The sequence below is a fragment of the Actinomadura sp. 6N118 genome (assembly GCF_044326415.1).
GTDB lineage: Bacteria > Actinomycetota > Actinomycetes > Streptosporangiales > Streptosporangiaceae > Spirillospora.
Genome location: NZ_JBIRAZ010000038.1, coordinates 1 through 56,282 on the forward strand (window position 1 = coordinate 1; position 56,282 = coordinate 56,282).

A 56,282-nucleotide genomic window follows, 5' to 3' on the forward strand; every position below is an offset into this window, starting at 1 on the left:
GGCGGGGCGGGGGTGGGCGGAGGCGGGAGCCGACGCGGGGGCGCATGTCCGGTTTGCATATGTCGGCGATATGCCGTGCTGTTTAGGCTCCGGGTATGCGCGTGCTGATCGTGGAGGACGAGCCCTACCTGGCCGAAGCCGTGCGTGACGGTCTCCGGATGGAGGCGATCGCCGCCGACATCGCCAACGACGGCGACTCCGCCCTGGAACTGCTCAGCATCAACTCCTACGACCTCGCCGTCCTCGACCGCGACATCCCCGGCCCCTCCGGTGACGAGATCGCCCGACACATCGTCGCCTCCGGCAGCGGCATCCCGATCCTCATGCTCACCGCCGCCGACCGGATCGACGACAAGGCCTCCGGGTTCGAGCTCGGCGCCGATGACTACCTCACCAAACCGTTCGAGCTCCGCGAGCTCGTGCTGCGGCTGCGGGCGCTGGACCGCAGACGCGCGCACGCCCGGCCGCCGGTCTTCGAGATCGCGGGCCTGCTGCTGGACCCCTTCCGCCGGGAGGTCTTCCGCGACGGGCGCTACGTCGCGCTCACCCGCAAGCAGTTCGCCGTGCTCGAAGTCCTCGTCGCCGCCCAAGGCGGTGTCGTCAGCGCCGAAGAGCTACTGGAGCGTGCCTGGGACGCCAACGCCGACCCCTTCACCAACGCCGTCCGCATCACCGTCTCCGCGTTGCGCAAACGACTCGGCCAACCGTGGCTCATCGCCACGGTGCCCGGCGTCGGCTACCGAATCGACACCGGCAAAGACACCGGCCAAGACGCCGACGAAGACACCGGTAAGGGCCCCGGCGAGGACACCGGCAAGGGTCCCGCTCACCCTGGCAGCCTTCATGAATAGGCGTCCAGGGCTCAGCGCCCGGCTGAAGCTCACCATCAGCTACGCCGGATTCCTCCTTCTCGCCGGCGCTCTCCTGCTGGCCGTGGTGTGGTTGTTCCTGCTGCGCTACGTACCCGACGGTGCGATCACAGCCGAGCCGGTGCGCAGCTGGCCCGAACGCGAGCCGGGGCGTGGCTGGCCCGATGGGCCGGCACCCCCGCACATACCCAACCGCACCGACCTCCAGCGCGCCTTCGTCCCCCCCGCGGCCCAAGCGATGGCCTTCCTCCTGGTGTTCGGCCTCCTGGGAGGATGGATCCTCGCCGGCCGGATGTTCGCACCGCTCACGCGGATCGCAGACGCGGCACGGATGGCCGCGAACGGATCGTTGTCCCACCGGATCCACATGGAAGGCCCCAACGACGAATTCCGCGAACTCGCCGACGTGTTCGACACCATGCTCGAACAACTCGAATCCCACGTCAGCGAGCAACAACGGTTCGCCGCGAACGCCTCTCACGAACTGCGCACCCCGCTGGCGATCTCGAAGACACTCCTCGACGTCGCCCGCAACGACCCCAGACGGGACCAGGGCGAACTCATCGAACGCCTTGACGCTGCCAACACCCGGGCGATCGACCTCATCGAAGCCCTCCTGCTGCTCAGCCGAAGCGACCGCAGGAGCTTCACCCGTGAACCCGTCGACCTGTCTCTCATCGCCGAAGAAGCCGCCGAAACGCTGCTTCCCCTCGCCGAACGGCGCCAGATCACGCTCGACGTCACCGGCGAGACAACCCAGACCGTCGGCTCCGCGGCGCTCATACTGCGGATGGTGACCAACCTCGTACAGAACGCCATCGTCCACAATCTCCCCGCCGGCGGCACCGTAACGGTCCACACCGAATCGCAGCACGACACGAGCGTGCTGTGGGTCGAAAACACCGGCTATCGGCTCCCACCGGAACTCGTATCGACCTTCACCGAACCCTTCCAACGCGGAACACAACGCATACGCACCGACGAGCACGTCGGCGTCGGTCTCGGGCTGGCCATCGTGCTCAGCATCGTCCGAGCACACGATGGGACCCTCGACCTCACGCCCCGCTCCACCGGCGGTCTCCTCGTCACGATTCGACTTCCCCGGCACGTCGCAGGCATCGTCGCCGAGTGGCGCCCACTAGATCGTTGATGGGAAATCCGATGGCCGGCTCCGCAAGGCAGACTCCGCCGGTGGCGTAGCGGCGACGGTTCTGTGCCCGCCCCGCCCCGCCCAGGCCCGCGCCCTCGCCAGGGCCCGCGCCCGCGTCTTGGCCGCGTCTAGCCGCGCCGCCAGCGTTCTCTTCAAACTTTTTCCTGTCCGCGTGTCAGGAACGGCCGGGCTGTCTCGTCTCGTGTTCGAAAGCAGGTTCTGAGAAGAACACGCCACCTGTAGCAAGGAGCTGGTCATGAGCGAGCAGACCACACACCAGAAGATCGCGCTGGTCACCGGGGCGAACAAGGGGATCGGCCGTGCGGTTGCCGAGCAGCTCGCTGCGCTGGGCATGACGGTCCTGGTCGGGGCCAGAGACCAGCGGCGTGGCGAGGAGGCCGCTGCGGCGATGCGCGCGGCGGGCGGCGGCGACGTGCACACGGTCACCTTGGACGTCACCGACCAGACCACCGCCAGGGCGGCCGCGAGGCGGGTCGAGGAGCGCTTCGGCCACCTCGACGTACTGATCAACAACGCCGGCATCACCGGCTCCGGGCAGGTCTCACCACAAGACGCCTACGATCAGGTCCCGAGTTCGGTCGACCTGGACATGGTCCGGACGGTGTTCGAGACCAACGTCTTCGGGGTGATCGCGGTGACCAACGCCATGCTGCCGCTGCTGCGGCGGTCACCGGCACCGCGCATCGTCAACGTCAGCAGCCACGCCGCGTCGCTGACCCTCACCAGCGACCCGGACGGTCCGTTCGCAGCCTTGATGCCCTCGGTCGCGTACACCCCCTCCAAGTCCGCGCTGAGCGCGCTGACCGTGCAGTACGCCAACGAGCTGCGCAAAGACGGCATCCTGGTCAACGCCGCCGCTCCCGGCTACGTCGACACCGACAGCAACAACCACACCGGGCACCTGACCCCCGCGCAGGGCGCCGCGGTCGTGGTGCGCCTGGCCACGCTCGGCGCGGACGGGCCGACCGGTGGGTTCTTCGGCGAAGACGGCCCGCTGCCCTGGTGAGGTGGCCCGGGCACGTCGTGGTGGCGGACGTTCAAGAAGGAGCTGGCTTGACCAAGACCGAAGAGTTCCAGGAGCTGCGGCCGCTGCTGTTCTCGATCGCCTACCGGATCCTGGGCAGTGTGAGCGAGGCCGAGGACGCGGTCCAGGAGACCTGGCTGCGCTACCAGGCATCCCCAGCCCAGCCCGCGTCGGCCAAGTCCTTCCTTTCGACCGTGGTCACCCGGATCTCGATCGATGTGCTGCGCTCGGCCCGGGTCCGGCGGGAGGAGTACGCCGGGCCGTGGCTCCCCGAGCCGCTGCTGACCGACCCCTACGAGGACCCGGCGCGGTCGGCGGAGCTGGCCGACTCGGTGTCGATGGCGGCCCTGCTCCTGCTGGAGCGGCTCACGCCGCTCGAACGCGCGGTCTTCGTCCTGCGGGAGGTGTTCGCCTTCGGCTTCCCGGAGATCGCCTCGGCCGTGGGGCGATCCGAGGCGGCGTGCCACCAGCTCGCGGTGCGGGCGCGACGTCACATGGACGCGGGCCGGGCCCGGTTCGAGGCCGACCGCAAGGAACGCGAGGAACTCGCCGAACGGTTCTTCCACGCCTTCCGGCAAGGGGACGTCGACGAGCTGGCCGAACTGCTGGCCGCCGACGTTCACATGATCGGCGACAGCGGCGGCAAGGCCCCGCAATGGAAGCCGGTCATCCTTGGCGTCGAGAACGTGGCCCGGGTGCTCGCAGCGTTCGTCCCGCTGGTCGTCAGGGGCGGCGGCGTCGTGGAGTCACAGCAGGTGAACGGCCAGCCCGGCGCGATCTTCCGCGATCGGGACGGTCAGGTCCTCAGTACCTGGGCGCTCGACGTACTCGACGGACAGATCCAGACCATCCGCACGGTGAACAACCCTGACAAGCTCGCGCACGTCGGTCCCGTAGCGGACGCCTGGGCGGCACTCCGCGAGGCGAACCAGGCTGACCGGCCCACAGAATGACCCAAAGCAGGGCCCAGAGACTACTGATGGCGGCAAGCACGGCCGGCCACGCGCTGGATGATCGCCACAACTCCTCCAGCAATACGTGACGTGGAAAAACCTGCGGCGGCTTCGCCAGCAGGTCCATCCAGCGGTCTTCCTTGCACACACTGGGCTACGTCCGCCGGGGGTGGTGCTCCAGAACGTCGGTCGGTCACGGACGTCCCCGGTGGCCTTGACATCGGTATCCGTAAGTCGTAGCTTACGGTTCGTGGACGCTAACCAAGATGGTTCTGGGTGGGAGGCTCTTGGTGATCCCACCAGGCGCGCCATCGTGGCCTGTTTGGCCGAGCGGCCCCGGGCCGTGGGCCAGCTGGCCGAGCAGCTGCCGATCAGCCGGCCGGCGGTGTCCCAGCACCTGAAGGTGTTGAAGGATGCCGGGCTGGTCACTGATCAGGCCGAGGGCACCCGGAGGGTGTATCGGCTCAATCCGGCGGGCTTGGCAGCGTTGCGTGATCAGCTTGATACGTTCTGGAACCGCGCGCTGGAGGGCTATCAGGACGTCGTCGACCAATCGACCGAGGAGAAATCATGACCCAAGCAGCGGCTGTGGTGGTTCGCCGGCAGATCGTCGTCGATGCGCCCATCGAGCAGGCCTTCGCGGTGTTCACCGAGCGGTTCGGCGACTTCAAGCCGCCCGAGCACAACCTGCTCGGCGCACCGATCGCCGAGACCGTGTTCGAGCCGAAGGTCGGCGGACACATCTACGACAGGGGCGCCGACGGCAGCGAATGCCGCTGGGCGCGTGTCCTGGCCTACGAACCGCCGGACCGTGTGGTGTTCAGCTGGGACATCAGCCCGCAGTGGCAGATCGAGACCGAACCGGACAACACCAGCGAGGTCGAGGTCCGGTTCGTCGCCGAGACCCCTCAGCGCACTCGGGTGGAGCTGGAGCACCGCCACCTTGACCGGCACGGCCCCGGCTGGGAATCGGTCCGCGACGGTGTTGGCGACGACCAAGGATGGCCGCTGTACCTGGACCGGTATGCCGCCCTGTTCACCGAGGACAGCTGATCTGGCGCCTGAGCACCAACCGACAAGTGAGTGGCGTTGGGGCGTTGGCTAGGGCGGAGTTACCGCCATTGAGCGTTCCAGCGCGAGTCGGTGATCCACGTCAGGGTCTGACCGCGTCGACGTCGTCGCCCGTGTCGCTCTACGGGGAAGGGCCAGTGCCGGCACGATGATGACCGCGACGACGACATGGCTGATGTGTGCGCGGTGGGGCGCTTTCCTGATGTCAGGGGCGGGTGGCGGTGCCGAGGATCTGCGGGGTAGCGGGGAAGGGCATGCCAGTGTCGGCGCTGGTGAGGGTGTCGAGGTGGTCGATGGTGAAGCCGGCTCGCTTGATGGCGCTGAGGGTGTCGCGGGAGCAGTGGCAGCCGCCCCCGAACCAGGGCCACACGTGAGTGACGTCCAGGGTCTGCTGGATGCGGCGCCGTGCGGGTCGCGGATCGTGGACGTGTTCGAAGAACCGCAGCTGGCCGCCGGGCTTGAGGACCCGGGCCATCTCGGCGAGTGCGGCGTCCTGGTCGGGCACCGAGCACAGGACCAGGGAGGCGATGGCGGCGTCGCAGGAGGCGTCGTCGGCGGGTAGCTGGTCGGCCCAGCCGTCGACGATCTTGATCGGCACGGTGGCGTGGTCGGTGATGGTGTCGGCGCGGGCCTCGGCGGCAATGGTGTCGGCGCGGGCCCGGGCGAGGGCGCGCAGGTGGGGTTCGGGTTCGACCGCGATGACCTCGGTGACGGTGTCCGGGGAGTGCCGCGGCCTGCAGGGGCGCGCGAGTTCTGCATTCCTGGGAATTCAGAAAAACGACCTGGCCGGAACCGGGGCATCAAGGCTTTCGAAGGGGGACGCGGAGTACTTGAGGAAGACCCGGCCGATCAACTCGGTGCGGCTGCGGGTGCCGGTCTTGCTGAAGATGGACTTCAGATGATCCTGGACGGTGTACGGCGAGACGTGCAGGGCCTCGGCGATCTCCTTGGTGGACAGGCCGTTCAGGCAGAGCCGGGCGATCCTTCGCTCGCAACCCGACAGGCCGTAGGCGTGGGCGATGAGCGGTGCGACCTCGTGGGGCGCGGCGGCCTGGATGACGACCGCGACGCCGCGGTCGGAGAGCCTGGTCCCGTGGAGGCTGAGCCACCGGCCCGAACGGGTCCGGACGCGGGAGCGGGCCGGAAGCGCCGCGCCTCCGCGGGTGCGAGCCGCGATGATCGTGACCATCGTGGATTCGGCCGGGCTCCCGGGCGGCGGCACCTCGACCATGTCCTCGATCCAGCGTTCGGCCGCCGCCGAGATCGACTCGACGCCGCCCCGTTCGCCGAACACCACGATGCCCGGGACGCCGTCGCCCACGGTGGCGTCCGTCGCTGACGAGATCAGCAGGGTGCGCCGCAGCCCGTCCGCGATCGGCTCGGAGAGCGCGGTGAGGGCCCGCACCTCATCCTCACCGAAATCGGGGCGGTCCGGGCCGCGGAGGAACACGGTCGCGCCCCAGCAGGCTCCGTCGATCACGCAGAACGCGCGCAGCTCGCCCCCGGAAAGAGCTGGTTTCCGATGACATGACCAGTGGTTGATGTCCTCTGGAGGAAATTCCTCATCGCCGGACCCTGAATTTGCGCGGCGCATGTTTTTGGCCAGGGTTCCGGTGAATGACAGGGTTTCCGGATCGACCGTGTACCAGCGGCAGCTGTCGAACGCGACAAGGCGATTCAACGCCTTGGTGGCCTGTGTCGCAAAGTCGACCCAATCAAGGTCGGAGCGCCCGAAACGTTCGATTTCACTTCGCACCCGGCGCAGCATCTCTCGATTCACCAATCCATCGTAGACTTCGCCCCCTCTATCCCAGAATCCTGGGATAGCCCCCCGCCTCTGGCCGATCAAATATTGGCCATATCGGAAAATTAAGGGGGAACCATGAAGCACCGAAAACGCGCCGCTGTGATGGCGCTCGCGCTGGCCGCGGCGAGCTTCGGCGTGACGGGGACCGCGTCCGCGGACCCGCCCGACGACAAGGCCGCCATACATAAGGTGCGAAAATGGACAAAGAAGTATCTTTGGGCGAGGAACGCCAAGGCCGACGGATTCAAACTGGTCGGCGAGTGCGTCCCGGGGATGGGCTACCACTTCGTCAAGCCCAGCCGTCTGGACAGGAAGGTCGTCCCGTCCAAGCCGGAGGCACTGGTCTACGCCCCAAGCCATAGGGGCCTGAAATTGGTGGCGGTGGAATACATCGTCATCGACAAGGACAACGACATACACACCGGCCGCGACCGCCCGAAGCTGTTCGACCACTACTGGTTCGACGGTCCGATGCTGGGCCACGAACCCGGCATGCCAGTCCATTACGACCTGCACGTGTGGGCCTGGCTGAAGAACCCGTACGGGAACTTCGCGACCCACAACCCGCGGGTCAAGTGCCCGCGCTTCAAGTAGCGCAAATCCGATAGGGCGGGCGGCCCACAAAGGCCGGCCCGCCCATCTACGGTCAGATGTCGCGCCAGATGACACGCTTTGCGCCGAGATACTCGCCGAGTTCCTGTGCCGCCCTGGCCGCGATGTGAGCAGGGACCGCGCTGCGTTTTGCGTCGTCGAGGGTGTCGTAGTCCTCGAGCCTGGCGGGGGGTGAGTTTTCGTTCCGATACGCGATGTACACCGCGATCCGTCCACGCTTGGTGAGAGCGACCCCCATGTATTCGCCTGCAGGGCCGTACCCGTCTATTGCCGTCTGTGCCTTGTCTCTGTCTGGCTCGACGAGCCACCGGCCAACGAAGCCGGTGATGACCTGAGGGTCTCCGACCTCCACCGTGATCTCTTCGAGCTTGCGTTCCGGATGGGCCAGAGCATCAGCCACCACTCGCCGGGCCGACGCGATCACCTGGTGTGCGTCTCCGAGGTCACCCCTGGTGAATACTCCCTCCACCACGTGCTCGTCCTGCAGGTAGTGGTTCAGCATCCAGCCTCGCCCCTGCGAGGCGTGGTAGCCGTATTCGAGTTGCGGCCGCCCATCGAACGCATGGCCGCCCTCGTCTGCCTTGTAGACGACCTGGATGTCTTTGGGGCTGGGCAGGTATTGCCGTAGGGCTGCTGCCACGATTTGTGAGGTGCTCACGTCGGCGGCCTTGCTTGCTTGGTCGGCGCGCTCCCATGCGGGGAGGTCCTCGTCGCGAATGTAGAGCGTCTTGTTGGGCAAGGCCGAACACCTCCGATGTACGTGGAGTCCACGTGCATGTGGAATATATGTGGATCGTAGGTGAGTCAACTTGTTGATCACAAGCAGAGGGCGGATTTCTAGCGCTGCGCCAGCAACGTTTGTGTGTGGTCCCGTTCCGCTTGCGCGTCCAGGCGTTCCCACGCTTTGAGTGCGCGAGCCAGCTCGGCACGATCGTCGTGTAGGCGCCCGCGGGCACGGGCTAGGCAGGCCGTCGCCCAGCCGTTCTCCTCGGCGAGCGGGGTGGCGGCCGCCAGCAGTTCCGCCGCGTCCGGCAGCCGCGCCACCACGGCCAGCTCCGCGCCCGCCGCCCGCGCGTACGCCAGGTACGGGTCCAGCGGCGCGTTGACGGCGAAGGCCTTACGAACGAGGGATTCGGCGTCGTCGAACTGTCCGTCATGGATGGCAAGGCGGGTGTCTGCGAACGTCATGGCCGCCGCCGTGCCGAGCGTGCCATCGGCCACCTCCGCGGCGCGGGACCTCCACAGCGCAACTGATTCCGGTTCGTCGAGCATCGCGCACGCCAGCATCGTTGTGCACACCGCCGGCAACATCCAGCGCGGCGCCGGACGTCCGGCCCGCTCCCACTGGTCCCACATCCGCTCGGCGTATCCGATCGCGTCGCGGAACCGTCCGGTCAGCACGAGTGGCTGGACCAGGCGGCTGGCCGTGATGTGGGTGTCGCGCAGCAGGTCGTCCTCTATGCCCGCCCGCGCTGCGGCCATCGCGCCGCGCAGGTCGCCGACGATGATCGCGTAGATGCAGGCCCGGCCATAGGTGTTGCAGATCTCGGGCCCGCAGTATGGGTCGTTGCGATCCATGGACGGCAGCAGCCGCAGGCGTTCCCGGGTGATGCGGTTGGCCTCCCGCAGCCGTCCGGCGTGCAGCGCCGCGGTCGCCTCCACGCACAGCCCGGAGCTGATCAGTACCGGATCCGCGGTCGCCCGGGTGGCGGCGACGGCGGCCGAGGCGAGCTCGGGGTCCGGCACGCCCCTGTCCGGGCCGGCCAGCCACGCGCGGGCCAAGGCCACGCACGCCGCCACCTCCGGATCGTCGCCGTGCCCGGCTGCGACCGCGTCGTTGAGCAGGCCGATCAGGTACTCGTTCGGAACGCCGGTCTCGAACGCCTCGGGGAACCGGCACGCCGTCTCCACCGCGCGCGCCAGGTCGATCGCCCGCCCGCGTTCGTCCCCATCCCGCCGTGCCTGCTCGGCCGCCTCCAGCAGCAACTCGTACACGTGCTGGTTGGACGTGGTGCTCACGTGCGCGCACCAGGCTCCCGCCCGCAGATCGCGCGCCGCCGAGGCCGCGCTCGTCGCGAGCGCGGCGGCGGTCCGGTGGTGCGCGAAGGACTCCAGCAGGTGCCGGCGGGCGAAGGTCAGGTGCGCCAACGCACTCGCCAGCCGGTGCGTCACCTCGTCCGGACCGCCGGACGCGGTCAGCGCGGCCCGCAGATCCGCGGCCATGGCGTCGAAGTCCTCCCGCCACAGGGGATCACCGAGCCTGCCCTCCACTGCGGACGCCGCGGACTCGGCCCAGCGAAGGTGCCAGGCCCTGGTCTTGTCCTCCTCACCGGCGGCGGACATCTGAGCCAGCGCGAACGCTCGTACCGTCTCCAGCAGGCGCCAGCGGCTGACCCGCCCGCGCAGGTGCACCACGAGGCTTTTGTCCACCAACCGGCCCAGCAGGTCCGCCACGCCCGCCCGGTCTCCGCCGACGGCGGCCGCGGCGTCGATGTCGAATGCCCCGACGAACACCCCGAGCCGCCGGAACAGCGTCTGTTCGTCCTCGCCGAGCAGGTCATAGCTCCAGGACAGGACCGCGCGCAGGGATCGGTGCCGCTCGTCGCCACCCCGGCCGCCGGACAGCAGCCGCAGCGCGTCCTCGAGGGCGGCGAGCAACCCCGTGGCACCCAGCGACGCCCCCCGGGCCGCGGCCAGCTCGATCGCCAAGGGCATGCCGTCCAGCCGCGCGCACAACTCGGCGATCACCGCGGGCTCCGCCACGAACTGCGGGTCGGCGGCCAGCGCCCGGTCGTGGAACAGCCGCTCGGCGTCCGAGCCCAGCGGCAGCGGGGAGATCGGCACGCTGCGCTCACCCGGGAGGCCCAGCCGCTCCCGGCTGGTCACCAGCACGCGAGCGCCCGGGCAGGCGGCCAGGATTCGTTCGGCGAACGCGGCCGCCTCGTCGATCACGTGCTCGCAGTTGTCCAGGACGAGCAGCGACCGCCCGGTGCCCAGCCGCGCCGCGACCGCCTCCTCCAGCGGCTGGTGCGAGCCCTCCGTCACCCCGAGCACGGTGGCGACCGCCCTCACCACGAACCCGTCGCGCACCGGCACCAGATCCACGAACGCACCACCGGACGGGAACAGCGCGACGGCGTCCTCGGCGACCACCGCGGCCAGCCGGGTCTTGCCCACACCGCCCGGACCCAGCAGCGTCACCAGCCGGGCCTCCTCGACCGCGGCCAGCACGGCAGCGCGCTCGGCGTCGCGGCCGACGAACGTCGTGCCGGACGCGGGCAGACCGGCGATGCGGCCCGGCTCCCGCACCCCGGAGCGTGCCAGCTCCGCCAGCGCCCACCGGTCGGCCATTCCGTACTTGCGCAGCAACGACGACACGTGGCTTTCCACCGTGCGCACGGAGATGTGCAGCCGATTCGCGATCTGCGCGTTCGACAGCCGTGCGCCGAGCGCGGTCAGCACCTCGGTCTCCCGGTCAGATATCCGCTCCGCCACCCTCGGCCCCTTTCCGTGGCGGCATCCGTGGTGCTCTGCGGTCGGCACGGATGACCGCGGCTCCCCTCCGGGCGGAGGCTAAAGGCACACCCGACAGGAGGGAGGACATCATGGACACCCTAGCCATCCGCCCCGCCACAGAACTGGACGAACTGATCACCGCGGTACGCGCGGCCGTCGCCCGCCACGCCGACTGGCGCGACACCACGTCCTATGTGGCCGACGCACTGCGCGAGCACCTGCCGCCGCCCGAACTGCTCTCCGCGGATCAGCTTGCCGGTGAGCGCGGTACCTTCGCCGGCCACCGCCTGCACATGGAGCCGGACGGCTCGTTCTCGATGGTGGCCATCGTCTGGCAGCCCGGCGCGCTGACCCGCATCCATGACCACGTGACCTGGTGCGTTTTCGGCGTCCTCGCCGGCGTGGAGCACGAGGACCTTTACACGGTCTCCGAGGACGGCACCGCCCTGATCGAGGTCGGCAGCAACCCGAACCTGACCGGCGACGTCAGCGGCTTCGCCCCACCCGGCGACATCCACCGCGTCCGCAACGTCGGCGACAGCACCGCCGTCTCCCTGCACATCTACGGCACCGACCTGGACCGCATCGGCTCCAGCGTCCGCCGCTACTACGACCTCCCGGTCCGCTGAACTGATCGGAAAACTACCGTAAAGAAGGAGAACCACCATGACGCTCCGGCGGATGGACAACATCCTCATCGTTGTCAACGATCTTGAGGCCGCTATCGCGTTCTTTGCCGAACTCGGTATGGAGGTGGAGGGCAAGGCGCTCGTCGAGGGAGATTGGGCCGGCCGTGTCGTCGGGCTCGAGGGCGTCCGTTCCGACATCGTCATGATGCGGACCCCGGACGGCCACGGGCGGGTCGAGCTGTCGAAATTCCACACGCCGTCGGCGATCAGCCGTGAGCCGCGCAACGCACCGGCCAACACGCTGGGCATAAGTCGCATCATGTTCGTCGTCGAAGACATCGACGACGTCGTTGCCCGCCTGCGCACTCACGGCGCCGAACTCGTGGGCGAGGTGGCGCAGTACGAGGACAGCTACCGGCTCTGCTTCATCCGCGGCCCCGAGGGGATCATCCTCGGACTGTCCGAGGAGCTCGGCTGACGGCCCCTCAGCTGACGGCCTCTCGCGGCCGGGCTGCGACCAACCAGAACGATCCGCTGGGCGGACCAAGGAACGACGACGAAGGGCTGACCGTGCAACCGAACGAGATCACCGAAGTTCTGAACCGGCCGATTGCTCAAGAACTGCTGGCCCGCGACATGACCCGCTTGGCCTACGTCGCCAATGACGGCACACCCCGCAACATTCCGATCATCTTCGCCTGGAACGGCTCGGAGATCGTCATGTGCACCCCGAAGAACGCCCCGAAGCTCAAGGCCTTGAGCAAGAACCCGATGGTCGCCCTGACGATCGACACCGAGGTGCACCCGCCCAAGATCTTGCTGATCCGCGGCCGGGCCGAGCTGGACTACGTCGATGGCATCCCGGACGAGTATCTCCAGACGACCAGCACCTACGAGATGACGCCCGAGCAACGGGTCGAGTGGGAGGTGGAGATCCGTTCGCTCTACCACGACGGCATGGTCCGGATCGTCGTGACCCCGACCTGGGCGAAGCTGATCGACTTCGAGACGACTCTGCCGAGCCCGGTCGAGGAGCTGATCCGCCAGCGGGAGGAACGTCAGCGCGCCTGAGCGTCAGCGCGCCTGAGCGCCGTGCGGTCCCCCGCTGCCGCTTTGTGGCTTGGTAGGTGAGAAGCAGCAGCGTTTGCCGGTTGCGCCCTGCCCTATGGCAAGATTTTCTGATGCTGCAACTCACGGACTTCATCATCGACTGCCCGGACCCGATGAAGCTGGCGGCCTTCTACTCCGAGGTGACAGGCCGCCCGATCAAGGAGGGCAGCGACGACAACTGGGCCGGCATCGCCTTCGGGAAGATCGAGCTGGCCTTCCAGCGGGTGGACGACTACCGCCCCCCGCGCTGGCCCGACAACGAACACCCCAAGCAGTACCACCTTGACTTCGAAGTGGACGAAATCGAGCCCGAGCAGCGCCGCGTCGTCAAGCTCGGGGCGACACTGCAGAAGGACTTCATCGGACCCGAGGGCTACGGCTGGCAGGTCTACACCGACCCGGTCGGGCATCCCTTCTGCCTGTGCCGCAACAAAGGGGTCACGTGGACCGACGAAGGGGTGGTGTGGCCCTAAGGCGGCAGCGCGCTCAGGCACGGCCTAGCGCGCCACGCGGTAGTGGGAGTAGACGACTCTTGAGCTGAACGTGCGGGTCTCGACGAGTTCGAGATCCACCCGGCGCTCGCGCTGGGGAAAGAACGGAATGCCACCGCCGACCAGCACCGGATAGACCATGGCCCGGTACTCGTCGATCAGATCCAACGCTGCCGCCTCGGCGGCGAGAGTCGCCCCGCCGATCGCGATGTCGCCCTCCCCCGGCTCGGCTCGCAACCGCTCGATCTCCTCCGCCAGGCCGCCGGAGGCAAGGCGCGCATTGCCCTGCACCGTCGACAGCGTGGTGGAGAACACCACCTTGGGGAGCGGCTTCCAGAGCGCGGTCCATTCGAGCCCTGAGTCGTCGATCGATGGATCCTGGTCGGCGGTCTCCCAGAACAGCATCGTCTCGTACAGCCGCCGTCCCAACAGGTGGGCGCCGACCTGTCGTATCTCGTCGATCCAGAAGCGAAAGACCTCCTCGTCGGGCTCCCCCCAGTCGAAGCCGCCGTCCGGCCCGGCGATGTAACCGTCGAGTGAGACGCTCATCGAATAAGTCACGCTGCGCATCAGACGTCCTCCTCGATAACGGGTTCGCTAGTACGACCGCCGGACGTCGCAGAATTCATCGCGGCTCGCGGGATCCCCTCATATCTCCCCACCCCACGCGAAGATCATCATGACGGGAGGCGATCTTTTGTAGCGGCGCGCATCGCGTCGGCTGAAGCGTTTCTCCGCGCCGCCGGTCCTACGGACTGGCCGAACGGGCTTATGCGGGGGCCTTGTCACCGGGACCTGCGGCGGAGGCGGGCGCGGGAGGCCGGGCGAAGGGCGCCATCCCTGCGAGCTTTCCGCCGTCGATCGGCAGCGCGGCTCCCGTGATGAACGACGCGGCGTCCGAGCACAGCCACACCGCTGCGGCGGCCACCTCTTCCGGTCGCCCGATGCGGCGTGCGGGGATCGCGCCTGCGGCCATGCGCTGCGCCTGTTCCCCTGCCGCCTGGAGTTGCTCGGTGAGGATCGGCCCAGGAGCGAGTGCGTTGATCCGCACCCCGGCCTCGGCGTAGTCGAGGGCGGCGGATCTGGTCAGCCCGATGAGGGCGAACTTGCTCGACACGTAGGCCGCCAGTCCCCCCACCGCCTGCAGCCCCGCAGTGGACGACATGTTGACGATCGCGCCGCCCCCGCCTTCCAGCATGGCCGGGATCTCGTGCTTCATCGCCACGAAGACGCCGCGCAGGTTGACCGCCATCGCGCTGTCGAAGTCGTCGACGTCGACGTCCGCCAGGGGCATGGGCCGGTGGCCGCCACCGGCCGCGTTGTTGACGGCCGCGTCGAGCCGTCCGAACTCCTCCATCGTGCGGCGGATGAGCCGTTCGACCGCGTCCGCGTCGGTCACGTCGGTCGGGACGGGCAGGGCGCGGCCGCCCGCGTCGTTGATCTCCGTTGCCAGCGCGGACAGCGCGGCGGCGTCGCGGGCGGCGAGGACGACGGCGGCACCGGCCTCGTGCAGGGCCTTCGCGGTGGCGGCGCCGATGCCGCGGCTGGCTCCGGTCACGAGGGCGACGCGGTTCTCGAGGGGACGTGCGGTGGTGTTCATGGTGGCCTCCGTCGGCCGGTGGTAGTAGAATTCGTTGGACAGACAGTAAATCCAAATTTAGGGACGGTCAAGGGTGAGCCCTCGCAGGTATGAGTCGACCAAGCGTCAGGCGGCCGCGGAGGAGACGCGCCGCCGCATGCTGGCCGCCGCGCGCGGCCTCCTGGCGGGAGCCTCGGCGCCGCAGATCTCCGTGGACGCGGTGGCCAAGGCCGCCGACGTGTCCCGGCAGTCGGTCTACAACGCCTTCGGATCCAAGTCCGGATTGCTGGAAGCCCTGTTCGACTCGCTTGCCGGCCGTGCGGGCATGGGACTGGACCGCGCCTTCACCGCACCCGACGCGTCCGCCGCCCTGTCGGCGTTCACCGAGACCTTCTGCGGCTTCTGGGCGTCCGACCGGCTCGTCATCCGGCGGCTCCGAGGCATGGCCGTCCTCGACCCCGATCTGGACCGCCTGCTACGCGAACGCGACGAGATGCGCCGGACCGCCCTCACCGAGCTGCTCCGCCGGCTCACGCCGACGCCTGACGCCGAGGTGGTGAACGTCATCTGGCAGCTCACCAGCTTCGAGACGTATGACGCCCTCACCGGTCACGACACCCCTCGCCCCCTGGAGGAGGTGATGCGCGTCATCTCCGGCACGGCCAGGGTCGTCCATGAGAACGCAGACCAGTCGCAGTAACGCCGCCCCGCAAAGCCGGCCTCTGCCCAGGATCAGTACCTTGGGAAAGCTAGCCGGGTCACGCAACGGGTGACGCAAGGGGAAGGGGGCCAGTCCGGTGAAGTACATGCTGGTCATCTGCGACGACGAGTCCGATCCGCAGGGTCCGCGGGAGATCATGCGCCGCCCCGACCACGTCGCCTGGATCGACTACCTGCAGAGCAGCGGGGTGAAGCTGCTGGGCGGCGAGCGCCTGCGGCCGAGCGGCGATGCCACAAGCGTACGGGCCCGGGACGGTGAAGTGCTGATCAGCGACGGGCCGTACATGGAGACCAAGGAGCAGATCGGCGGCTTCGCGCTCATCGAGTGCGCCGATCTCCACCAGGCGATCGAGGTCGCCGCCCGGCACCCGTTCGCCGCGCACGGCGTGATCGAGATCAGGCCGGTCTGGGAAGGGTGAGCGGACCGGTCGACGCGGCGCTCACCACGGCGTTCCACCAGGACTGGGGGCAGATCGTCGCGACACTGATCGGGGTCACCGGCGACTGGGACCTTGCCGAGGAGTGCGCGCAGGACGCCTTCGCGCTGGCGCTGGAGCGGTGGCCGCGCGACGGCGTCCCGGACCGGCCGGGCGCCTGGCTCACCACCACGGCGCGCAACCGCGCCATCGACCGGCTGCGCCGAGACGCCGTCGGCGCGGCGAAGCTGCGGGAGGTGGTGGCGACCTCGCGCGGCGCAGCACAGGGCACCGAGGACGCCGAGGTCAGCGGAGTCTCCGACGACCGGCTGCGGCTGATCTTCACATGCTGTCATCCGGCGCTGGCTTTGGAGGCCAGGGTCGCGCTGACGCTGCGGACCCTGGCGGGTCTGACCACGTCCGAGATCGCCCGGGCGTTCCTGGTGCCGGAACCGACGATGGCCCAACGCCTGGTCCGGGCCAAACGCAAGATCCGCAACGCGGGCATCCCCTACCGGGTCCCGCCGGCCCACCTGCTCGAGGAACGTACGAGCGGGGTCCTCGGTGTGCTCTACCTGCTGTTCAACGAGGGGTATGCCGCGACCTGCGGCGCCGATCTGGTGCGGCAGGGGCTGACCGCCGAGGCCGTACGGCTGGCGCGGCTGCTCGTCCGGCTCCTGCCGCACGACGGCGAGGTCGCGGGGCTTCTGGCCTTGATGCTGCTGCACGAGGCCCGGCGTGGCGCCCGCCTCGACGACGCGGGCGACCTGATCAGCCTGGAGGAGCAGGACCGTACCCTCTGGGACACCGCCGGAATCGCCGAAGGGGTCGAGCTGCTGAAGACGGCGCTCCGGCGCGGGCGGCCAGGGCCGTACCAGCTCCAGGCGGCCATCGTCGCCTGTCACGCCACCGCCGCGGACGCCGCCGACACCGACTGGGAGCACATCGCCGAGCTGTACGAGCGCCTGGTCGAGCTCCTGCCCTCGCCAGTGGTACGGCTCAATCGGGCCGTCGCGATCGCCATGGCCCGCGGCCCGGCGGCCGGTCTCGAACTCGTCGACGAGCTGCAGGCATCGGGAGCGCTGACCGGCTATCACCTGTTGCCGGCCACCCGGGCCGATCTGCTCCGCCGCCTGGACCGTACCGACGAGGCCGCGGCGGCCTACCGCCAGGCGCTGGACCTGGCGACCACCGACAGCGAGCGGCGTTTCCTCTCCCGCCGGCTGGCCGAACTCGGGGGCCGCTGAAATCTTTCCGGTGGGCTGTCGATTTCCCCGGCGCCCGTTCGTCGGTGGGGCGACCTACCAACGAACGCCAGGAGGCGTGACATGCGCAAGCTCATCGCAGCGATGAAGATCTCCGTCGACGGCAAGACGGAAGGACCGGAAGGATACGCGGACTGGGTGGCGGCCTGGTCCGACGACTACGACCTGACCGCCCAGGTGGACGCGTGCCTGCTCGGCGCGGGGATGTACGGAGGCTACGAGTCGTACTGGACCGCGATCCAGAACGAGCCCGAGGGGGATCACTGGATCACCGGCCAGCCGCCCACGCCGGGAGAGCTGGAGTGGGCGCGCTTCGCCGCGCGGACCCCGCACTACGTGCTGTCGAGCACCATGGAGTCGGCGCAGTGGCCGAACACCTCGTTCCTGCGCGGCCTCGACGAGATCGCCACGCTCAAGGAGCAGCCCGGCAAGGACATCTATCTGATGGGCGGCGTTCAGATCACCGCCAGCCTGATCGACGCCGGGATGGTGGACGAACTCCGCCTCATCGTCTACCCGCTCATCGCCGGGGAGGGAAAGGCCCTCTTCTCGGGGATGCAGCAACGGCACGGACTGGAGCTCCTGAAGGTTGAGCAGTTGCCGGACGGCCTTGTGAGCCTCGTCTACGGTTCGGCCAGGTGAACGAGGTGCGGGTGCGGGTGCGGGTGCGGGCGGCGCCCTGTGGACGGGGTGCTCGCCGACCACGCCAAGGACATCGTGATGTTCGACGTGCCGCCGCCGTTCGAGGGCGTTCGCGGCATCGAGGCCTACCGCCAGACCTGGCCCCCGTTCTTTGAGTGGCAGGGGCCTCAACCACGTCCGCCTCGACCCAGGAGCCGACACCAACACGCGCCTATCCCTGCCGAGCGCGGAGGCGCCCTTGTCCGCCGGAGCAGCCTGCCCGTCGATTGAGGGTCGAGGAGCGACGCTAGGAGACGGCGTTATTGAAAGGCTTTTACTCCGTTAAGCACGTTCATCGAGAATCAGACCGCGCGCTGCCACAGCAAAGCTGTCCGGACTGAGCGACGCAACGCTACTCAGGGTGTGGCACAGCGTGCTCCAGGAACGCGCCGGCACGATTCTGACATGTCTTGTAAAGATCGCGGATCAGCGTCGGTGAGATCATCCTGGGCAGGCAGGCCGACTTCAGCCCGGCGGTTTTGAAGGGAGCGGTGTCGCGCGCCCACTTCCAGCGCACAAAGATCGCTAACCCGGCGACGTTATGCCTAGAGACCGAATCTGGCCATGTGGGCACCTGCTGGCCGCGATATCACGTTTTTCTTGTCATGAAACTCTTGGTTGGAGGGCGGCCCGGGTTGCCACTGAGAGTGTGGTGCCGGGAGCGGTGGGCCACGTGCGCGTCAGTTCACGTTGTCGACGGCCGGTGACCAAGTGTCCGGTGCGGCGGAGTTCCGGCTGCTAGGACCGTTGGAGGTCGCGGTCGGAGGGCGGCTTGTCCAGGTCAACGGCCGAAGGCAGCGGGAGTTGCTGGCGATGTTGCTGGTGTCGGCCAACCGTCTGATCTCTCTCGAGGCTTTGGTGGACATGGCCTGGCGGGCCAGGGCTCCTGCCACGGCACGAAGGCAGATACAGAACAGCGTCGGCCGGTTGCGCAATGTTCTGACAGAGGGCGGTGTCCCCCCGGAAGTGATCGAGACACAGCCCGGTGGATACGTTCTTCGGGCCGACGGCGATGGACTCGATGCGCTCGCCTTCACGAGCCGGGTCGCCGAGGGGCGACAAGCGGCCAAGGAAGGCCGTCTGGAATCCGCCACGGCGAAACTGCGCGGTGCTCTGGCGTTGTGGCGGGGAAAGGCCCTGGCCGAGTTCGACGCCGACGCCATATCGAACGAGGCGGCCCGGCTGGAAGAACTGCGCATGGCCGTACTGGAGGAATGTCTTGAGCTGGAGTTGCGGCAGGGCCTGCACCACGATCTGATCGGGGAACTGACGGCGCTGACCCGGGAACATCCGCTGCGGGAGCGGTTGTGGTCGCATCTGATGCTGGCCCTGTACCGGGACGGCCGCAGGGCCGACGCGCTGGCGGCCTATCGGCAGGCGCGCCATGGGTTCGTCGCCGAGCTGGGTTTGGACCCGGGGCCTGAATTGCTGAGGCTTGAGACGGCCGTTCTCGCCGGGGACCGGAGTCTGGACCCGCCCGGCGGGCATGAGCAGGTGGAGCGGCCACAGCCTTGCCAGTTGCCGGCCGACGTGTCGGACTTCACCGGCCGGGACGATATAGCGCGAGAACTGGAGGAGCTGTTCCGGCGTGAGTGTGAGGGTCATGCCCTGCCAGTTGTGGCGATCGCCGGAAAGGCCGGGGTCGGCAAGACCGCGCTGGCCGTGCACGTCGCCCACCGTCTTCGGGATGTGTGCAGAGATGGTCAGCTCTATGTGAATCTCGGTGGTCTCCGCGATCACCGCGCCGACCCCGCCGAAGTGCTGGTCCGTTTCCTGCGGGCGCTGGGCACCGCGAGCACCGCCATACCATCGGCGATCGAAGAGCGGGCGGAGATATTCCGGGAACAGCTCGCGGACCGGCGCATGCTCCTGGTTCTGGACAACGCCGTCGACGACGCGCAGATCCGGCCGCTGCTCCCAGGAGCCTCGGGCAGCGCCGTGCTGATCACCAGCCGGTCCCGGCTCACGGGCCTGTCCGGCGCGCGGCTCGTCGAGCTGGACGTGCTGGAAGCCGGGGATGCGGCCGGCATGCTGGCGCGCGCTGTCGGGGAAGACCGGGTGAAAGCCGAGGCCGCCATCACCCATGACCTGGTCCGGCTGTGCGGGCGACTGCCGCTGGCACTGCGCATCGCGGGCGCGAGGCTGGCCGCCCGGCCACATTGGACACTCGAACGGATGGTCAGCCGCCTGACGAACGAACGACGGCGGCTGGACGAGCTCTCCCACGGCGACCTGGAGGTCCGCGCGAGCCTGTCGCTCAGCTATCGGCGTCTTGATCCACGATCACGACGGCTGCTCCGTCTGCTGGGACTGCTGCAGGCGCCGGACCTCACGGGCTGGGTATGCGCGGCACTGCTGGACACGACCGTGCAGGCGGCGGAGGAATTGATCGACGAGTTGATCGATACCCAGTTGATCGACGCGGCCGGGCAGGACGCCGTCGGGCAGACGCGTTACCGGTTTCATGATCTCGTCCGCCTGTACGCCAGGGAACGCGCCTTCGAGGAGGAGTCCTCCTCGGAGCGCGTAGCAGCGGTCACCCGTGCGCTGGGGGGCTGGATGGCGCTGGTGGAACGCGCGCACAGGGCCGTGCACGGAGGTGACTTCGCCATCCTGCACGGCACCGCACCGCGCTGGCTGTCAGCGGTGGAGGAGCTGGGGGACGTCATCGACGCCGGCCCGCTGGCCTGGTACGAGACGGAACGCCTGAACATCGTCGCGGGCGTACGGCAGGCGGCGGACATGGTGCTCGATGTTCCCGAGGCCGGCGAGGTGTTCAGCGAACTGTGCTGGGATCTCGCGGCCACCGCGGTCTCCCTGTTCCAGCTCCGAGGGCACTACGACGATTGGGAGGACGTTCTCACCCGTTCCCTGGCCGCCACGCGCACGGCAGGCAATCCACGCGGAACCGCCTCCATGCTCACCGGGCTGGGATGGCTGGGCACCTACCGGCACCAGTACACACACGCCGCCACGATGCTGAGCGAGGCCCTTTCCCTCTTCCGGAACCTCGGTGACGATCACGGATTGGCGCTGGCCCTCCCCATGGCCGCCCACATCGACGGCATGCGCGGCCGATACGACGAAGCCATCGCCCGGCATGACGAGGCATTGCGCGTCCTTCGCAAGGTCGGGGACCACAGCGCCGAGATCTTCGTACTGCGCTCGATCGGCCAGGTACTGGTCGAAGCCGGGAGGTCCGAGCAGGCCAGGCCGTACCTGGAACAGGCACTCGCCCAGAGCCGCGAACGCAACCCACACGCGCGCGCCGAAGTGCTTTGCTGGCTCGGCGAGTCGTATCTCGCCTCAGGCGACGCCGACCGCGCAGAGGCGATGTTCCTGGAGACGCTCGCCATCGCGGAGCAGATCGGAGACCCGCGAGGCGAAGCCAACGCCCGCCATGGGCTGGGACGGATCAAGCTCCAGACCGGTGCGAGCGTGGCGGCCCTGGAACTGTTCCACCACGCGCTGCTCCTCACCGCCCGAGTGGGCGAAGGACGGCTGGAAGCGCGTATCCGGCTGTCCCTGGGCCGTCTCCACCATCGGCGCCGCAACCACGACGAAGCGATAACCCAGCTCACGCGGTCCGCCCAGATCTTCGACCTCATCGACGCACCGATCTGGCATGCGCACGCGCTCACGGCTCTCGGAGAAGCCCGCCGGACCTGAACCGGCCGACGCCCTCACTCGCGGTCCCGGCATGACCGGATTATGACAGATTTATGACGCCGGTCATTACAGTGAGCATCACGGTTTCCGAGAGGAACAAAGTCGCAAAGGAGAATTCCGATGAAGCGAGCAGTCGGCGTGGCAATGGGCGCCACTATGCTGGCCACCGGAGCCGCGCTGGTCGGGTCGGCCGGTACGGCGCAGGCGGCGGTGGAATGCGGATCCGGAATGGTATGCATCTACCCCCAGAAAAACTACGGCGGAACGCCCTACGTGAGGCGTGCCTCCGATGGCAACGTAAAGCTTTCGGACAAGCCCATCAACGACCAGACATACTCCGTGATTAACAACTCAAGCGACCGGACCGCGCGCATTTATCGCAACAGCAGCTACGGCGGTTCCCACACCTGCATCCGGCCCGGCGGCCGTATCGGCGACCTGGAGAGCTACCCGGTCGGACACTGGGGCTCATCCCTCAAGATCAATAAAGACGCGTGCGGATAGGGCTTCTGAGTATGTGAGCTCCGCCCCGCACTCACTTCGTTGCCCAGCACATGGCCACGGCTGATTAGTGGCCTTACGAAGAAACGCCCGGTCCCTTCCCGCACGGAACGGCGAAGGGACCGGCTCGGCTTCTACGCAGGCGCTCCGGTAGCCCCCTTCACCTTCCCGATCACCAAGCGCTGGATCATCGGCAACCGGGGCGGCGGGGCACCAGGGTCGGTAACGCGCCTGCCGTCATCAAGTCGGACGGCGTCCACCCGACCATCGACGGCCGTCCCCTCAACCAGACTTGTTCATCACCATCCGCCGGTCACTCGAGCAGGTCCGGGGGGCCTCCGACGGGCAGTCCGGCGATGCGCATCTCTTCAGCCAGCCAGGCCAGCGCGGTCTGCCCCGGCACCGCCGCGCGCTCGGTGGGGGCCGCAGCGGCGGCAGCCGGCGCGGCCTGCGGGACTCCGGGCCGGGCACGGGTCATGGCCTCTGGGGTGGGCATGGGGACAGCCTGCATCAGGCCTGCCTGGATCATCTCGGTGGTCAGCTGGTCCAGGAGGTTGAGCACCTCGCTGGGCAGCGCCGGGATTCCGGCCAGCGCCGGTCCCAGGACGCGCAGCGCATCGGGCAGCCCGGCTCCCGTGCGGTGCGGATCCCCCAGGTCGAGCGGCGTGCAACCGCCCTTGATGAGCCGGAACAGGTGATCCACCCGCGCCGCGTCGCGCCCGCCGAAACCGTTGCCGAAGTCGCCATGGTGGGCGAGAGCGAGCGCGGCCAGGCCGGTGACATGCGCCGCAGCCAGTGAGGAACCGTCCCGGACCGCATAGCTGTCCGTCGGCGCCACCGTGAGGACGGCCACCCCGGGCGCGCAGACGTCCACCTCGGGACCATGGCAGGTGAACCGCGGGGAGAAGTACCCTCCGCCCGTCGATGCAGCGGACATCTCGGCGACATGCGAACTGTTGGACGGGAAGGTGTTGGTCTTGCCAATGGCAGCCACCGTCAGCACCGTGGGGAGGTTGCCCGGGAACGCCACCGGCCCTCCGTCATCCCCGGCACCGGCCACGCATGCCACGCCCGCGTGGCGGGCCTGGTCGATCTTGGCTGCGACCAGGTAGGAGGGCCGGGGGCTGCCAAGACTGAGATTGGCCACGTCGATCTCGTTGTCGATGCAGTAGTCGAGGGCCTCGATGAGATCGCTGAACCGTCCAGTAGGAAAGATCTTGCATGCGTAGACCAGGGAGTCCACCGCACAGCCGATGACGCCGTGGCCGTTGTCGGAGCCGGTGACGACACCGGCGCACCGCGAACCGTGGTAGATGGTGTCCACGGACCAGCCGCGCTCCTCGCGGTCGACCAGATCGAGGCCGCCGGTGACCTCGCCCCCCAGGTCGGGATGGTCGGTGGCCACCCCCGAGTCAATGATCGCGATCTTGACGCCGCTGCCCCGGAAGGTCGGCGGCAGCCGGTGCAAGTGCATCGCCTGCTGCCCCCAGCCGAAGACCTGCTGGCCAGGGAAGCCCGGGAAGGACTCCGCCAGACTCTCCAATCTGATCAGATTGTCGTGGGCCGACGACAGCGCCGGCCGCTCCAGCCGGCGCGTCCAATGGCGGCTCACCGGGTTGACCACGACGGAACGGATCGTCTCCGGTGTCTCACTGGCCAGGGCGACGGTCGCCCGCCCGTCCGCACCGGTCACCGCATGGGCCGGCCACCCGGATCCGGTCACGAACACGACCGCGTCTGGCACCGGCTCACCGTCGGCGTCCTGGACCAGGAACGTAAAGGTGGCGCCTCCTCCCATCGGCACGATATGAGCGGGATCACGAGGGAAGGGGTCCGCCCCGGTGTAGGTGAGGAGGCGGTCGCGCTCCAGGTGCAGTTGCGGGAACTGCTGGCGCAACTTGCGCGCGTGCTCAAGCGTCATCTCCGCGACCACGATGTCGGGGAAGGGGATCTGCCGCGCCGGCGCGAGCGTGTCCCGTTCGGCGGCCGGCACTCGGCGGTGCACTCGCACCCGAGGGTCTTCGTTGAGCAGTTTCTCCAGGGCCTGCATGTCGAGCGGATGCGCGGAGATCCCAGCTGCCGCCAGCTGCTCCGGTGGCAGCGCAGCCACCATGTACCGCCTGGGGCGCTGCTCAACGGGTTGGGCGGGGGTTCGCTTCGGGGCGACCTTGTTCCGGGCGCGCGGACGAGACGTCGTCGCGTTCTTGGACTCTGTGTTGTTCGGCATGTCGCCTGCCTTTTCCAATTCAATTAAAAGTCGTCAGTGGCGCTGGGTAAGGCCCGCCTGCCCCCGGCCATCGGGGTGGCCCGGGTCCGGGCATTCGCCTGGCCCGGGCCCTTTCACGATCACCTAGAGCGGTGGCAGCGTCGGCCGCAAGGCGCGCGTCTGATGCAGTTGGACGATCACCGACTGCAGTTGTACGGCGCACGCGTCATCTTGACCGGCCCGGTACAGCTGCACTGCCTGCACCAGCGGCGGGATCACCGTCGCGAGCTGTGACTGCTGCGGAACCGCGACCTGCAGCCATCGGTACAGGTGCTGCAGTGCCGTCGCGCACTCCATCCGCAGTGCCTCGGCAGCGGTCCCGCCAGCCAAGCCGACGGGCGACTGGGCCAGATCCGGCAGGCCACCAAGGCCCGCGCTCCCATTGCTTGCGGACATCGGCTGCTCTTCTCAGTAGGCGCCCATCATCATCGGCTGTTGCTGGCCGATCTGGCTCTGCTGCCCGTACGGCTGCTGGCCCAGCTGCTGCTGCCCGAACGGCTGCTGCTGGCCCTGCTGCTGGCCCTGCTGCTGACCGAGAGCCTGCTGGATCGCGTTGGACACCAGCTGGTGGAGCAGCGGGTACTGCTGAGCGACCTGGCTCTGCTGCCCGAACGGCTGCTGCTGGCCGATCTGGCCCTGCTGCCCGAACGGCTGCTGCTGGCCGATCTGGCCCTGCTGCCCGAACGGCTGGTGCATGCCGACCTGGCCCTGCTGCCCGTACGGCTGCTGGCCCAGCTGCTGCTGCCCGAACGGCTGCTGCTGGCCCTGCTGCTGGCCCTGCTGCTGACCGAGAGCCTGCTGGACCGCGTTGGACACCAGCTGGTGGAGCAGCGGGTACTGCTGAGCGACCTGGCTCTGCTGCCCGAACGGCTGCTGCTGCCCGATCTGGCCCTGCTGCCCGAACGGCTGCTGCTGCCCGATCTGGCCCTGCTGCCCGAACGGCTGCTGCTGGCCGATCTGGCCCTGCTGGCCCTGCTGCCCGAACGACTGCTGCTGCTGCTGACCGAGAGCCTGCTGGATCGCGTTGGACACCAGCTGGTGGAGCAGCGGGTACTGCTGAGCGACCTGGCTCTGCTGCCCGAAGGGCTGCTGCTGGCCGACCTGCCCAGGCTGGATTGTGGCGTACGTCATTTTCCCCCCTCTTGCCCGGCATCGTTGCCGGGCTCTCGTTATGCCCCCGCTACATACCGTGACCAGCGGTGGCGGAAACCTAACGCCCGTCGATGAGGTCACCAACGGTCGCCAATCCAGCCCTGGACCTCTGTGTGGTACGTGATGTGGGATTCAGCTGCATGCGGATCGGGTCCGCTATGCGACCACTCCCCCCGCCGAACGTGGCCGTGACCGTCGCATCGGGGATCTCCGCCAGCGTCCGCCTCACCACCGCCAGCCGCTACACCTCCATCGCCCAAACGATCCTGGACGCCCAGATCGAAGAGGCAACACCAAAGGCCGCGCTACCTTCTTCGAACCCATCGCGTTCGCAGCCTCGAACCGCGAAAGGCCGTGAGTTCCCGCTGAAGAACCTTCCGTTGCGCTGAACTCACTGCGGACCTCTCGGTAGGCAGCTACCACCAGGCGTCATTTGTGATGTTCACGCAGGTAGGCGGCCCGCCGGTCGTGAGACCCTCCCCTGTACGAGGGAGCTGCGCATTTAGACAAGACGAGCCGATTTCCCTTCATTGAGGACACAGCCAAGAGGAAGGAAGGCCATGAAACCGCCACAGCGAGCCGAGCATTCAACGTCAACATCTGCAGATCCAGGAACCCCATTCTCGTGTCCGTGGTGTTCCACTCCCACTGACCTCCGGCACCCACCGCGCGCCAGCGAGGCGGGGCAACCTGCGGTTGCCCCGCTGGTCGACCTCCTCCAGAGCGCCGCCTTGGCGAGGAGGCTGGCGAACCACAGGGGGCGGTGCCAGCAGCCGATGTCTGGCATGGCCAGCAACCGATGTATGGCATGGAGGCCGCGGGGCAGGACGCCACGGGTGAGGACCCAGCGCCCATGGAGCCGCTACGCACCCGGCGACCACCACAGACAGTGACGACCTGCGGAGAACACAGACCGGCGGTGCCGGGGGGCGGGTCAGCGGCGGCGGGCCGAGCGTCCGAGTCCGGGGATGAGGGTGGCGCCGACGACCAGGTGCAATCCGGCCAGCGCGATCTTCGTTGTGGCGTCGGCGGTGGAGCTCAGCGGCCCTGCCAGCGACAGCGCGAGAAACACGGTCGCGGTGATCGTCCAGGCCCGTCCCGGCCGCCGCACCAGGCGTTCCAGCAGTGCGAGCAGCGCCCAAGACGCGAGCCCGGCGAGCAGGGCGGCCGCGGCGACCGCGCCCGGCCCGACGGTACGGTCGATGCCACCGGACCGGACGGCCAGGTCGCTTCCCCGGAGGGGACCGGCGAGCGTCCACAGGGCAAGGGCGGCGGCGGTCGCACCGGCCACCACCAAGGCCCGCCGCAGGACGATGCGCCGCCGCGTCCCGAGGGCGGCGCCGTCCGGCAGGCCGGTCACGGAGGCGGTGCCGGTGGTCGTGTCGTTCGTTGTTGGGTTCATGCGGGAAGCATCACGGCGCCGTGACACTTCCCGCATCGGGCGCGGGGCTGCGGCGGATCCGCCTGCAGTAGTGCCCCGGTTCGACTTTGGTAGGGAGTCGGCTTCAGCTATCGCGGGGTGATCCGGCTGGGCTCTGTTCCTGTCGTGGTGGACGTTCACGCCAATGAGACCCGCACAAGGCGGCCCGAAAGCAGTGCGGTGCGACATCACCCCTGTAAGGGGTGCACCGCCGCTTCGTCCGAGGTCGGGGGCAGTGAGCCTGCGCCCAGCACGCGAATCCCAGGTCGGCGCAGGAGCCGACCTGGGATTCATGGTGAGCAGCGTTTGGGACCGGACCGGACCTTCAGAGCGTGGTTCTGGACGGAACCAAAGAACTACTGGTGTGGCGGAGTTACTCGCCGATGGACTCGGAGCCGTCGTCGCCAGTCACCTGGACATCGTTCGCGGGCGTCTGGGCATCGTTCGCGGGCATCTGAACGTTGTTCGCGGGCACCTGGATGCCTCTGGTCGCTTCGACCAGCTTGTGCCAGGTGTTCACGGTGACCACGTTCCCCGGAGTCAGGCCGTGGCTGCGCTGGAAGTTGTTCAGGGCCGTCTTGGTCAGCGGACCGAACTTGCCTGTGATGGGGATGAACTGGCTCTCGTCGCCATGGCCCGCGATGATGTCGTCGTTCAAGGCGCCCTGGAGGCCCGCCACGCACGAGTTCTTGTCACCGAGCTTGACCTGGTGCCTGGCGGCCAGGTCCATCCAGGTGACCGAATCGACCCTCCCGTCCGCCTTCTTCCCCTTCTTGCCCGCCACGAACTTGACCTGGTACGTCTTCACGGCCTTGACGGTGGCCTCGTCGAAGTAGGGGCTTCGAACGTCGGCCTTGATTCCCCTGAAGGTGAGGAGCTGCTTGACGAGCACAACGTTGCTGCCGGTCTTCCCACGCTCCAGCAGGGGCCACTTAAGGCCGGCCTGCGCAGGCCGCTGTGCGGCGGCAGTGGTCTGCAGCTCGGTGTCGGCCGAGGCCGAACCCGCCAGCGCCGCGCCCCCGGCGGCAAGGCCGAAGACGGTGAGTCCAGTGGCTACAAAACGCTTGAGCACCAAAGTGGTATCTCGCTCTCTTTTGGGATGTTGTTGTCCCTGGTTAGAGTCCAGATCCCGAGGCAGTGTTGGTATCGGTCCGGTACGGACACCACCAAGCCGACACCAAGACGGCAGCGCGGTGCCGGTCGGCCGCCATGTTGGCCCTCTGCTCTCGAACGTGTCGCAACCGCCAAACTCACGCTGTGCGGCAATGTGGAGCCCGCACCGAAGATCAGTGAAATGTCCGGCGGCCCGTCTCCGTACTGATGCAACCGATCGGGCGGTCTGCGGCATTAGGACGGTGTGGAACATTCGACGAGAGGGCCGGGCGTATGAGGGCATCGGCCCGCGACGAGGAGTACACCGCGTACGTGACGGCCAGGTTGCCCTGGCTGCAGCGGGTGGCCTACCTCCTGTGCCAGGATTGGCATCGCGCCGACGACCTCGTCCAGACCGCCATGACGCGCCTGTACGTCAACTGGCGGCGGGCCGGGGCGGTCGAGAACCTCGACGGCTACGCCCGCACGGTGCTCGTCCGCGTCTTCCTCTCCGAGCAGCGCACCGGCTGGTGGAAGCGCGTGGCGGTCGCGCCTGATCCGCCGGAGTCGGCGGAGTCGGCGTTGACGGCCGACCACGACGCGCGCCTGGACCTGCGGGCGGCGCTGGCGGCCCTGCCGCCCCGGCAGCGGGCCGCGGTGGTGCTGCGGTTCTATTGCGACCTCTCGGTCGAGCAGACCGCAGACGTCATGCACTGCTCCACCGGCAACGTCAAAAGCCAGACCGCGCGCGGGCTGGCAGCGCTGCGCCGGGCCTTCGAGCCTGCGGGCGTCTGGGAGGGGGAGTCATGAACCAGGACCTCAAGGGCCGGCTGGACGAGATCGCGCGGACGCCCCGTCCCGGCCCGCCTCCGGACGTCGCCGCCGCGGCCGCACGTGGTCGCAGGGTCCTGCGGACCCGCCGCGTGACGACGGCGCTCGCCTCCGCCACGGCGATCGGCTTGGCGGTCTCCGTCACGGCGAACGCGCTGACCGGCGAGTCGGGGGACCCGCCTCCGGTGACGACGGCGGAGCCCGGGATTCCGTCGCTGACGCAGCGAGGCGCCTTCGGCTGGCTCCCGACGGGATACGAGGTGACCCGCCTGCACGCGAACGGTAGTAGGTACTTCGCGGAGGCGAACGCGCCGCGCAGGAACGGCAGCAGCGCCGAGGGCGATCCCGCGGGTATCAGCCTGCACGTTTCCCCAGACGGGGCAACGGTGATCAAAGGCCAGGAACAGCCCGCCGGGCGGATCAAGGGACGTCCCGCCTGGTGGAAGGTCCGGCCGGGCACGCAGACTTCCGCCGAGGCCGAGCTGGTCTGGCAGCACGGCAAGGGCAAATGGGCCAGCCTGATCGTCAACGACCGGAAGATCGCCACGGAGCCCGTTATGCGGCGGATCGCCGAATCGGCCGTCTTGCCCGCACAGCCGATCGCGCTGCCGGTGAAGATCAAGGGTGTTCCACGCGCGGATTTCATCAGTGTGACTCTCACCCAGAAGCCGCGCCTGAGCCTCGATCTTGGCTTCACGCTCCACCAAAGCCGTTCGGAGCAGGGCCTGCTCATCACCGTGGCCCCGGCCCGTCCGCTGTCGAGTTACAGCAAGCGCGGGAAGCCCTTCAAGCCCAATGCCCGCGTCGACGGCCACGCCGCGTACACGGGTGAGCGGCGGCCCGGTCAGGGTCAGCCCGTTTACTCGTATCTGTGGGTCTTCGGCACTAACGGCTTCGACGTCAAGATCGACGCGGCCGACGAGACCGTCCAGCGCCTCAGGGCGTCGGGCGGGCTTACCGGGCTTTACCGGCGGATGACCCTGCTCGGCGCCGACCCCGCCCGCTGGAGCAAGACGCCGCTGGAGTGATCTTCGACCGCGAGAAGGGATCGGACTGCAGGCGCTGCACGTCACAGGCAGGACGCCTGGACAGAGCACACTGTGATCTCGCGGCGCCCGTCACGATCGGCCAGGCCGCTGAGTAGTGTCGTCCGGTCTTTCACCGCCGGTGCACGCCGGTTGAACAGAGGCTTCAGGGACTGCCAACTGGGCGTCGGGCCGCATACGCTCGCAGTGTGGACAGGCGCATCTTCGGGCTTGAGAACGAGTACGGCATCACCTGTACCTTCCGCGGTCAGCGGCGGTTGTCACCGGATGAGGTGGCCCGTTATCTGTTCCGGCGGGTGGTGTCGTGGGGTCGTAGCAGCAATGTGTTCCTTCGTAACGGTGCGCGGTTGTATCTGGATGTGGGTAGCCACCCCGAGTACGCCACGCCTGAATGTGACAGCGTCATCGATCTGGTGACGCATGACAAGGCGGGCGAGCGGATCCTGGAGGGGCTGCTGGTCGACGCTGAGCGGCGGCTCCGCGAGGAGGGCATCGCAGGCGACATCTACCTGTTCAAAAACAACACCGACTCGGCCGGTAACTCCTACGGCTGCCATGAGAACTACTGCGTCAGTCGCCACGGCGAGTTCGGCCGCCTCGCGGACGTGCTGATCCCGTACCTGGTGACCCGGCAGATCATCTGTGGGGCGGGCAAGGTGCTGCAGACACCTCGCGGCGCGGTCTACTGCGTGTCGCAGCGGGCCGAGCACATCTGGGAGGGCGTGTCGTCGGCGACAACGCGGTCCCGGCCGATCATCAACACCCGGGATGAGCCGCACGGTGATGCCGAGCGGTTTCGCCGGCTGCATGTGATCGTGGGTGACTCGAACATGAGTGAGACCACGATGTTGCTGAAGGTCGGTGCGACCGACCTGGTGTTGCGGATGATCGAGGCCGGGGTGGTGATGCGCGATCTGACGCTGGAGAACCCGATCCGGGCGATCCGTGAGGTGAGTCATGACATGACCGGTCGCCGTAAGGTGCGGCTGGCCAACGGCCGTGAGGCCAGCTCGCTGGAGATTCAGAAGGAGTATTTCGGCAAGGCCAAGGATTTTGTCGACCGGCGCGGTGGCGATGAGGTCGCGATGCGGGTGCTGGAGCTGTGGGAGCGGACGCTGCGGGCGGTGGAGACCGGCAACCTGGATCTGGTCGCGCGGGAGATCGACTGGGTGACCAAGTATCAGCTGATCGAGCGTTACCGCCGCAAGTACGATCTGCCGTTGTCCTCGCCGCGGGTGGCTCAGCTGGATCTGGCCTACCACGATGTGCACCGCGAACGTGGCCTGTATTACCTGCTGGAAAAGCGCGGCTCGGTGGAACGGGTGGCCAAGGATCTGGAGATTTTCGAGGCCAAGTCGGTGCCGCCGCAGACCACGCGGGCGCGGCTGCGCGGTGAGTTCATTCGCAAGGCGCAGGAGAAGCGCCGCGACTTCACCGTCGACTGGGTCCACCTCAAGCTCAACGACCAGGCCCAGCGCACCGTCCTGTGCAAAGACCCGTTCCGATCCGTCGACGAACGCGTCGACAAGCTCATCGCCAGCATGTGACGCACGAAGCACGGGTGTCGGAGCCGCCACACTGTCGGAGCCGCCACACGACGACAGGATGGCGACCGAGCTCCCGACCGAGGCCGCAGAGCTGGGCTGCTGCGAACCCACCTTGCCTCCGGTGGACGCGACCAAACCCGCAGCCCCCGCTACCGAGCATCGACAACTGAGTCGCCGCTTGTCTCCGCCACAGACGTCGGAGGCATCGATGACGTTGATGCCTCCGTCGAGGGCGCGGCGGACGATGCGCACGCAGTCGTCGGGATCGGGGTTGCCGTACGGCCCGAACAGCATCGTGCCCAGGGTGTAGGCGCTGACCTGGATGCCGGTCCGGCCGAGCGGGCGGGTCTGCATGGGGATTTTCCTGTGCGGTGGAGGAGTGCGGCCGGGGCCGGCCGCACTCCTCGTGGGTGGTGGGGAAGGTCAGGCCTGGGTGTACTCGGCCGCGACGTCGACGATCCAGGTGACGCCGAAGCGGTCGGCGAGCATCCCGAAGGCGGGCGCCCACTGGGCGGGGCCGAACGCCTCGATCACGGTCGCGCCCTTGGCGAGGCCCTCCCACACGGGGGTGACCTCGTCGATGCTCTCGCCGCGGACGGAGAGGAAGAACGGCTCCTTGGTGATCGTGGTGCCGTTTTCGCGACGCGTGCTGGGCGCCCCCGGGGCCGCCAGCGTGTGCTCGCCGGGGGCCGCCAGCGGGTGCTCACCGGGGGCCGCCGGCGGGTGCTCACCGGGCACGTCGTAGGCCATGACCCGGAAGCCGTTGTCGGCGACGACCTGGCCGAACACGACGTTCGTGGCGCCGGGCAGTTCGGCGGGCATCCCGAAGTCGGCGTAGGTGGCGACGGTGAGCTGCCCGCCGAACACCAACTGGTAGAACTCCAGGGCTTCGCGGGCCTGGCCATGGAAGTTCAGGTGGGCGACAGCGTTAAGCGACATGGTGTTCCGGTCCTTCACGAGTGGTTCCTGGTGCCGGAGGCTTCCAGCGACAAGAACCACGATGTCGGCAGTACCGGTCAGAGAACGTCCGCTACTCGTGGCATGGTGAGAACGTGCCGATCGCCTCCTCGACGACGACCTCCAGCCGGCTGCTGTCACTGCTGTCCATGCTGCAGGCGCGCCGTGACTGGCCGGGCGGCCTGCTCGCCGAGCGGCTGGGCGTCAGCGAGCGGACAGTGCGCCGCGACGTCGACCGGCTGCGCGAGCTGGGTTACCCAGTGCAGGCGGTCAAGGGCCCCGACGGCGGCTACCGGCTCGAAGCGGGCAGTCAGATGCCGCCACTGCTGTTCGACGAGGAGCAGGCAGTCGCGCTGGCCGTGGCTCTGCGGATCGCCGTCGGGACGGGCGCGGGCATCGAGGAGGCAGCCGCGCGGGCTCTTGCCACGGTGCGGCAGGTGTTGCCGTCGCGGTTGCGGCACCGCGTCGATGCCCTCGAGGTCAGCGCGGCCATGCACGCCGCCGATCCTCAGGTCGACACCGATGTCCTGCTCACGCTGAGCGCTGCGGTCCACGCCGGGGAGGAGCTGCGGTTCGATTACCGCTCGCCGGGACGCCCTGATGACGCCAAGCCGCGCCCGCCCCGCCGGGTGCAGCCGCACCATCTCGTGGTGCGGGCCGGGCGCTGGTACGTCATCGGCTGGGACCCTGACCGCGACGGCTGGCGGACTTACCGTGCCGACCGGATGACACCGCGTGTCCCGACCGGACCACGGTTCGTTCCCCGTGAAGTGCCGGGTGGCGACGTGGCCGCCTTCCTGTCGGCCCGGTTTAAGGGCTCCGGGAGCACCAACGCCTGGCCCTGCCGCGGCGAGGTGATCCTCGGCCTGCCCGCAGCTGAGGTGGCGCCGTTCGCCGGTGACGGTGTCGTCGAGGAACTCGGCGCCGCCCGCACCAGGCTGACGACGGGGTCCTGGTCCTGGGCCGCCCTCGCGGCGGCGTTGGCCCGCTTCGGCACCGAGATCGAGGTGGTTGCCCCGCCGGAGCTGCGTTCGGCGTTCGCGGAGCTGTCCCGTCGCGCCAGCCGCGCCGCGGAGACCGGGTAGGGCAGCTGGCCACATGCCGGCGGACTCCAGCGACCTCACGCGATCCGCCTGCCGCCCGGCAATCGCCCGGCGGCGCTGCGGCTTTGGCAGCGCGCACGCTGGTTGCGGCGGGGACGTTCTCCCGAGCTTCCCGAGCAGGCACCGGGGAGCCGCGCCTACGTTCAACCGGGAAGTTGGACCCGGACGCTGTCCTCCTTGCCGGTCGGCTCGATGATCCTCGCCAGCACGAGCTGCCGGAACACCTCATCCCACCGGTGACGTCGTGGAACCCGAGTGCATCGTGGGCACGGCACAACGCGTCCCACAGGTTCCCCATCTGCGAGCCGGTGATCTCCAAACGGACCGCCCGAGCTGGCGGCCTCGGCAACCGCGAGCCAGAGGTCCAGCTCAGCCTGCCCCGCCTCGTTCCGCTCCTTCGCCACGATCTGCACCGCCGTCGCCCCCTACGAGGTCTTCACGATCCGCACGTACGCCACCGCAGAACCCTGATCGCCGTCCGGCCAGTGCGCAATCCGTCAAAGCTCCGAAGCGTTTGCGCATGTCAACGCCTCTGTCGCGGGTGGCTTGTCACTGCCGGCGCCGTGACTCCTCGGAACCGTCGGAGCCGTTCGCTTTGTGGCAAATCAGGCGGCGCCGATCTGAGTCTGGCGCCGCCTGAGTCACTCATCCACAGGTCATGGCCGTGGCGGGCTTCTACCGGGTCGTCCAGCGTTCGAGCCGGGTGAAGCCGGCGGTGAAGGCGGGGAGCATGGGGCGGAAGGTTGTCGGAGAGAGGGCGATGAGGCCGTCGGTGTGGGGACCGCCGGGGACGCGGGTCGTACGGTGCAGGGCCGAGCGGCCGGCGTCGGTGACGAGCCGCTCGTAGGCGGCGGCGTAGCGGGACGGCGGGGTCAGTGCGTCCAGAGTGCCCTGGACGCTGACGAGGGGACGGCCGATGCGGCCGGTCAGCGAGACGCGAGCGATGGCGCGCTGGACCGCGCGCGGACGCGTGGTGAGATCGTAGGTGGCCTCGTCGCCGGTGTAGGAGGGGTCGAGTTCGGCGCGGACCTGGTGCTGGAGCGGTCCCCACAGGTTCTGGAAGCTGAACGGCCAGGCCGGTTCGGAGCCTGCTGGGTAGCCTGCGGCGAGGAGGGCGGCATGCGCGCTGGTGTCGCCTGTGGCGTAGGGCGGATAGGCGCGGAGCGCGGGCGGCAGCGTGGTGAGCAGGCTGGTGCGTGGGGTGAAGATCAGGGCATTCCAGTCGATGCCGCCGGTGTAGAGCGAGGGGTGACGTTCCAGTTGCCAGCGCACCAGATAGCCACCTGCCGACAGGCCCGCGGCGTAGGTGCGGGCGGGGGGCTGCCCGTAGTGGCGGGCGACGGCCTTCTTGGCGGCCCGGGTGAGTTGGGTGAAGCGGTGGTGCCATTCGAGGATGGCGTCACCGGGGCGGGCACCGTCCCCCGCCAGGTTCGGACCGGTGTTGCCCTTGTCGGTGGCGGCGTAGGCGTAGCCCCTGCCCAGAACCTGGTCGCTGATGATCGGGTCGTTGGCGTACTGCTCGCGGGTCCCGGGCGGCCCGGCGACGACCAGGCCGCCGTTCCATCGCCTGGGCAGGCGCAGCACGAACTGGGCGTCGTGCTTCCATCCATGGTTGGTGTTGGTCGCCGAGGTGTCGGGGAAGTAGCCATCGACCTGCACGCCCGGCACCCCCGACGGCGTGGTGGTACCGGGGGCGATCAGGCCGGCCCAGTCGGCGGGGTCGGTATGCCCGGACACCACGGTCCCGGCCGTGGTCAGGTCATGCAGGCAGGCGGTGACGCTGTACCGGGCGCCGGGCACCCGGACGTCGGGGCAATCCTGGGCGGAGGCCGGGGCGGCGGGCATCGACAGCCCAGCGGCGAGCGACGCGGTAACGAGCAGTGAGCGCATGAGACCTTCCCCTGGTGCGAGGTGACTCCAAGGAAGCTAAAACCCCCTGACCGTGACCAATAAGTGCCATCTGTCCAGGATCTGTTGGCCAGAAGGCACATGACCTCCGGCACTACCAGGCGGTGCTGGCCACGCTGCTCCCCCGGAACGGGCGATGATCGCAGGCCGAGACGCAGACGTACTTTGGTGAACCTGAGACGGGTGACGTCGCCGTCAAAAGGTCCCGGAGCTTAGATGCTCCGGGGCGTTCTCGCTGCTTAGAGAAGTGGGCAGGGGCGGGGTCGAACGACCGACCCTCCGCTTTTCAGGTACAGCAGCCGTCATGGTGGGAGGTATCTGCCCGAGGCCAGCGGCGATTGACGTGTGTTGATGGCTTTCATCGGTGGCGGTTGTTGCTGTCACGTGTGCCGGTGTCGCCGACACCTATCAACGGTCGGTGTCCTTGGGGTGGCGGGGAGATGCGTAGACGGTCCACACTGTGCGGTCGGCATCGTTGATGACGTAACGCACACGGCCGCCGCTTGTGACCTCGTATTCCCACTGCTCCAAATCTCGGCTGTTGTGCTTATGGGTGCGAGATCTCCGCGGAACCGGTGTTGTCGAGCATGGTTGCTACGGGAACGTGGGTCGGAGCGGAGCGTCTCAAGGCAGCGGCGTGTATTGGCCAACGCGAGTCGGCACAGTTCCTCCCAGCCGCGCACTGCATCGCTGGTGCTCGATCGACTTTGGTGATCCGCTGGCCGACGAACGACGGATGGCGGTGATGCCCCTGGTCAAGCTTGGCTCGAGGGTGTGATCGAGACCAAAGGACTCCACAAGCGCTACCGCGGGATCACTGCAGTTGATGACCTGTCGTTCACCGCACCTGCCGGGCAGGTGACGGGCTTCCTGGGGCCGAACGGGGCGGGCAAGACCACGACCATGCGGATCGTGCTGGGGTTGGAGCGGGCAACGTCCGGCAGTGCCACGATCGACGGTCGCCCGCTGCGCGAGCACGCGGCTCCGCAACGTGTGGTCGGGGCCGTGCTGGAGGCCGGTGGCGCGCCGGCGGGCATGACCGCCCGAGCGCATCTGCGGTGGCTGGCCGCTGCGGGCCGCATCCCTGACACGCGCGCCGATGACGTGCTTGAGCAGGTCGGCCTTGCCCCGGTGGCCACGCGGCGCATCGCAGCTCTGTCGCTGGGGATGCGCCAGCGTCTGGGGATCGCCGCCGCACTGCTGGGCGACCCCGCAGCGCTGATTCTCGACGAGCCGGTCAACGGGCTCGACCCCGACGGCGTGCGATGGGCTCGCCACTTGAGGCCAGTGTTACTCGGCGAACATTCCGCGCTGGCTCTCCGGGGCCGCGGTGGAGAGCTTGGCGGGGGTGGCGGCGCCGGGATCCCACGGCTAGCTGCCCTGGCCACTGGCCCTGGCGTGCGTGATCACCTGGCTCCTCGCGTCGTGCACGATCGCGACCCTGCGGCTGCCGCGCATGGACATCCGCTGAACCCCATCGGCCTGAAGAAACGCAACCGGGCTGGAAGGAAGGACACAACACCATGGCACGTATTCAGCTGAGCGCCGGCGCCACCGCGGCGCAGGTGATGGACACCGTCCGCGAAACCTTCGAAAGCCGTGACTACCTGTGGGAGCGGTCCGGCCCGGACACCGCGACCGCCAGCGAGGGCGGGAAGCCGATCGGCAACCTTGGTGTCGGCGTCTCGCAACGCCTTCGTGTGGCCATCACCGTCGATACCGGCAAGCAGCGGCTGGTTCTGCGGCAGGAGACGATCGGAGCCGCCTACCTCAACGCCGGCGGCCCCCACGTCTACCTCCGGCTCGCCTCCCGGTACAGGAAGATGGTCAAAGCCGTGCGCCAGGACCTGGCGGCTGCGGCTCTGCATTGAGTCACGTCGGCGAGCGAGTGTTGGTGAGGAGAGGTATGAAGGGCATCGGGCTGGGTCCCGTGCAGGTGGCCCTCGCGCTCGGTGCGGCGGCGCTCATCGGCGCCGTCCTGGGGCTGGTCGCCATGCCCGAGGCCGCCCCCGCCCTGCTGGCCACGCTGGCTGCGCAGTGGGCCGCCTCGGCCATCGCGCCGCAGGCGATGCGGCACCCGGTGCTGTGGGCGGTCGTGATCGCCGTGGTCACCATCGCCCCGATCGCCCTGGACACGCGGCTGGCCGAACTGGCAGGCAGCGGCGCCATGGCCTGGATGCCGTTCGCCCTGACCTGGGGAGCGCTCAACCTGTTCACCCTGGCCCGCGGCCTCGTAGGCGCGATCGCCGGCTCGACCGTTCTGCTGTGCGCCGCCGCTGCCCAGGCCGCAGCGACCGTCATGGGAGGGGTGCCGTGGACGCCGGCGCTGCTCGCCGCGAGCGTGCCGTTCCTGGCAGGTGCGCTCCTCGCCGCCCTGCTTCACCTGCGTGACGCCCGCCAGGATCGGGTCCGCCGCGTTCCGGCCGCGCCACCCCAGCCAACCGCAGCGCCCCAGCAAGCCGCGCCGCTCCAGGACCCGGTGTCCGGGACCTTGCTGGCGTGCCGACGTGCGCTGGCGATCGTGAGCCTGCGCTGCGACGAGCTGCATGCGGTCAGCACCGACCGAGCGGTTCAGCGGGCGGCCGCCGACCTCACACAAGTCGCGCAAAACGCGCTGGCCGGCCGCGCCGATGGCACGCTCCCACCGCACCTTCCATCGCCGCTGGCGGGCGCCTTGACCGCCGACGAGGTCCCGCAGGCCCTGGCCGGCCGCGGCGGGCCGGAAAGGAGAGGTGAACCTTCCCGCGCCACAGCAGCAGAGCCACCCCAACCGCCCGGACTGTCCGAGCTGTCTGACCGCGAACGCGAGATCCTACGGCTTGTCGCCACCGGCGCTACCAACGCCGAGATTGGCCGCAGCCTCTACCTCAGCGAAGCCACGATCAAACAGTACGTCTCTCGCCTCATGCGCCGATTCGAGCGCGACAACCGCACCCGCTTGGCACTGCTAGCGGTGAAATGGTTCGAAGAACCCTCCCACCCGGAAAAGCCGTACTCCGCCTCCGCACCCCCCGAAACTGGGTAGCCCATAACGCGGGCCCCAGCGCGGGGAGGGTGCGTACGTCAGACGGTGACGTTGGCCCCCGGGATCCGGCACCGCCAGGCCCCCAGGCCCCCAGGGCCTCCAGGACCTCGCGCAGCCCTCACCGAGAGGGGGTGAGCTCGTACTCGACGCGACGCGGGATCTGCCCGCAGGTGGTGCGGACGCTGACAACTTCACCTCGCCATCCTGAAGCAACCACCGCCGCCCACTGCGCTCTCCGCATGGATCTACCTGAGGTTCCACGACCGGCGGGGCATCTAGCGGCGTGAATGTACAGATGACGGCTGGTGGTAGCCGCCGTATCTACAGGCCAAGTTCCGACCGGCTTGCTGCCTTTGGGCGGGATGGTGTTTGCCTTAGCTCAAGGAGGTGCCGGGCGGTAGCGCAGGAGGGCGATGCCTGAGCGGAACGGGCGGGTCTCGGCCAGGTGCAGCTTCGGGATCCTGGCCACGGCCGCAACGGGGCGTCGCTGTTGACCGCTCCCAGCAGGAGCGGCCAGAGACCGGTGCGGGGATGCCGGGCCAGCAAGTCGGCCCAGCGCGCTCCCGCTTCCGCCTCGTACAACGTGTCGGCCAATCGTTCGCTGCGCGACACCTGGCCGGTGGCCGGTACTTCCAGGCCGCGCCGGTCAGCGTCGGTGACGTACAACGGCGGCTGGTCAGTTGCGGGCCGACAGATCGACCGGGTTGGGCATGGACGAGCCGTTCACGTCGGCTGACGTGTCCGGCGCGAATGTGCCCGGCACCGGTGGGTTGCCGGTGCCGGGCACATCAGGTCAGAACGTCAGTCCCGGACGAACAAGGCCCAGCCCCGCATGGGGTCGAGCTGGCAGACGTAGCCGGTGTAGCCGTGGCGTAGGTAGTACGCGCCGCCGACCTTGCAGGCGTCCCTGCTCGGGTAGAAGGCGATGAAGGTCAGGGCAGAGGCGGATGCCGGGGCGGAGGCGGATGCCGGGGCGGCGGGGGCGGCCGAGGCGGCCCCTGCCAGGGCGGCACCGGTGATGCTGAACAAGGCCGCGGTCCCGAGGGTGGCGGTGAGGCGAACGACACGTCGCATGATGGGGTTCTCCTGCGATCAACGGTTCTGCTCTGGGTGTGTTCGCCCGGCCGGGGCGCTTCCATGATCATTCATGCCGTCACCCGGCGCAATCTTCTTGATCAACTACTTTGGGTCACTTGCCGGGATTGGCCCGCAAGAGGGATCGGCACAGGAGTCAGCGGTTGGAGCCCGCCACCTGCGACGACTGGGCTCCGCAAGGCGGCCACTGGGCTCCGCAGGGCGGCCACCCGCGCCTGGACACGTGCCCAGAAAGCAGTCGCCAGGCCACGCCCGCAGGCGAGCCATGGCCCGAGCTCGCCCGTTGTGACACTGGTCGTTCAGGCTGGTGGAGAGCGCTTATTCGGAAGGTCCGGCATTTACCCCTGAAGCGGCCCGTGCTGAACGGAAGTGCGCGGCGGGAACGAAGTTCGGGATGGTCGCCGTATGACCTATGAGCCCGAAAGGCCAAGCCCAGAAGATCTTGCGCGGCGGATTCGGTGGTTGAGTGGTACACCGGCATCAGAGCCAACCACAGCGTCCAGCGACCCGAGCGAGATGAGCCGGTTCTGTCGCCGAGAGCCGGCACCGGTTCGGCCCCGGGCTTCGCGCGGGGCCGATGGCTGTGGGTGGAGAGGGTCAGCTCGCGTTCTGTTGGTGTGACTGAGCGCTTCAGTTGGCGAGTGAGCGCCTCGGTTGGCGGCAAGTGTCCGCGGTGATGTCCGCTGACGTCTTTCAGTCGAGGATCGCGGTGGCTTCGATCTCGACCAGGTGGTCGGGGACGTCGAGTGCCGCAACGCCTATCAGCGTGGCCGGCGGGGCCGGGGTGATCCCCAGCTTCGCGGCTGCGCGGGAGATCCCTTCCAGGAGCGCCGGCATCTTGTCGGGAGTCCAGTCGACGACGTAGAAGGTCAGCTTCGCCACGTCGTCGAAGGAGCCGCCGATCTCGGCCAGGGCGGTGCCGACGTTGAGATAGCTCTGCTCGACCTGGGCGGCGAGGTCGCCTTCGCCGACCGTGACCCCCTCGGCGTTCCATGCGACCTGTCCGGCGATGAAGACGAGCCTCGATCCGGTTGAGATCGACACCTGCCGGTAGACATCGATCTTGGGCAGTCCGTTGGGGTTGACGAAGGTGATGGCCATGTCTGTCTCCTTGTCCTGAGCGCCTGTGGGCTCGCGTCCGCGAGGACCCGAGACGCATTTGGTCTCTTGTGGTTACTCAGGAACTGTAGGAGAGTGAGGGCTGACATGGAAGAACGCACTTTTCAGTGACTGGAGAACCTTATGGTGACCAAGCAGTTCACGGGCTCGCCCGAGGACGCAGATCTGGCGCGTGCGGACTCCTTGGCGCGGGAGATCTTCTCCGACGTCGCCAACAAGTGGGCGTTCCTGATCGTCGAGGGTCTGGGTGATCGCACCCTGCGCTTCAGCGAGCTGCGGAACGAGATCGAGGGCATCAGCCACAAGATGCTCACCCAGAACCTGCGCATGCTGGAGCGCAACGGCCTGGTCGAGCGCACCGTGTATCCCACTGTCCCACCACGGGTCGAATACACCCTCACCGAGCCGGGCCAGGCTCTGCGAGCGACAGTCGACGGGATGTGCGGCTGGACCCGCCAGTATCTCGGTCACATCGAGGCCGCCCGCCGTCACTTCGACCCCTGAGGCGGAGTGTGACTGAGCGCTCATCAGACATGACGCTTCCCGCCACCCCGCACGCCCATCCGCCAACTGAAGTGCTCAGTCACAGTTGGGCGCGTGCGCGGCTCTGAGCGAGGCGGTAGGAGTCGGTTCCGGTCTCGATGATGGCGCCGTTGAAGGTGAGCCGGTCGACGATGGCGGCGCAAAGACGCGGGTCGGTGAAGGTCTTGGCCCAGCCGCCGAAACTGTCGTTGGAGGCGATGGCGAGGCTGTTTTCTCCTCGCGCTCGGTCAGCACCTGGAACAGCAGCTCCGCGCCACGCTTGTCGAGTTCCATGTAGCCGAGCTCGTCGATGCAGAGCAGGTCGACGCGGCCATAGCGGGCGATGGTCTTGTTGAGCACCATGTCGTCGGCAGCCTCGACCAGCTCGTTCCCCAGTCTGGTGGCCATGGTGTATTTGACCCGGTATCCCTTCAGGGCTGCCTCGGAGCCCAGCGCGATCAGCAGGTTTGCCGGGTTTAACCGTGCCTGTCGGTGAACGTGCCGGCAGCGCGGGCCTGCTCCAGAGCGGTCGCGCCCGGCAGGGCACCGGGCTTGCGGACCAGGACCTCCAGGTAGTGGTCGAGGACTAGTCGGCGGGCGCCCTTGGCCAGCAGCCGCTCGTGCCGGGCCACCTCGGTTTGACCGTCGTAGGCAATCACCTCGGACGCGTGCAGCTTCACCCGGACGGTCCGGCCGATCAGATGGGCGGGCACCGAATAGCGGTTGGTGCGCACGCTGATCTGGCTGTAGCGATCCACCCGCAGCGACAACGTCAACCCGGTTTCGAACGACTCGTCCGGGACCGGCTTGAGCAGCGGCCGCTCGACGGCCAGGTGCTCACCGATCGTCCGCGGCCGGGCACCGAGACCAGGTGATTTCGGCGGAACCAGCCGGTATCGCCTTCCACTCCGCCCTTCTCGTGCGCACCGTCGATGCCCGGCTGGCAGTAGAACGCCTCGATGCCGTAGTGGGACCGGAACGCCGTCCAGCGCGCGGTCTCCACCCTCGCCCGGGTGAACCCCAGAACCTGGACGACCGCGGCCTTGAGATTGTCGTAACGGACCTTGCCCGTCGGCACTCCGCCCAGCACTCTAAAAGCGTGGACGTGCCCCTCGAAGAACGCCTCCTGACCTCCGGAGGCGAACACGCTTCTCCGCGCTAAGAGCGATCTTGTTGGGTCACCAATCGCGCCACTTGTCCGTGATCTCGGACGGGTCGATTCCGCGGCGTTCGGCGAGCGCCTCAAATCGATTCCGGCTTCGGTGAGTGATTCGTCGATGTATTCGCAGAGTTCTTCCCGGTCGCTGGTGTCGAAGGCGGGACTGCGGGCACCGTCGATGGCGTTCACCGCGAGCACGACATGTTCGATGGCGCCGAAGACCTGCTCGTCGGAGGGATGGCCGAAGGATGCGAGCTCGTCTTCGAAGGCCCGCATCGCGGCATCGATGCGATCCAGCTGGGCGGCTGGGCGTTGAGCCGACAGCTCCGTGTCTGTTCGCCAGTTCTGGGTTGGCCTGATCGTCATTGACGCGGACTGTAGCGGGACGTTCATTGGGCGGCTTATGAACAGCTGGAATCCCGAGAGATGAGTGATCGCTCTCCTCGTGGGCGTTGATCGTTTCTCATCCGATAGCCTCGCCGGATGTCCATCGAGGTCACCCTGGCTAACGTGCTCGCCCACTGCGGTGGCGATCCGGGACAGGCTGCGCATTATTTGTCGCGTGCAATTGCTGTGGCGCCGAGCGATCCGGCGTCCTATGCGGCCGTTGCCGAGTTGCTCCCCGAGCTCGGCGATCTGCCTGATGGCGATGCGAGGGTCGCGCCGGTCCTGGCCTTCCGGCACTTTCGGGACGGCCGTATGGATGATGCCGCGCTGGTCCTTGGTGCGCTCGGTGGTGTAAGTCCCCGGTTCGCTTGGGCTGAGGCTCCGTGGTTTTCCGACGAGCGTTTCCTGTCCGGAGTGAGCGCGGGAGCTCTGTGCGAGGCGGGGCAGCGGCTCTTTGACTACGGGGCGGTGCCTGACGAGGTCGCGTTGCTGCCCTGGTTGCGGGCGGTAGAGACCCTCGTGGAACGGCCGGACGTGGGCTCCGAGGATTTGGCCAGGATGGCTGTCTTGCTGCGCGTTTTCGGCAGGACGGATGAGTCACTGGCTCTCTGTGACCAGGCCGATGCTGCGGGTCTGACCGTCTTGGCGGAGGTCGTCCGAGGGGGCACCTGGCGTGTTCTGGGGAACCTGGACGAAACCGCCGCTGCGTTCCACCGGGCCTTGATCCTGGAGCCGGATAACTGGTCGCTTCACCTCGATCTGTCTGATCTGCAAGCCACGCGGGGCGACCACGACGCCGCGCTGGTCTCCGCCGAAGAAGGCTTGCGCCACGCGCCAGACGAACCCAAGTTGCTCGCCGCCCGCGCAGCCCATCACGCCCGCCTCATCGGCACGGCTGCAGCGCTCAGCGAGTTCGAGCGTCTGGCCTCCGTCCTCGATCCCAGTTACGCTCACTGGCTTCGAGAGCAGGCCCAGGGACCGAATTAGCGCCGCCGCAGGCTCACGACAACCCGTCAGTTCCGTCCTCGCATCATGATGCTCTGAGCCGTAGTCGTTCGGCCTTCTGTTTCTTCTCGGCGATATGGCGCAGGCTTTCTTCAAGTGCGGCGACCTCGCCGAGCCATTGCATCTGGCGAGCCTCTTGCAATCGTTCGCGGGTGTTGTCCTCGATCTGGAGTAGGCGCGGGACTTGGGCGGGGTCGAGGCGGAGCATGGGGCAGCGAATGCAGGCGTGTTCATGCTGGCAGGGGGTGCCGTAGGGGCGGTGGCGGCTGCCGAGGGCGACTTTGCGGAATCGCAGGTCGTCCATGTCCAGCAGCCGCGTCACCGCGGGATTGTCTGCTGCCCGCGCGTGCGGGTTGTCGGCCTCGCACCGGCACAGGATCATCTCGGAGTCCCGGAACTGGCCGTCTTCCAACCGCCGTGACGCGATCGCTTCGAGGTCCCCGGTGGGCCAGGGATCACCGCGGCGGATCGCGATGAACTCCGCCTCCCGGCGACGTTGCCGGATCCGGGCCAGCCGCCGATCCAGGACCCGAGCGTCGGGATGTTCGATCCCCATCGCGCTGATCTTGCCCACCACGACAGCTGATGGTGGCTCTCCTGCAGAGCGAGCGTCTCCCACCACTCCTGGCACCGGTCCGGCTCCGACAGCCATGCCGACACCGCCGCAGGGATCCACGGGTCGGTCGCCTTGTCGCGCGGCAGGCCACGCGACGTGTCTGTTGTAGGGCTTCATCTAGGCAAAGTCTGGATGAGGCTCGTCGGGCAGCCCATCGATGTCCCGCACTATTTCCGGCATGACCAAGTGCCTACTGAGGTTGAACTCGTGGTGTCGTAGGGGCTGACGGCCGGCCGTCGGCCGCGGTATCACCGGAGGCGCGCGGTATCCACAAGGGGGCGGGCTGACCGCCGAACGTCAGCAGTTCTTGATCCCCAGATCGGCGGCAACCGACCTGATCGTCGCCCCGGGCCGCGACTGGTACAGCGCGACCGCGTCCGCCTTGAACTGCGGCGGATAGTTCTTCATGACCACGAGATGTCCGTTCTCAGATCCTCAGGTTCCCCCTCAACGACTCCTCATCGCCCCAACCAAGACAGCGAGGTCAGATCGCTGATGAGACGTCTGGCCGACCGCGCCTACGGGTGCGTGTCCGTGATCGCGATGACCTCGTCGAGGCGGTCCAGGGCGGCCTGCAGGTCGTCGATCTTGGCCTGGATGCGCTCGCGCTCGGCTCGCAGCATGGCTCGTTGCTCGGCGTCGGTGTGCCCGGAGTCCCAGCACGGAAGGAGTTCGGCGATCCTTCGGCTGGTCAGGCCGGCGGCGAACATCTGCTGGAAGAAGCGCACTAGGGTGACGGCGTCCTGCCGGTACAGGCGCTGGCCGGACGGGCTGCGCTCCGCGATGAGCAGCCCTTGCTGCTCGTAGTAGCGCACGGCGCGCACCGAGACGCCGGCACCCCGTGCCACCTCGCCGATGCGGATCAACCGCTCGGCCGCGGCCACTGTGACAGTCATGGTGATTCCTCTCACCCCTGGCCCTGACGACCAGGACTTGCCTCTGACGCTAACGTCAGGTCTTAGCGTCCCGGACATGGATATCAACAACTCCGTCGCCCTTGTCACCGGAGCCAACCGCGGCCTGGGCCGCGCCTTCGCCCAGCGCCTGCTCGAACGGGGCGCCCGCACGGTCTACGCTACGGCCCGCCGACCGGAGACCGTGGACCTGCCCGGGGTCGAGGTGCTGCCCCTCGACATCACCGATCCCGCATCCGTGAGGGCCGCCGCCGAGGCCGCCCCGGACGTCTCGCTGCTCATCAACAACGCGGGAATCAGTACGGGGACCGACCTGGTGACCGGTTCGCTGGACGCGGTGCGGCACGAGCTGGAGACCAACATGTTCGGCCACCTGGGAATGATCCGGGAGTTCACGCCGGCGCTCGCCAGGAACGGCGGGGGCGCGATCGTCAACGTCCTCTCCGCCATGTCGTGGTTCGGGGGCAAGGGCGCCAATGCCTACCACCTGACCAAGGCCGCCGCCTGGGCCATGACCAACGGCGTCCGCCTGGAGCTCGCCGAGCAGGGCACGCTCGTCACAGCGGTACACCTCGGCCTGGCCGACACCGACATGGCGGCGGGCTGGCCCGTGGACAAGATCGCTCCGTCGGACCTGGCCGACGCGGCGCTCGACGGTGTTGAGGCGGGCTCCGCCGAGGTCCTCGCCGACCAGTGGAGCCGGGACGTCAAGTCCCGTCTGCCGCTGACGCCGGAAGAGTTCAACGCCGCAATGGACCGCGCCCTGGCGGCACTGATGGCGGCCTGAGGGGCCCTCGGGCCGCACGGACTTCGGTCGGCTGCTTCTCCATCGGCCTCTCGAACTCCTCTACTAGGAGACCATCAGGCGCCTGCCAGGTGGTCGCCGAGCGGGCTGCGGAAGTAGAGCACGTGGCGCCCTTCACGGGAACGGTTGAGCAGCCGGGCCGCGTAGAGCGCCTTAAGGTGCTGGCTGATCGCTCCGGGCGTGACGCCGAACTCGGCCGCGAGGTCGCTGGTGGTGGCGGGTGTGGCCAGATGCGCGAGCAGCCGCGCTCGGACCTCGCCGAGGATGCCGGCCAGCGCTTCGGGCGCGGGTGCGGGCTCGCTCTCCCAGGCCGTGGCCCGTCCCCTGGCCGGGTAGAGCAGCCATGGGGGGCTCGTTCGCGCTCACCGTTCCCGCGGCCTTGCGGGCGAAGATCGTAGGCACGAGGACAAGGCCCTGGCCCGCGACCTCCACCGATTCCGGCAGCGGCTCTGACGGTCGGTCCAGGCTCAGGACACCGTCCGACCAGCTCAGATTGGGCGCGAGATCCTCGAACAAGGCCCCGGCACCGCCCCGGGCCAGCTGCCGCGCCCTGTGGATGATGTCCGCCTCCAGCAGCGCATCCATCCGCGGCCACAAGAGCTGCATGCAGGCAGCCCAGTAGGCGTCCAAGACCTGGACGATCTCATGCAGCAGGACACCGGGCGGCCGACGAAGCACCGGCGGGATCGGGGAGCCCTGGCGCCCGAGGACGCAGCGGCGCCTACCAGGGCGTCTTCAACAGCGGCTTCACCGCAGGCGCCCTGCTGGCGCCCGCAGTCATCACCGCGACCGCGTTCGAGCACGGCAAGGCCGGATGGACGGTCCTCGCCGCGCTGTTCGCGGCCACCGGATTCGCCATACCGGCCACCCGCTGGGCCATGGCCGCCCGCAAGGTCAGCGCAGGATGAACTCGGGCAGGCATGGCGTTGCGGTTGCCTGCCCAACTCGAAGGTGAAGCCAGGCCAGATGTTGGGGTTGACGCAGTGGTCTTGAGACGTCGAGCCCGCCGACTATGCCGGGCTGAGTATCGAGCCCGCCGACTATGCCGGGCTGAGTCCGGAACGCGAGGACTACCTGCGGACGAGGATCGCGCACCGATTAGGTTTCCGCGCCACGCCCGTCTGTAGGTGTGAGATCGACTCACGGGAGGCTGACGCCATGCGGAAACTGACCTTTGGCATGAATGTGACCCTGGACGGCTACATCGCCGCGCCCGGCGACGACCTCGGCTGGAGTGGCGGGGAGGGGCCGGACTCCTCGTCGAGCGACGAGCTGTTCCAGTGGTGGTCCGACCGGGTGGCGGCGACGGGCCTGGCGCTGTATGGGCGCAAACTGTGGGAGACGATGAGTTCCCACTGGCCGACCGCCGACCAGCAGCCGGGTGCCACACCGGCGGAGATCGAGTTCGCACGCCGCTGGCGGGACATGCCGAAGGTGGTGTTCTCCTCGACGATCGACAAGGTCGACTGGAACACCCGCCTGGTCACCGGTGACGCGGTCGCCGAGATCGCCCGGCTCAGGGCCGAGGACGGCGGCCCGATGGACATCGTCGGCGCGACGCTGGCCGGGGCGGCCATGCGGGCCGGGCTGATCGACGAGTACGTGCTGGTCACCTATCCGGTCCTGGTGGGCGGCGGCACGCCGTTCTTCACCACGCTGGACACCTGGGTGAACCTGAACCTGGTCGAGACGCGGACATTTCCCGGCGGCGTGGTGCTGACCCGATACGAGACGAGGCGATGAGCACGGGCCAAATGCTCGGCTCGTAAGGCCAGGTCGAAATCCTTCCTGGCGTGCTCACCGTGACCCTCGGCTATGAGGGAACCCTTCCCCGGCCCTTCCTTGCGTTCCGGGTGAGCTGTTGACCGACTCGCTGAAGATGAGGACGACGGCGTCGTTGATCGTGATGGTGTTCTGCCCCGCCGGCAACGCCGGCATTGCCGGCGGGGGGTGGTGTTCGCGTTGCCGCGTTGTTGTTCAGGTGGTCGGAGTGCTCATTGCGCGGTGACTTCGTGGACGCCGACCTGTGCGCTGGACTCGTCGACGATGGGACTTGTCTGATCACAGCGTCGCGGGCAGGCTCAGCCATGGTTTGTCGGTGGCGTCGAATCCGGTGAGCTCGGCGACCTTCCCGTCGACGATGTGCAGGACCGCGATGGTGAACAAACGGTATTCCGGGTCGTCGGGGGTGCGGAGGTACAGCGCGGCGGCAGGCATGCGGTTGACAGTCGTGGCGATGCAGCGCCAGTCGTCCTTGCCGCGCTGGAAGAGCCCATTGGAGACCCAGCCGTCCACCGCGTCCTTGGCCGTGACGATCACGGTGCCCGGGTCGGGCAGCATCGCGAAGCGCAGGTCGTCGCGCAGCAGGGCCATCAGCCCGTCGAGGTCGCTGCGCTCATGGGCGTCCATATACGACTTCACCACGCCGCGCTCGTCATCCGACAGCTCGTACGTGTCGGGGCTCCGCCAGTCGAGGCGGCGGTCGGGCAGCTGCTCGCGCATCGTCACGCGCGCCCGCTGCAGTGCGCTGGTCACCGATGCGACGGTCAGCTCGAGGGCGTCGGCGGCCTTCGACGCCGGCCAGCCGAGGACGTCGCGCAGGATGAACACCGCCCGCTGCCGCGGCGGCAGGTGCTGGACGGCGACGATGAACGCCAGCTCGATCGTCTCCCGCGCCACCACCGATTCCTGCGGGTCCTCCGGGAGCATCCGGTCCGGGTAGGGCTGCAGGTAGTGCACTTCCGAGCCCGCGTCCGGCAGCTCGGCAGGCACGGGTGTGCGGTCGTTGCGCTTCTCCAGGAAGTCGAGGCAGGCGTTCGTCGCGATCCGGTACAGCCAGGTCCGCAACGCAGCGTGGCCCTTGAACGACTCCCGCTTGTTCCACGCCCGCAGGAACGTCTCCTGCGTCATGTCCTGGGCGTCCTCGTAGTTCGCGAGCATCCGGTAGCAGTGCACCTGCAGCTCACGCCGGTAGCGCTCCGTGATGAGCGCGAACTGTGCTGTGTCATTTGAGCGGGCCGCCGCGATGAACGCGGCCTTGTCGGCGCCTAGCAGGCTGGCGTCGGTCATGGTCGTCCATCCTTCCGCAGGTAGCGAGGGGCTACCAGAACTGACGACGTGGCGGAGGATTTCTGATCGGTGAAGCCGCTGACACCGGGCCGTTCGTCAGGCCGGATGGGTCGGGGTCGATCCAGGGACGTGTCCGGGTCGGGCACACCCTCGACGTCGAGGTGGGAATCCCCATAGTACTGGGGAAAGATCGGGCGGATATGGCTGATCACATCCCGACCGCAGAACAGCCTCAGTTACCTCATCCGACACAAGCCACACTTTAGATCACAAAGCCTGACTGTAGTACTAGCCCCCCGTGCATCGGCTGTTCAGCCGTTCGCCGACGACACTGGCACCTGGTACTCCCCAACCCTGCCAATCTTCGTCGGAAATCCGCCAATCCTATCGCCGATTCTCGGCAATTAACGCTCCGGCAGGTTGACTGACCGGGAATCCTGCGTCGAGCCACGACGTGCCCGAGCGGAGAGAGCGGGGAATCGATGAGATCTCGCGGTTTCAGGATATTGGGAGCAGTGATTACCGTACTGGCATCGGTGACCATGGCCACCGCCGCCAACGCACAAACCCGTTTCCAAGATGGCAAGCCCATCCTCGAAGAGGATAAGCCGTTTAGTTATATCGATCCGGACGTGCTCAAGAAGATGCGCACGCAGGAACCGTTGACCAAGGCTGCCAGTGTGCTCCGCTGGGAGGTTGAAAAGAGCGGGCACGCTGGATACGCCGATATCGCCTTGGAGGAGAACGGTGTCGCACTGCACTGGAAGGGCGACGTTCCGGCTGCGATGAAGACGGCCATGAGCGCTGCTGGCCGGCACGCACCGGTGCGTGTCGTACCCGCCCGCTATTCCAAGGCCGATCTGCGGGCCGCCATCACACCGATCTACGAGTACATGAAGAAGCATCCCGGCGGCCCGGTTCACAGCGTCGGGATCAAGCAGGACGGCAGCAGCATCGAGGTAGGAAGCGGTGCCTCCGACCTCCAAAAGGTCACCGCGGATCTGCCCAAGACGAACATCCCCGTCAAGGTCGTACGGAAAGCGGCTCCCAAGTCGGCCAGCCGCTTGGAGGACACCCCTCCCTATTGGGGCGGGGCCCGCCTCTGGAACCCGGCCAAAAGCCTTAACTGCACATCGGGTTTCGGCGTCAAGAACAGCAACGGGACCGAGTTCCTCCTCACCGCCGCCCACTGCTTCACCCCTCCAGAGCGAGTGAGCCGGTACACCTCCGTCACGACCATCGGTTACGCCAGTCACGAGAACTGGGCGCATGACATCCTGCTCGTGACAACCCACGCCGGAGGCAGGATCTACGACGGCGGCGTGGGCACCGGGGAATTCTCGAAGAGCGTGTACGGCTGGGACTGGGTCTACAGAGGCGAGTACCTTTGCGCCTCAGGATCCGTCAGTGGTGTCGTCTGCAACTTCACCCAGGGCAACGGATTCACCTATTCTTACTGCGACTATGACTCCGATGGCGACTGGACATGTAGAAACGACCTGTTGCTCGCAGTTCAGATGGACGGATTGCGAGCGAGCCAGGGCGGTGACAGCGGCGGGCCGGTCTTCGGCCTCAGAAACGATGGCGTTGTGGCCAAGGGGATCATCTCCGGGCACGACGGATGGAGCGGCCTGGTCCACCAGGACTTCGGTACCGCTTGGCGCGATTTCGGCATCGTCCCGATTCAGGGCTGACAAGCAGGCGCCTACGGCAGCGATGCCGGGAGAAGTTCGCTGAATGAAGGCCCGGTCCTGGGTGATTCCTCAGGACCGGGCCATTCCATGTGAGCGCCGGAATCGTCTCACCGAACCTTCGAGGTGGCGCTGCCCACCTGGTTACGAAGCGGGTGGGATGATTCAAGATCTATGGCCGCCCGTCGACGTCGCCGATGCTGACCGCGACGCCACGTCATTGATGAAGGTGTCCAAGGTCGGCTGCCTAAGTGCCGTCGAACGCAGAGCCCGGACGGTGTCGGCCCGGATGGGTTCACCACGCGGCAGAACTGTGATGGGTCACGCCGGCGAGGGCGGACAAGCTGCTAATCCCCCGGTTCCGCGGGACGCTCCTCGACCTGCGTGTGCTCGTCGGTCCATGCCACCAGCTGAATGTCGTCGAGCGTCAGGCCGCGGACGCAGGTCATCACCGTGCCTTGCAGCTTCGCGCCGGTCAGGTCGGCGTCGAGCAGGTCCACATCGTCCAGACGGGCGTTGCGCAGGTTGGCGTCGACCAGGTCCGCGCCGCTCAGATTCACCTCGCGCAGGATCATGCTGCTGAGATTGGTGCTGTGCAGGTCCGCTTCGCGCATGTCGGCGCCGCTCAAATCCGCGCGGTTGAGGATGGTACGGCTGAGGATGGCGCCCTGCAGCCTCGCGCCGCTCAGGTCGGCGTACGCCAGATAGGCGTTGCGTAGATTGGTGTGGCGCATGTCCGCGTCGCACAGTTCCGTGAGGTACAGGTAGGCGCCGCTCAGGTTCAGGCCGCTGAGACGCGCCCGTCCGAGGTCGAGGCGACTGAGGTCGAGGCCGCGGTGCTCGCAGTGGCGTGGCATGCGGCCCAGCGCGGTGAGCGCAGCCTGCACATCGGCGTGGGGCCCCGCCTTTGGCCGCAGGCGGGGGTTCGTTGAGATCAGCCGGTCGTCCAGCCGGGAGGTCGGAGCCCGGCAGCGGACGAACGCCTTCAGCGCCTCCGCCGCCTCTTCGAGCGGGGCGGGCGAGTTGTCGGCTAGGCGTGCCAGCGCGTCGATGCCGTCCAGCCGGACGTCCATCTCCGCCGAACCGAGCCGCTCCACCGCCCCCGCAAGTGTCCCCATCAGACCATGATCGGGCACGGCCGCCGCGATTGGCACGGTGAACGGGGCGACCGGTCAACAGGACCTACACCACCTGGTCGTCGCCGGGGAGCGGTCTGCGGCAGTGTCACATGAGCAGACCGGCTGCGCCGCCTGCCCTGAGGTGCCGGCCCGCGAGAGGCGGTCCGGCACCCATCCAGCCGGTCAGGTCACGCCGGAACGATGTAGATGTGGCTCATCGCCGATCGATGCGTCGACTTGGAACCGCGGAAGTCGGGCAGGCCGATCGCCGTACCGTGCACCGCGCCCTTCTCGCCGCGCAGCCAGTCCACCCGCACGTAGGCGTTGAAGATCGGCGCGCAGCCCCGTGCCTTCGACACCTTGAAGTGGGGCTTGTACAGCGGCACCACGGTGTGGTGCACCCAGTACGGGGTCGTCTTGACGACGCTCGTCGTCGAGCTCGTCTGGCAGACCTTCTTGCCCGTTGCGTTCCACTGGTTGACGATCAACGTGAACCGGGCGGTCGAGGAACCGCTCTTGTTGCATTTCACGTTGCGCTGGCACACCTGGTAGTTCACGTCGCCGAAGACGTTGAGCTCACGGAACGCGGCTGACGTCTTGGTGATCGGCAGCGCGGGCTGCCGCACGCTCCGGTGCTTGGAGTCCACCGGCAGGTCGCCGTAGGGCATCTCGTAGGAGAGCGGCTTGCCGTTCGCCGCGTTCCCGACGGACTTGTTGGCGAACGCCAGGGAACCCCCCGCGATCTGGACCGAAGACCTCTTCGTGTACAGCGAGGCGACCCTGGCGTAGGTCGTGCAGGTGGCCGTCGTGGCCTTGCCCGGGTGGAGCAGGAACTTGGTGACGATCCAGATGTCTTCCCACTTGGGGTTCTGACCCGTACCCGCGTAGAGGTTCTGGCCCAGCACCAGGTTCTTGCTGCCGCCCGGCCACGTGCAACGCACCTCGTTGTCCACCAGCGTCCGCACGCTGGCCTTGTTCGCGCGCAACCGCGAGACCACGTACGCGGTCTGCTTCGCGGTCATTTGCAGCCGTACCGTGCCGAGCGCCACGACGTTATGGTCGATCCCCTTTTTCGGGGGCGGCGGGGCGATAAGCCGCCTCGGCTTGAACGCGACCGACGTGGCGGCCGCGGTCGACGCGGAGTCGGCCGCCGACTTGGTCACGTCGGCGGATCTCGACGCCGCAAAAACAGTCAAACAGCCCACACAGGCCAACGCGGCACAAATTGCCGCGATTACTATTCGTTTCACGAGAGCACCCCTCTCTTCTTTCGGGGTGAGCCTAGCTTCGTTTTCCCCAGATATGGATCTTTCGGGAGTTGTGCGGAGGCGTCAGTTTGGTCGCGGGTCGCCGGGCGAAATTCGCCTTGCAACGATCGTTGGTCATCGCGTGGCGCAGCACCCACCGAGGCCCCCTCCGCCGGGTCAGTGCAGAGCCGGCGGATGATCCCACGCGCAGGCCCCCACCACGGGACCGGCACACTCTCAAGCTCCCCAAGGGCAGGGGTCGATGCGAGCCGCCCCGGCGGATGTGCATCGGCGTGTGGAGCGACAGCCACGTCCTCCACCGCTACTACCAGCGCTAGGGTTTCCGCCTCGGGTCGACGTGCGCGTAACGGCCGTGACGGCGACTGCGTAGACGATGTCCTGGCCCGCCCTGCGACGACGCGCCCCGGCGGTGCACTTCGAAAGCACCTCGGCCGTGAGCCGAAGTCGCCGCCGGTCTCGGAAGCCTGGGTCCAAACTCAGCCATCTCGGCCCATTCGCGTCCTAGCCAATAGAAGGCAGGCTCCTCAGGGCGCAAGGAGGGGCCGTCTCTGTTGGCAGAGACGCCTCCATCGGGGGCGTGCGATGCCCCTAGAAGGCCGCCGGCTATCGGCCAGCGGTCCCGCGTCCACCACGCTGTACCCGATGGATTCGATGTATTCGGTCACCGCCGCCTTCGCCGGCGCGGAGTCCCCGGCGATCGGCAGGTGCGAGCGGTCGGCCGCCCCCCGCCGGGCGGGCGAGTGACAGCACGTGCTTGAAGAAGATGCTGCGGCGGCCTTGGCGATCTCCCTGCGCACCGGAAGTGCCGTCAGGGATGACAAGCCCGGTGGTGTCGGCGTTGAAGGTGTTGGAGATGTCGATGATGACCTTGCCGGCCAGTGCATCCTCGTACTGGGCGACGACCGGCACGGCGCTGGTGTACGGCACGGCGAGGACGGCGACGTCACCAGCAGGGACGGTGCCGAATGTCCCAGCCGTGGCCCCGCCGCCGAGCGCGGCAGCCAGGCCCTTGTCCTTGGGGGCGTCGCGGCCGATGATCTCGACGGAGTTGCCGCCCGCGACCGCGCGAGTGGCTATGACGCGGGCCATGCCCCCAGGCCGATGAAACTGATGCTGCTCATGGGTGAGTACTCTTTTTCTCTATTCTAAATCGAACGGCATGCCCACTCCGTCGTTGTTAACGGTTGAGCGAGTCGTTGATCCATCAGCCATTGTCAGGGCGCACGGCGCCCTGTTCGCCGGCTGCTCGGCCCTGGGGGCTCAGCTGGTAAATTCGTTGACGCCGAGGGCGAAGTCCCAGTGGCCAACCCCGTTGCCGGCGAGGCTCACCGTGACCACGCCCACTCCTTCCAGCCAGTGCGCCATTTTCAGGCCGCCGACGTCCAGCGGACGCAGCCCGAGGCTCTCGATGAATGCCGCCACGCCCGCCTTGGCCTGCGCATTGTCGCCAGCGATAAAGACGTTGGGCCGGCCCTTCTCCAGGACATTACGGAAGATGGTGTTGAATGCCTTCACCACGCTGGCGCTGGCCGGGGCCACCTTGGCGACTTCCTGCGCGATCGAGGTCTCCTCGCTGTGGGCCAGTCCGTCGAACGTGGCGTTGAAGGGGTTGCTGATGTCGACGATGACCTTGCCCGCGAGGGCGTCTCCGTACTCGGCGACGACCGGAACGACACCGTCGTACAACAGGGCCGTGATGACGATGTCCCCGGCCGGGACGGCGCCCCACTTGCCCGTCGTCGCGCCGCCGCCCAGAGCCTTGGCCAGGTCATCGGCCTTGGACTGATCGCGTCCCATGACCTCGACGGTGTTGCCGCCCGCCACCGCGAGCGTGCCGATGGTACGGGCCATGTTCCCCGTACCGATGAGGGTGATGCTGCTCATGAGGTGTGCTCTCTTCTTGTTCTCGAGGTGTCGCTCTGTCTCGTTCGTGCCGGGTCAGGCGCAGGGCGTCGGCCGCGACGTTTCTGGGCCAGCGGCATTCCTGGTGTGTGGTTCAGATGGCGGTGGTGCCGCCGTCGGTGACCAGTTCCAGGCCGTTGACGTAGCTGGAGTCGTCGGAGGCGAGGAACAGGGCGACGGTGGCGATTTCTTCGGGGCGGCCCATCTTTCCGCGGGGGATGAGGGACTCGAATGCGGCCTTGGTTGCCTCGTCGAACAGTTCTTCCTGTTTGGCGGTGGCGACCTGGCCGGGGGTCAGGACGTTGACCCGGATCTTGCGGTCGCGCAGTTCGTTGAGCCAGACGCGGGCCCAGGCCTGCTGGACGGCTTTGCTTCCCGCGTAGAGGCTCCAGCCGGGGAAGGCGCCGAGGGAGGCGTTGGATCCGGTCATGAAGATCGAGCCGTTGTCGTTGATCAGCGGCAGTGCCTTCTGCACGGTGAACAGGGTGCCGCGCGCGTTGAGCCAGAAGGCGCGGTGGAACTGTTCCTCGGTGATCTCGCCGAGGACGGTGGGTTCGCCCATCCCGGCGCTGGCCCACAGCACGTCGATCGAGCCCTTTTCCCGCTTGACGGTGTCGTACAAGCGGTCCAGGTCGTCCAGTTCGGCCGCGTCACCCTGGACGGCGGTGACGTTGCGGCCGATCAGCTTGACGGCGTCGTCCAGTGTTTCCTGCCGCCGGGCCAGGATGAAGACGTGCGCTCCTTCCTCGACGAACAGTTTGGCGCCGGCCAGCGCCATGCCGGTGGATCCGCCAGTGATCACCGCTACCTTGCCATCGAGCTTTCCCACGATCACTCCGTTGAATTGATGTGTATCCGAAACAGTTCGGCCCTTATATACGCCAGACTCGTCGTCAACGCCGTCGAATGCCGCGATGGACGGGGCTCAATTACTGACGTGCTCGTTCAGGTCCTGGGCCCTGCTATCAAATACCGATACCGAATTCTTATACCGAATTCACTCGGGCCCCATGAACGATGCCATTGGCGTGAGCTGGTGTCCAAGACCCTTTTCAGCCGTGGTGATACCTTGGGGGCATCGCCGGACCGGGAGGCTCCATGGATCTGGACCTGCGTAAGTTGCGCTACTTCGCCGCCGTCGCCAACAGGCTGCACTTCGGCCGCGCCGCCGATGAGCTGCA

General features: G+C 67.9%; 55 protein-coding genes and 3 pseudogenes (1 of these 58 running past the window's edge). 32 read left to right on the forward strand and 26 right to left on the reverse strand.

The genetic code is table 11. The annotated features are described in order from the left end of the window. Window positions 1–95: 95 nt before the first annotated feature. The 6 genes and pseudogenes from ACH34W_RS51485 to ACH34W_RS51510 all read left to right on the forward strand — a co-directional run. Window positions 96–752 (forward strand): annotated as a pseudogene (locus ACH34W_RS51485) (response regulator transcription factor); the annotation flags it as partial. 91 nt (window positions 753–843) lie between these two features. After that, window positions 844–2,019, forward strand: a complete 1,176-nt coding sequence (locus tag ACH34W_RS51490) for a sensor histidine kinase (protein WP_395968619.1) — start codon at window positions 844–846, stop codon at window positions 2,017–2,019. Window positions 2,020–2,275: 256 nt separating this feature from the next. Beyond that, entirely contained in the window at window positions 2,276–3,046 is a 771-nt protein-coding gene (locus ACH34W_RS51495) for an SDR family NAD(P)-dependent oxidoreductase (protein WP_395968620.1), read from the forward strand. Window positions 3,047–3,093: 47 nt separating this feature from the next. After that, window positions 3,094–4,017, forward strand: coding sequence for an RNA polymerase sigma-70 factor (locus ACH34W_RS51500; protein ID WP_395968621.1), 924 nt, complete (start codon window positions 3,094–3,096; stop codon window positions 4,015–4,017). Window positions 4,018–4,267: 250 nt separating this feature from the next. Continuing rightward, entirely contained in the window at window positions 4,268–4,591 is a 324-nt protein-coding gene (locus ACH34W_RS51505; RefSeq protein WP_395968622.1) for an ArsR/SmtB family transcription factor, read from the forward strand. Continuing rightward, entirely contained in the window at window positions 4,588–5,070 is a 483-nt protein-coding gene (locus tag ACH34W_RS51510; RefSeq protein ID WP_395968623.1) for an SRPBCC family protein, read from the forward strand. Before ACH34W_RS51505 ends, ACH34W_RS51510 begins: the two co-directional genes overlap by 4 nt. A 223-nt stretch (window positions 5,071–5,293) precedes the next feature. Here ACH34W_RS51510 and ACH34W_RS51515 read toward each other — a convergent pair whose 3' ends face one another. Continuing rightward, on the reverse strand, window positions 5,294–5,857 hold the full coding sequence (locus ACH34W_RS51515) for a class I SAM-dependent methyltransferase (protein WP_395968680.1): 564 nt from the start codon (window positions 5,855–5,857) through the stop codon (window positions 5,294–5,296). Then, window positions 5,858–6,868, reverse strand: a complete 1,011-nt coding sequence (locus ACH34W_RS51520) for a LuxR C-terminal-related transcriptional regulator (RefSeq protein WP_395968624.1) — start codon at window positions 6,866–6,868, stop codon at window positions 5,858–5,860. Window positions 6,869–6,970: 102 nt separating this feature from the next. On the opposite strand from ACH34W_RS51520, the gene ACH34W_RS51525 reads away from it, so the two are divergent. After that, window positions 6,971–7,489, forward strand: a complete 519-nt coding sequence (locus ACH34W_RS51525; RefSeq protein WP_395968625.1) for a hypothetical protein — start codon at window positions 6,971–6,973, stop codon at window positions 7,487–7,489. A gap of 52 nt (window positions 7,490–7,541) precedes the next feature. Here ACH34W_RS51525 and ACH34W_RS51530 read toward each other — a convergent pair whose 3' ends face one another. Both ACH34W_RS51530 and ACH34W_RS51535 read right to left on the reverse strand, forming a co-directional pair. Then, window positions 7,542–8,246 carry a hypothetical protein gene (locus ACH34W_RS51530; RefSeq protein ID WP_395968626.1) on the reverse strand — a complete coding sequence of 235 codons (705 nt, stop codon included), beginning with the start codon at window positions 8,244–8,246 and terminating at the stop codon, window positions 7,542–7,544. Between the two features lie 98 nt (window positions 8,247–8,344). Beyond that, window positions 8,345–11,002 (reverse strand): ATP-binding protein, encoded by a 2,658-nt coding sequence (locus ACH34W_RS51535; RefSeq protein WP_395968627.1) that lies wholly within the window; start codon window positions 11,000–11,002, stop codon window positions 8,345–8,347. Between the two features lie 110 nt (window positions 11,003–11,112). On the opposite strand from ACH34W_RS51535, the gene ACH34W_RS51540 reads away from it, so the two are divergent. The 4 genes from ACH34W_RS51540 to ACH34W_RS51555 all read left to right on the forward strand — a co-directional run bounded on the left by ACH34W_RS51540 (window position 11,113) and on the right by ACH34W_RS51555 (window position 13,235). Next, window positions 11,113–11,652, forward strand: a complete 540-nt coding sequence (locus ACH34W_RS51540) for a cysteine dioxygenase (RefSeq protein WP_395968628.1) — start codon at window positions 11,113–11,115, stop codon at window positions 11,650–11,652. A gap of 52 nt (window positions 11,653–11,704) precedes the next feature. After that, complete coding sequence (locus ACH34W_RS51545; RefSeq protein WP_395968629.1) at window positions 11,705–12,130, forward strand: VOC family protein; 426 nt, start codon at window positions 11,705–11,707, stop codon at window positions 12,128–12,130. Between the two features lie 92 nt (window positions 12,131–12,222). Beyond that, a complete protein-coding gene (locus ACH34W_RS51550) occupies window positions 12,223–12,723 on the forward strand; it encodes a pyridoxamine 5'-phosphate oxidase family protein (protein WP_395968630.1) in 501 nt (166 codons plus the stop codon). 110 nt (window positions 12,724–12,833) lie between these two features. Beyond that, window positions 12,834–13,235, forward strand: a complete 402-nt coding sequence (locus ACH34W_RS51555; RefSeq protein WP_395968631.1) for a VOC family protein — start codon at window positions 12,834–12,836, stop codon at window positions 13,233–13,235. Between the two features lie 24 nt (window positions 13,236–13,259). Here the strand turns inward: ACH34W_RS51555 and ACH34W_RS51560 are convergent, their stop codons facing one another. Both ACH34W_RS51560 and ACH34W_RS51565 read right to left on the reverse strand, forming a co-directional pair. Continuing rightward, the gene (locus tag ACH34W_RS51560) at window positions 13,260–13,823 is read right to left on the reverse strand and encodes a dihydrofolate reductase family protein (protein WP_395968632.1); all 564 of its coding nucleotides are present in this window, start codon (window positions 13,821–13,823) and stop codon (window positions 13,260–13,262) included. Between the two features lie 199 nt (window positions 13,824–14,022). After that, window positions 14,023–14,853 (reverse strand): SDR family NAD(P)-dependent oxidoreductase, encoded by an 831-nt coding sequence (locus tag ACH34W_RS51565; RefSeq protein WP_395968633.1) that lies wholly within the window; start codon window positions 14,851–14,853, stop codon window positions 14,023–14,025. 73 nt (window positions 14,854–14,926) lie between these two features. Here ACH34W_RS51565 and ACH34W_RS51570 point away from each other — a divergent pair, with 73 nt between their 5' ends. The 6 genes from ACH34W_RS51570 (at window position 14,927) to ACH34W_RS51595 (ending at window position 22,087) form a co-directional block, all read left to right on the forward strand. Then, window positions 14,927–15,532 carry a TetR/AcrR family transcriptional regulator gene (locus ACH34W_RS51570; protein ID WP_395968634.1) on the forward strand — a complete coding sequence of 202 codons (606 nt, stop codon included), beginning with the start codon at window positions 14,927–14,929 and terminating at the stop codon, window positions 15,530–15,532. 106 nt (window positions 15,533–15,638) lie between these two features. Next, window positions 15,639–15,971 (forward strand): YciI family protein, encoded by a 333-nt coding sequence (locus ACH34W_RS51575; RefSeq protein ID WP_395968681.1) that lies wholly within the window; start codon window positions 15,639–15,641, stop codon window positions 15,969–15,971. Next, complete coding sequence (locus ACH34W_RS51580) at window positions 15,968–17,215, forward strand: RNA polymerase sigma factor (RefSeq protein ID WP_395968635.1); 1,248 nt, start codon at window positions 15,968–15,970, stop codon at window positions 17,213–17,215. The genes ACH34W_RS51575 and ACH34W_RS51580 overlap by 4 nt, the downstream gene beginning before the upstream one ends. An 81-nt stretch (window positions 17,216–17,296) precedes the next feature. Then, window positions 17,297–17,875 carry a dihydrofolate reductase family protein gene (locus ACH34W_RS51585; RefSeq protein WP_395968636.1) on the forward strand — a complete coding sequence of 193 codons (579 nt, stop codon included), beginning with the start codon at window positions 17,297–17,299 and terminating at the stop codon, window positions 17,873–17,875. A gap of 750 nt (window positions 17,876–18,625) precedes the next feature. Further along, the gene (locus ACH34W_RS51590; protein WP_395968637.1) at window positions 18,626–21,583 is read left to right on the forward strand and encodes a BTAD domain-containing putative transcriptional regulator; all 2,958 of its coding nucleotides are present in this window, start codon (window positions 18,626–18,628) and stop codon (window positions 21,581–21,583) included. A gap of 120 nt (window positions 21,584–21,703) precedes the next feature. After that, window positions 21,704–22,087, forward strand: coding sequence for a peptidase inhibitor family I36 protein (locus ACH34W_RS51595; RefSeq protein WP_395968638.1), 384 nt, complete (start codon window positions 21,704–21,706; stop codon window positions 22,085–22,087). Between the two features lie 310 nt (window positions 22,088–22,397). Here the strand turns inward: ACH34W_RS51595 and ACH34W_RS51600 are convergent, their stop codons facing one another. After that, entirely contained in the window at window positions 22,398–24,311 is a 1,914-nt protein-coding gene (locus ACH34W_RS51600; RefSeq protein ID WP_395968639.1) for a S8 family peptidase, read from the reverse strand. 123 nt (window positions 24,312–24,434) lie between these two features. Continuing rightward, window positions 24,435–24,746: a hypothetical protein gene (locus ACH34W_RS51605; RefSeq protein WP_395968640.1), complete on the reverse strand. Its 312-nt coding sequence runs from the start codon at window positions 24,744–24,746 to the stop codon at window positions 24,435–24,437. A 39-nt stretch (window positions 24,747–24,785) separates the two neighbouring features. Between ACH34W_RS51605 and ACH34W_RS51610 the strand changes: the two genes are divergently transcribed. Further along, window positions 24,786–25,577 (forward strand): hypothetical protein, encoded by a 792-nt coding sequence (locus ACH34W_RS51610; protein ID WP_395968641.1) that lies wholly within the window; start codon window positions 24,786–24,788, stop codon window positions 25,575–25,577. Window positions 25,578–25,684: 107 nt separating this feature from the next. Beyond that, window positions 25,685–25,891 carry a hypothetical protein gene (locus tag ACH34W_RS51615; protein WP_395968642.1) on the forward strand — a complete coding sequence of 69 codons (207 nt, stop codon included), beginning with the start codon at window positions 25,685–25,687 and terminating at the stop codon, window positions 25,889–25,891. 545 nt (window positions 25,892–26,436) lie between these two features. On the opposite strand, the gene ACH34W_RS51620 is transcribed toward ACH34W_RS51615, so the two are convergent. Beyond that, window positions 26,437–26,904, reverse strand: a complete 468-nt coding sequence (locus tag ACH34W_RS51620) for a DUF6069 family protein (RefSeq protein WP_395968643.1) — start codon at window positions 26,902–26,904, stop codon at window positions 26,437–26,439. 391 nt (window positions 26,905–27,295) lie between these two features. Further along, on the reverse strand, window positions 27,296–27,994 hold the full coding sequence (locus tag ACH34W_RS51625; RefSeq protein ID WP_395968644.1) for a peptidoglycan-binding protein: 699 nt from the start codon (window positions 27,992–27,994) through the stop codon (window positions 27,296–27,298). Window positions 27,995–28,308: 314 nt separating this feature from the next. On the opposite strand from ACH34W_RS51625, the gene ACH34W_RS51630 reads away from it, so the two are divergent. From ACH34W_RS51630 to pafA, 3 genes are all read left to right on the forward strand, one after another. After that, window positions 28,309–28,824 carry a SigE family RNA polymerase sigma factor gene (locus ACH34W_RS51630; RefSeq protein ID WP_395968645.1) on the forward strand — a complete coding sequence of 172 codons (516 nt, stop codon included), beginning with the start codon at window positions 28,309–28,311 and terminating at the stop codon, window positions 28,822–28,824. After that, window positions 28,821–29,873, forward strand: a complete 1,053-nt coding sequence (locus ACH34W_RS51635; protein ID WP_395968646.1) for a hypothetical protein — start codon at window positions 28,821–28,823, stop codon at window positions 29,871–29,873. The genes ACH34W_RS51630 and ACH34W_RS51635 overlap by 4 nt, the downstream gene beginning before the upstream one ends. 206 nt (window positions 29,874–30,079) lie before the next feature. Next, the gene (pafA, locus tag ACH34W_RS51640) at window positions 30,080–31,438 is read left to right on the forward strand and encodes a Pup--protein ligase (protein ID WP_395968647.1); all 1,359 of its coding nucleotides are present in this window, start codon (window positions 30,080–30,082) and stop codon (window positions 31,436–31,438) included. A 423-nt stretch (window positions 31,439–31,861) separates the two neighbouring features. On the opposite strand, the gene ACH34W_RS51645 is transcribed toward pafA, so the two are convergent. Further along, window positions 31,862–32,377, reverse strand: a complete 516-nt coding sequence (locus tag ACH34W_RS51645) for a VOC family protein (RefSeq protein WP_395968648.1) — start codon at window positions 32,375–32,377, stop codon at window positions 31,862–31,864. Between the two features lie 113 nt (window positions 32,378–32,490). Here ACH34W_RS51645 and ACH34W_RS51650 point away from each other — a divergent pair, with 113 nt between their 5' ends. Next, window positions 32,491–33,480: a helix-turn-helix transcriptional regulator gene (locus ACH34W_RS51650; protein ID WP_395968649.1), complete on the forward strand. Its 990-nt coding sequence runs from the start codon at window positions 32,491–32,493 to the stop codon at window positions 33,478–33,480. Between the two features lie 693 nt (window positions 33,481–34,173). Here the strand turns inward: ACH34W_RS51650 and ACH34W_RS51655 are convergent. Beyond that, entirely contained in the window at window positions 34,174–35,388 is a 1,215-nt protein-coding gene (locus ACH34W_RS51655) for a tannase/feruloyl esterase family alpha/beta hydrolase (RefSeq protein ID WP_395968650.1), read from the reverse strand. A 792-nt stretch (window positions 35,389–36,180) separates the two neighbouring features. Between ACH34W_RS51655 and ACH34W_RS51660 the strand changes: the two genes are divergently transcribed. From ACH34W_RS51660 to ACH34W_RS51670, 3 genes are read left to right on the forward strand one after another with little or no spacing between them, the layout of a single operon-like run. Then, on the forward strand, window positions 36,181–36,948 hold the full coding sequence (locus tag ACH34W_RS51660) for an ABC transporter ATP-binding protein (RefSeq protein ID WP_395968651.1): 768 nt from the start codon (window positions 36,181–36,183) through the stop codon (window positions 36,946–36,948). Beyond that, entirely contained in the window at window positions 36,930–37,277 is a 348-nt protein-coding gene (locus ACH34W_RS51665; RefSeq protein WP_395968652.1) for a hypothetical protein, read from the forward strand. Before ACH34W_RS51660 ends, ACH34W_RS51665 begins: the two co-directional genes overlap by 19 nt. Before the next feature lie 35 nt (window positions 37,278–37,312). Next, window positions 37,313–38,431, forward strand: coding sequence for a response regulator transcription factor (locus ACH34W_RS51670; protein WP_395968653.1), 1,119 nt, complete (start codon window positions 37,313–37,315; stop codon window positions 38,429–38,431). Window positions 38,432–39,232: 801 nt separating this feature from the next. Here ACH34W_RS51670 and ACH34W_RS51675 read toward each other — a convergent pair. Then, window positions 39,233–39,505 carry a hypothetical protein gene (locus tag ACH34W_RS51675; RefSeq protein ID WP_395968654.1) on the reverse strand — a complete coding sequence of 91 codons (273 nt, stop codon included), beginning with the start codon at window positions 39,503–39,505 and terminating at the stop codon, window positions 39,233–39,235. 714 nt (window positions 39,506–40,219) lie between these two features. Next, window positions 40,220–40,627, reverse strand: coding sequence for a RidA family protein (locus ACH34W_RS51680; RefSeq protein ID WP_395968655.1), 408 nt, complete (start codon window positions 40,625–40,627; stop codon window positions 40,220–40,222). A 141-nt stretch (window positions 40,628–40,768) separates the two neighbouring features. Here ACH34W_RS51680 and ACH34W_RS51685 point away from each other — a divergent pair, with 141 nt between their 5' ends. After that, window positions 40,769–41,149, forward strand: coding sequence for a winged helix-turn-helix transcriptional regulator (locus ACH34W_RS51685; protein ID WP_395968656.1), 381 nt, complete (start codon window positions 40,769–40,771; stop codon window positions 41,147–41,149). A 79-nt stretch (window positions 41,150–41,228) separates the two neighbouring features. Here ACH34W_RS51685 and ACH34W_RS51690 read toward each other — a convergent pair. Together ACH34W_RS51690 and ACH34W_RS51695 are read right to left on the reverse strand one after the other, a co-directional pair. Continuing rightward, window positions 41,229–41,575 (reverse strand): annotated as a pseudogene (locus ACH34W_RS51690) (ATP-binding protein). Window positions 41,576–41,649: 74 nt separating this feature from the next. Next, window positions 41,650–42,314 (reverse strand): annotated as a pseudogene (locus ACH34W_RS51695) (Mu transposase domain-containing protein); the annotation flags it as partial. A 495-nt stretch (window positions 42,315–42,809) separates the two neighbouring features. On the opposite strand from ACH34W_RS51695, the gene ACH34W_RS51700 reads away from it, so the two are divergent. Beyond that, a complete protein-coding gene (locus ACH34W_RS51700; RefSeq protein ID WP_395968657.1) occupies window positions 42,810–43,700 on the forward strand; it encodes a tetratricopeptide repeat protein in 891 nt (296 codons plus the stop codon). Window positions 43,701–43,743: 43 nt separating this feature from the next. Here the strand turns inward: ACH34W_RS51700 and ACH34W_RS51705 are convergent, their stop codons facing one another. The 3 genes from ACH34W_RS51705 to ACH34W_RS51715 form a co-directional block, all read right to left on the reverse strand. Continuing rightward, window positions 43,744–44,295, reverse strand: coding sequence for a hypothetical protein (locus ACH34W_RS51705; RefSeq protein WP_395968658.1), 552 nt, complete (start codon window positions 44,293–44,295; stop codon window positions 43,744–43,746). A 336-nt stretch (window positions 44,296–44,631) separates the two neighbouring features. Beyond that, a complete protein-coding gene (locus ACH34W_RS51710) occupies window positions 44,632–44,742 on the reverse strand; it encodes a transposase (RefSeq protein WP_143659221.1) in 111 nt (36 codons plus the stop codon). A 110-nt stretch (window positions 44,743–44,852) separates the two neighbouring features. Further along, window positions 44,853–45,230, reverse strand: coding sequence for a MerR family transcriptional regulator (locus tag ACH34W_RS51715; RefSeq protein ID WP_395968659.1), 378 nt, complete (start codon window positions 45,228–45,230; stop codon window positions 44,853–44,855). A 76-nt stretch (window positions 45,231–45,306) separates the two neighbouring features. Here ACH34W_RS51715 and ACH34W_RS51720 point away from each other — a divergent pair, with 76 nt between their 5' ends. Then, window positions 45,307–46,035, forward strand: coding sequence for an SDR family oxidoreductase (locus ACH34W_RS51720; RefSeq protein WP_395968660.1), 729 nt, complete (start codon window positions 45,307–45,309; stop codon window positions 46,033–46,035). A gap of 74 nt (window positions 46,036–46,109) precedes the next feature. Here the strand turns inward: ACH34W_RS51720 and ACH34W_RS51725 are convergent, their stop codons facing one another. Beyond that, window positions 46,110–46,394, reverse strand: coding sequence for an ArsR/SmtB family transcription factor (locus tag ACH34W_RS51725; protein WP_395968682.1), 285 nt, complete (start codon window positions 46,392–46,394; stop codon window positions 46,110–46,112). Window positions 46,395–47,211: 817 nt separating this feature from the next. Between ACH34W_RS51725 and ACH34W_RS51730 the strand changes: the two genes are divergently transcribed. After that, window positions 47,212–47,796, forward strand: a complete 585-nt coding sequence (locus ACH34W_RS51730; RefSeq protein ID WP_395968661.1) for a dihydrofolate reductase family protein — start codon at window positions 47,212–47,214, stop codon at window positions 47,794–47,796. A 318-nt stretch (window positions 47,797–48,114) separates the two neighbouring features. Here ACH34W_RS51730 and ACH34W_RS51735 read toward each other — a convergent pair whose 3' ends face one another. Continuing rightward, entirely contained in the window at window positions 48,115–49,122 is a 1,008-nt protein-coding gene (locus tag ACH34W_RS51735; protein WP_395968662.1) for an RNA polymerase subunit sigma-70, read from the reverse strand. A 515-nt stretch (window positions 49,123–49,637) separates the two neighbouring features. On the opposite strand from ACH34W_RS51735, the gene ACH34W_RS51740 reads away from it, so the two are divergent. Further along, on the forward strand, window positions 49,638–50,816 hold the full coding sequence (locus ACH34W_RS51740; RefSeq protein ID WP_395968663.1) for a hypothetical protein: 1,179 nt from the start codon (window positions 49,638–49,640) through the stop codon (window positions 50,814–50,816). Window positions 50,817–51,160: 344 nt separating this feature from the next. Here ACH34W_RS51740 and ACH34W_RS51745 read toward each other — a convergent pair whose 3' ends face one another. The 5 genes from ACH34W_RS51745 to ACH34W_RS51765 all read right to left on the reverse strand — a co-directional run bounded on the left by ACH34W_RS51745 (window position 51,161) and on the right by ACH34W_RS51765 (window position 55,930). Next, a complete protein-coding gene (locus tag ACH34W_RS51745) occupies window positions 51,161–51,910 on the reverse strand; it encodes a pentapeptide repeat-containing protein (protein ID WP_395968664.1) in 750 nt (249 codons plus the stop codon). Between the two features lie 209 nt (window positions 51,911–52,119). Next, complete coding sequence (locus ACH34W_RS51750) at window positions 52,120–53,094, reverse strand: hypothetical protein (protein WP_395968665.1); 975 nt, start codon at window positions 53,092–53,094, stop codon at window positions 52,120–52,122. A 708-nt stretch (window positions 53,095–53,802) separates the two neighbouring features. After that, window positions 53,803–54,288 (reverse strand): NAD(P)-binding domain-containing protein, encoded by a 486-nt coding sequence (locus tag ACH34W_RS51755; RefSeq protein WP_395968666.1) that lies wholly within the window; start codon window positions 54,286–54,288, stop codon window positions 53,803–53,805. A gap of 171 nt (window positions 54,289–54,459) precedes the next feature. Next, window positions 54,460–55,083 carry an NADPH-dependent F420 reductase gene (locus tag ACH34W_RS51760; RefSeq protein WP_395968667.1) on the reverse strand — a complete coding sequence of 208 codons (624 nt, stop codon included), beginning with the start codon at window positions 55,081–55,083 and terminating at the stop codon, window positions 54,460–54,462. Between the two features lie 112 nt (window positions 55,084–55,195). Then, window positions 55,196–55,930, reverse strand: a complete 735-nt coding sequence (locus ACH34W_RS51765; RefSeq protein ID WP_395968668.1) for an SDR family NAD(P)-dependent oxidoreductase — start codon at window positions 55,928–55,930, stop codon at window positions 55,196–55,198. A gap of 269 nt (window positions 55,931–56,199) precedes the next feature. Between ACH34W_RS51765 and ACH34W_RS51770 the strand changes: the two genes are divergently transcribed. Beyond that, on the forward strand, window positions 56,200–56,282 hold the beginning of the coding sequence (locus ACH34W_RS51770) for a LysR family transcriptional regulator (RefSeq protein WP_395968669.1). It continues 817 nt past the right edge of the window; 83 of the gene's 900 nt are visible here — the first part of the coding sequence; it begins with the start codon at window positions 56,200–56,202; its stop codon lies off the right edge, out of view.

Bases quoted from the DNA above. Each gene is read 5' to 3' on its own strand.
- ACH34W_RS51555 (WP_395968631.1), top strand. From the start codon at position 12,834: ATGCTGCAACTCACGGACTTCATCATCGACTGCCCGGACCCGATGAAG.
- ACH34W_RS51755 (WP_395968666.1), bottom strand. From the start codon at position 54,288: ATGGCCCGCGTCATAGCCACTCGCGCGGTCGCGGGCGGCAACTCCGTC.
- ACH34W_RS51635 (WP_395968646.1), top strand. From the start codon at position 28,821: ATGAACCAGGACCTCAAGGGCCGGCTGGACGAGATCGCGCGGACGCCC.
- ACH34W_RS51655 (WP_395968650.1), bottom strand. From the start codon at position 35,388: ATGCGCTCACTGCTCGTTACCGCGTCGCTCGCCGCTGGGCTGTCGATG.
- ACH34W_RS51565 (WP_395968633.1), bottom strand. From the start codon at position 14,853: ATGAACACCACCGCACGTCCCCTCGAGAACCGCGTCGCCCTCGTGACC.
- ACH34W_RS51545 (WP_395968629.1), top strand. From the start codon at position 11,705: ATGGACAACATCCTCATCGTTGTCAACGATCTTGAGGCCGCTATCGCG.
- ACH34W_RS51600 (WP_395968639.1), bottom strand. From the start codon at position 24,311: ATGCCGAACAACACAGAGTCCAAGAACGCGACGACGTCTCGTCCGCGC.
- ACH34W_RS51595 (WP_395968638.1), top strand. From the start codon at position 21,704: ATGAAGCGAGCAGTCGGCGTGGCAATGGGCGCCACTATGCTGGCCACC.
- ACH34W_RS51675 (WP_395968654.1), bottom strand. From the start codon at position 39,505: ATGCGACGTGTCGTTCGCCTCACCGCCACCCTCGGGACCGCGGCCTTG.
- ACH34W_RS51735 (WP_395968662.1), bottom strand. From the start codon at position 49,122: ATGACCGACGCCAGCCTGCTAGGCGCCGACAAGGCCGCGTTCATCGCG.
- ACH34W_RS51495 (WP_395968620.1), top strand. From the start codon at position 2,276: ATGAGCGAGCAGACCACACACCAGAAGATCGCGCTGGTCACCGGGGCG.
- ACH34W_RS51605 (WP_395968640.1), bottom strand. From the start codon at position 24,746: ATGTCCGCAAGCAATGGGAGCGCGGGCCTTGGTGGCCTGCCGGATCTG.
- ACH34W_RS51700 (WP_395968657.1), top strand. From the start codon at position 42,810: ATGTCCATCGAGGTCACCCTGGCTAACGTGCTCGCCCACTGCGGTGGC.
- ACH34W_RS51685 (WP_395968656.1), top strand. From the start codon at position 40,769: ATGGTGACCAAGCAGTTCACGGGCTCGCCCGAGGACGCAGATCTGGCG.
- ACH34W_RS51560 (WP_395968632.1), bottom strand. From the start codon at position 13,823: ATGCGCAGCGTGACTTATTCGATGAGCGTCTCACTCGACGGTTACATC.
- ACH34W_RS51680 (WP_395968655.1), bottom strand. From the start codon at position 40,627: ATGGCCATCACCTTCGTCAACCCCAACGGACTGCCCAAGATCGATGTC.
- ACH34W_RS51510 (WP_395968623.1), top strand. From the start codon at position 4,588: ATGACCCAAGCAGCGGCTGTGGTGGTTCGCCGGCAGATCGTCGTCGAT.
- ACH34W_RS51620 (WP_395968643.1), bottom strand. From the start codon at position 26,904: ATGAACCCAACAACGAACGACACGACCACCGGCACCGCCTCCGTGACC.
- ACH34W_RS51630 (WP_395968645.1), top strand. From the start codon at position 28,309: ATGAGGGCATCGGCCCGCGACGAGGAGTACACCGCGTACGTGACGGCC.
- ACH34W_RS51585 (WP_395968636.1), top strand. From the start codon at position 17,297: ATGCGCAAGCTCATCGCAGCGATGAAGATCTCCGTCGACGGCAAGACG.
- ACH34W_RS51670 (WP_395968653.1), top strand. From the start codon at position 37,313: ATGAAGGGCATCGGGCTGGGTCCCGTGCAGGTGGCCCTCGCGCTCGGT.
- ACH34W_RS51715 (WP_395968659.1), bottom strand. From the start codon at position 45,230: ATGACTGTCACAGTGGCCGCGGCCGAGCGGTTGATCCGCATCGGCGAG.
- ACH34W_RS51665 (WP_395968652.1), top strand. From the start codon at position 36,930: ATGGCACGTATTCAGCTGAGCGCCGGCGCCACCGCGGCGCAGGTGATG.
- ACH34W_RS51540 (WP_395968628.1), top strand. From the start codon at position 11,113: ATGGACACCCTAGCCATCCGCCCCGCCACAGAACTGGACGAACTGATC.
- ACH34W_RS51720 (WP_395968660.1), top strand. From the start codon at position 45,307: ATGGATATCAACAACTCCGTCGCCCTTGTCACCGGAGCCAACCGCGGC.
- ACH34W_RS51760 (WP_395968667.1), bottom strand. From the start codon at position 55,083: ATGAGCAGCATCACCCTCATCGGTACGGGGAACATGGCCCGTACCATC.
- ACH34W_RS51730 (WP_395968661.1), top strand. From the start codon at position 47,212: ATGCGGAAACTGACCTTTGGCATGAATGTGACCCTGGACGGCTACATC.
- ACH34W_RS51645 (WP_395968648.1), bottom strand. From the start codon at position 32,377: ATGTCGCTTAACGCTGTCGCCCACCTGAACTTCCATGGCCAGGCCCGC.
- ACH34W_RS51490 (WP_395968619.1), top strand. From the start codon at position 844: ATGAATAGGCGTCCAGGGCTCAGCGCCCGGCTGAAGCTCACCATCAGC.
- ACH34W_RS51525 (WP_395968625.1), top strand. From the start codon at position 6,971: ATGAAGCACCGAAAACGCGCCGCTGTGATGGCGCTCGCGCTGGCCGCG.
- ACH34W_RS51710 (WP_143659221.1), bottom strand. From the start codon at position 44,742: ATGAAGAACTATCCGCCGCAGTTCAAGGCGGACGCGGTCGCGCTGTAC.
- ACH34W_RS51575 (WP_395968681.1), top strand. From the start codon at position 15,639: ATGCTGGTCATCTGCGACGACGAGTCCGATCCGCAGGGTCCGCGGGAG.